The sequence below is a fragment of the Pseudomonas kielensis genome, assembly GCF_014236655.1.
Lineage (GTDB): Bacteria > Pseudomonadota > Gammaproteobacteria > Pseudomonadales > Pseudomonadaceae > Aquipseudomonas > Aquipseudomonas kielensis.
Genome location: NZ_JACMYG010000018.1, coordinates 57,672 through 109,830 on the forward strand (window position 1 = coordinate 57,672; position 52,159 = coordinate 109,830).

43 protein-coding genes, 1 tRNA gene and 2 pseudogenes (1 of these 46 running past the window's edge) are annotated in these 52,159 nt (G+C 61.7%); 23 read left to right on the forward strand and 23 right to left on the reverse strand.

Annotated features, from left to right (window positions below; genetic code table 11):
• The 7 genes from H7995_RS17325 to H7995_RS17355 form a co-directional block, all read left to right on the forward strand.
• A protein-coding gene (locus H7995_RS17325) for an aromatic ring-hydroxylating dioxygenase subunit alpha (protein ID WP_166589463.1) crosses the window boundary here: on the forward strand, window positions 1-709 show its 3' portion. 167 nt of this gene lie to the left of the window's left edge; 709 of the gene's 876 nt are visible here — the last part of the coding sequence; its start codon lies off the left edge, out of view; the stop codon is at window positions 707-709.
• Window positions 706-2,418, forward strand: coding sequence for a Rieske 2Fe-2S domain-containing protein (locus tag H7995_RS17330; protein WP_166589464.1), 1,713 nt, complete (start codon window positions 706-708; stop codon window positions 2,416-2,418). The genes H7995_RS17325 and H7995_RS17330 overlap by 4 nt, the downstream gene beginning before the upstream one ends.
• A gap of 12 nt (window positions 2,419-2,430) precedes the next feature.
• On the forward strand, window positions 2,431-3,069 hold the full coding sequence (locus tag H7995_RS17335) for a glutathione S-transferase family protein (RefSeq protein ID WP_166589465.1): 639 nt from the start codon (window positions 2,431-2,433) through the stop codon (window positions 3,067-3,069).
• Window positions 3,070-3,147: 78 nt separating this feature from the next.
• Window positions 3,148-4,548, forward strand: a complete 1,401-nt coding sequence (locus tag H7995_RS17340; RefSeq protein ID WP_166589466.1) for an NCS2 family permease — start codon at window positions 3,148-3,150, stop codon at window positions 4,546-4,548.
• A 454-nt stretch (window positions 4,549-5,002) separates the two neighbouring features.
• A complete protein-coding gene (locus tag H7995_RS17345) occupies window positions 5,003-6,352 on the forward strand; it encodes an amidohydrolase family protein (protein WP_166589467.1) in 1,350 nt (449 codons plus the stop codon).
• A gap of 49 nt (window positions 6,353-6,401) precedes the next feature.
• The gene (locus tag H7995_RS17350) at window positions 6,402-7,388 is read left to right on the forward strand and encodes a LysR family transcriptional regulator (protein WP_166589468.1); all 987 of its coding nucleotides are present in this window, start codon (window positions 6,402-6,404) and stop codon (window positions 7,386-7,388) included.
• Between the two features lie 126 nt (window positions 7,389-7,514).
• A complete protein-coding gene (locus H7995_RS17355) occupies window positions 7,515-7,742 on the forward strand; it encodes a hypothetical protein (protein ID WP_166589469.1) in 228 nt (75 codons plus the stop codon).
• Between the two features lie 146 nt (window positions 7,743-7,888).
• On the opposite strand, the gene H7995_RS17360 is transcribed toward H7995_RS17355, so the two are convergent.
• The gene (locus H7995_RS17360) at window positions 7,889-8,359 is read right to left on the reverse strand and encodes an anti-virulence regulator CigR family protein (RefSeq protein WP_166589470.1); all 471 of its coding nucleotides are present in this window, start codon (window positions 8,357-8,359) and stop codon (window positions 7,889-7,891) included.
• Window positions 8,360-8,552: 193 nt separating this feature from the next.
• Between H7995_RS17360 and H7995_RS17365 the strand changes: the two genes are divergently transcribed.
• Entirely contained in the window at window positions 8,553-10,292 is a 1,740-nt protein-coding gene (locus H7995_RS17365; protein WP_185818667.1) for a dipeptidase, read from the forward strand.
• Window positions 10,293-11,093: 801 nt separating this feature from the next.
• Here H7995_RS17365 and H7995_RS17370 read toward each other — a convergent pair.
• From H7995_RS17370 to H7995_RS17420, 11 genes are all read right to left on the reverse strand, one after another.
• A complete protein-coding gene (locus H7995_RS17370; protein WP_166589484.1) occupies window positions 11,094-12,248 on the reverse strand; it encodes an OmpP1/FadL family transporter in 1,155 nt (384 codons plus the stop codon).
• 132 nt (window positions 12,249-12,380) lie between these two features.
• Window positions 12,381-13,292 carry an SMP-30/gluconolactonase/LRE family protein gene (locus tag H7995_RS17375; protein ID WP_166589485.1) on the reverse strand — a complete coding sequence of 304 codons (912 nt, stop codon included), beginning with the start codon at window positions 13,290-13,292 and terminating at the stop codon, window positions 12,381-12,383.
• 80 nt (window positions 13,293-13,372) lie between these two features.
• Window positions 13,373-14,557 carry an acetyl-CoA C-acyltransferase gene (locus tag H7995_RS17380; protein WP_185818668.1) on the reverse strand — a complete coding sequence of 395 codons (1,185 nt, stop codon included), beginning with the start codon at window positions 14,555-14,557 and terminating at the stop codon, window positions 13,373-13,375.
• Window positions 14,550-15,329, reverse strand: coding sequence for a maleate cis-trans isomerase family protein (locus tag H7995_RS17385; RefSeq protein WP_185818669.1), 780 nt, complete (start codon window positions 15,327-15,329; stop codon window positions 14,550-14,552). Before H7995_RS17385 ends, H7995_RS17380 begins: the two co-directional genes overlap by 8 nt.
• A gap of 11 nt (window positions 15,330-15,340) precedes the next feature.
• A complete protein-coding gene (locus H7995_RS17390; protein WP_166589488.1) occupies window positions 15,341-15,784 on the reverse strand; it encodes an acyl-CoA thioesterase in 444 nt (147 codons plus the stop codon).
• On the reverse strand, window positions 15,781-16,941 hold the full coding sequence (locus H7995_RS17395; RefSeq protein WP_185818670.1) for an FAD-dependent monooxygenase: 1,161 nt from the start codon (window positions 16,939-16,941) through the stop codon (window positions 15,781-15,783). The genes H7995_RS17390 and H7995_RS17395 overlap by 4 nt, the downstream gene beginning before the upstream one ends.
• A complete protein-coding gene (locus tag H7995_RS17400; RefSeq protein WP_166589490.1) occupies window positions 16,941-17,786 on the reverse strand; it encodes a VOC family protein in 846 nt (281 codons plus the stop codon). The genes H7995_RS17395 and H7995_RS17400 overlap by 1 nt, the downstream gene beginning before the upstream one ends.
• Before the next feature lie 25 nt (window positions 17,787-17,811).
• On the reverse strand, window positions 17,812-19,542 hold the full coding sequence (locus tag H7995_RS17405; protein WP_166589491.1) for an AMP-binding protein: 1,731 nt from the start codon (window positions 19,540-19,542) through the stop codon (window positions 17,812-17,814).
• A 21-nt stretch (window positions 19,543-19,563) separates the two neighbouring features.
• Window positions 19,564-20,814: an alpha/beta hydrolase gene (locus H7995_RS17410; RefSeq protein WP_198422813.1), complete on the reverse strand. Its 1,251-nt coding sequence runs from the start codon at window positions 20,812-20,814 to the stop codon at window positions 19,564-19,566.
• A gap of 432 nt (window positions 20,815-21,246) precedes the next feature.
• The gene (locus H7995_RS17415) at window positions 21,247-22,176 is read right to left on the reverse strand and encodes an SMP-30/gluconolactonase/LRE family protein (protein ID WP_182344328.1); all 930 of its coding nucleotides are present in this window, start codon (window positions 22,174-22,176) and stop codon (window positions 21,247-21,249) included.
• 179 nt (window positions 22,177-22,355) lie between these two features.
• A complete protein-coding gene (locus H7995_RS17420) occupies window positions 22,356-23,288 on the reverse strand; it encodes an SMP-30/gluconolactonase/LRE family protein (protein ID WP_166589493.1) in 933 nt (310 codons plus the stop codon).
• Between the two features lie 309 nt (window positions 23,289-23,597).
• Here H7995_RS17420 and H7995_RS17425 point away from each other — a divergent pair, with 309 nt between their 5' ends.
• A complete protein-coding gene (locus tag H7995_RS17425; protein ID WP_166589494.1) occupies window positions 23,598-24,350 on the forward strand; it encodes a TetR/AcrR family transcriptional regulator in 753 nt (250 codons plus the stop codon).
• Window positions 24,351-24,390: 40 nt separating this feature from the next.
• On the opposite strand, the pseudogene H7995_RS17430 reads toward H7995_RS17425, so the two are convergent.
• From H7995_RS17430 to H7995_RS17465, 8 genes and pseudogenes are all read right to left on the reverse strand, one after another.
• Window positions 24,391-24,656, reverse strand: a pseudogene (locus tag H7995_RS17430) (transposase); the annotation flags it as partial.
• 30 nt (window positions 24,657-24,686) lie between these two features.
• Window positions 24,687-25,429 (reverse strand): annotated as a pseudogene (locus H7995_RS28490) (tyrosine-type recombinase/integrase); the annotation flags it as partial.
• A 237-nt stretch (window positions 25,430-25,666) separates the two neighbouring features.
• A tRNA-Gly gene (locus tag H7995_RS17440) sits at window positions 25,667-25,742 on the reverse strand.
• Window positions 25,743-25,804: 62 nt separating this feature from the next.
• Window positions 25,805-26,365: a CDP-diacylglycerol--glycerol-3-phosphate 3-phosphatidyltransferase gene (gene pgsA / locus H7995_RS17445; protein ID WP_095170389.1), complete on the reverse strand. Its 561-nt coding sequence runs from the start codon at window positions 26,363-26,365 to the stop codon at window positions 25,805-25,807.
• A gap of 32 nt (window positions 26,366-26,397) precedes the next feature.
• A complete protein-coding gene (uvrC, locus tag H7995_RS17450; RefSeq protein ID WP_182344326.1) occupies window positions 26,398-28,221 on the reverse strand; it encodes an excinuclease ABC subunit UvrC in 1,824 nt (607 codons plus the stop codon).
• Window positions 28,222-28,223: 2 nt separating this feature from the next.
• Window positions 28,224-28,865, reverse strand: a complete 642-nt coding sequence (gacA, locus tag H7995_RS17455; protein WP_071555134.1) for a response regulator transcription factor GacA — start codon at window positions 28,863-28,865, stop codon at window positions 28,224-28,226.
• 136 nt (window positions 28,866-29,001) lie between these two features.
• Entirely contained in the window at window positions 29,002-29,445 is a 444-nt protein-coding gene (locus H7995_RS17460; RefSeq protein ID WP_185818671.1) for a GNAT family N-acetyltransferase, read from the reverse strand.
• Complete coding sequence (locus tag H7995_RS17465; RefSeq protein ID WP_166589496.1) at window positions 29,438-30,196, reverse strand: carbon-nitrogen hydrolase family protein; 759 nt, start codon at window positions 30,194-30,196, stop codon at window positions 29,438-29,440. Before H7995_RS17465 ends, H7995_RS17460 begins: the two co-directional genes overlap by 8 nt.
• Before the next feature lie 630 nt (window positions 30,197-30,826).
• Here H7995_RS17465 and H7995_RS17470 point away from each other — a divergent pair.
• The 13 genes from H7995_RS17470 (at window position 30,827) to H7995_RS17530 (ending at window position 47,756) form a co-directional block, all read left to right on the forward strand.
• Complete coding sequence (locus tag H7995_RS17470; RefSeq protein ID WP_166589497.1) at window positions 30,827-31,894, forward strand: 3-deoxy-7-phosphoheptulonate synthase; 1,068 nt, start codon at window positions 30,827-30,829, stop codon at window positions 31,892-31,894.
• A 196-nt stretch (window positions 31,895-32,090) separates the two neighbouring features.
• Entirely contained in the window at window positions 32,091-32,972 is an 882-nt protein-coding gene (locus H7995_RS17475; protein WP_166589498.1) for an esterase/lipase family protein, read from the forward strand.
• Between the two features lie 130 nt (window positions 32,973-33,102).
• Window positions 33,103-33,384 (forward strand): peptidylprolyl isomerase, encoded by a 282-nt coding sequence (locus H7995_RS17480; protein WP_008369704.1) that lies wholly within the window; start codon window positions 33,103-33,105, stop codon window positions 33,382-33,384.
• 135 nt (window positions 33,385-33,519) lie between these two features.
• Window positions 33,520-35,388 (forward strand): extracellular solute-binding protein, encoded by a 1,869-nt coding sequence (locus tag H7995_RS17485; protein ID WP_185818672.1) that lies wholly within the window; start codon window positions 33,520-33,522, stop codon window positions 35,386-35,388.
• The gene (locus H7995_RS17490) at window positions 35,388-36,449 is read left to right on the forward strand and encodes a microcin C ABC transporter permease YejB (protein WP_185818673.1); all 1,062 of its coding nucleotides are present in this window, start codon (window positions 35,388-35,390) and stop codon (window positions 36,447-36,449) included. Before H7995_RS17485 ends, H7995_RS17490 begins: the two co-directional genes overlap by 1 nt.
• Window positions 36,449-37,471 carry an ABC transporter permease gene (locus tag H7995_RS17495; RefSeq protein ID WP_166589501.1) on the forward strand — a complete coding sequence of 341 codons (1,023 nt, stop codon included), beginning with the start codon at window positions 36,449-36,451 and terminating at the stop codon, window positions 37,469-37,471. Before H7995_RS17490 ends, H7995_RS17495 begins: the two co-directional genes overlap by 1 nt.
• Window positions 37,472-37,523: 52 nt before the next feature.
• Window positions 37,524-39,104, forward strand: coding sequence for an ABC transporter ATP-binding protein (locus tag H7995_RS17500; protein WP_166589502.1), 1,581 nt, complete (start codon window positions 37,524-37,526; stop codon window positions 39,102-39,104).
• Window positions 39,105-39,230: 126 nt separating this feature from the next.
• Entirely contained in the window at window positions 39,231-40,649 is a 1,419-nt protein-coding gene (locus tag H7995_RS17505) for a sigma-54 interaction domain-containing protein (RefSeq protein ID WP_166589503.1), read from the forward strand.
• A 275-nt stretch (window positions 40,650-40,924) separates the two neighbouring features.
• Window positions 40,925-42,316: a GntP family permease gene (locus tag H7995_RS17510; protein WP_166589504.1), complete on the forward strand. Its 1,392-nt coding sequence runs from the start codon at window positions 40,925-40,927 to the stop codon at window positions 42,314-42,316.
• Window positions 42,317-42,323: 7 nt separating this feature from the next.
• Window positions 42,324-43,097, forward strand: coding sequence for a 3-hydroxybutyrate dehydrogenase (locus H7995_RS17515; RefSeq protein WP_185818674.1), 774 nt, complete (start codon window positions 42,324-42,326; stop codon window positions 43,095-43,097).
• Between the two features lie 116 nt (window positions 43,098-43,213).
• Window positions 43,214-45,169 (forward strand): acetoacetate--CoA ligase, encoded by a 1,956-nt coding sequence (locus tag H7995_RS17520; RefSeq protein WP_185818675.1) that lies wholly within the window; start codon window positions 43,214-43,216, stop codon window positions 45,167-45,169.
• Window positions 45,170-45,267: 98 nt separating this feature from the next.
• Window positions 45,268-47,439 carry a response regulator gene (locus tag H7995_RS17525; protein WP_185818676.1) on the forward strand — a complete coding sequence of 724 codons (2,172 nt, stop codon included), beginning with the start codon at window positions 45,268-45,270 and terminating at the stop codon, window positions 47,437-47,439.
• A 41-nt stretch (window positions 47,440-47,480) separates the two neighbouring features.
• Window positions 47,481-47,756, forward strand: coding sequence for a peptidylprolyl isomerase (locus tag H7995_RS17530; RefSeq protein ID WP_095170376.1), 276 nt, complete (start codon window positions 47,481-47,483; stop codon window positions 47,754-47,756).
• A 105-nt stretch (window positions 47,757-47,861) separates the two neighbouring features.
• Here the strand turns inward: H7995_RS17530 and H7995_RS17535 are convergent, their stop codons facing one another.
• From H7995_RS17535 to H7995_RS17545, 3 genes are read right to left on the reverse strand one after another with little or no spacing between them, the layout of a single operon-like run.
• A complete protein-coding gene (locus tag H7995_RS17535) occupies window positions 47,862-49,079 on the reverse strand; it encodes an amino acid deaminase (RefSeq protein ID WP_185818677.1) in 1,218 nt (405 codons plus the stop codon).
• Between the two features lie 35 nt (window positions 49,080-49,114).
• A complete protein-coding gene (locus H7995_RS17540) occupies window positions 49,115-49,879 on the reverse strand; it encodes an IclR family transcriptional regulator (protein WP_166589510.1) in 765 nt (254 codons plus the stop codon).
• 19 nt (window positions 49,880-49,898) lie between these two features.
• Window positions 49,899-50,288, reverse strand: coding sequence for a RidA family protein (locus H7995_RS17545; RefSeq protein ID WP_095170372.1), 390 nt, complete (start codon window positions 50,286-50,288; stop codon window positions 49,899-49,901).
• Between the two features lie 252 nt (window positions 50,289-50,540).
• Here H7995_RS17545 and H7995_RS17550 point away from each other — a divergent pair, with 252 nt between their 5' ends.
• Window positions 50,541-51,617: a GGDEF domain-containing protein gene (locus H7995_RS17550; protein WP_185818678.1), complete on the forward strand. Its 1,077-nt coding sequence runs from the start codon at window positions 50,541-50,543 to the stop codon at window positions 51,615-51,617.
• Window positions 51,618-52,159 lie beyond the last annotated feature (542 nt).

Genomic DNA, 52,159 nt, shown 5'->3' on the forward strand with positions numbered 1-52,159 from the left:
TTGCCGCACCACCACCCTGTATCACACCCATTGGGTCTGCCTGGGCGAACCCGACGCGGGATTTTTCCAGATAGCGGAATTCGATGAACCCGATCGCCGGGTGCTGGGAGCCGGCTCGATGAAGGTGCATGCCTCGGGCCTGCGCGTGGTGGAAAACTTTCTCGACATGGCGCACTTCCCCTACGTCCATGCCGGCTTTCTCGGGGCCGAACCCTACACCGACATCAGCACTTATAGGGTGGAGGTCGACCAGGAGCGGGACGAGATCCTGGCCACCGACTGCCGCATATTCCAACCCATGGCAGCCGCCGGGTCGAAACAGGCCATCGAGGCGCACTACGTCTACCGCGTGACCCGCCCCTTCGTCGCCATTCTGTACAAGACCAGCCCCGAGCAGCCAGAGCGACGCGACGCCATCTGCCTGTTTGTCCAGCCGCTGGATGAAGAGTGGTGCATCGCCCATGTGGTCCTGGCTTATGTCGACGCCACCAGCAGCGACCGCGATCTGCGCCTGTTCCAGCAGACCATTTTCAGCCAGGACCTGATGATCCTCTCCAATCACCTGCCCCGGACCCTGCCCCTGGACCCGAAATTCGAGATCCCGACCCGGGCCGACGCGATGTCCAGTGCCTATCGCCGCTGGTTGCGCGACAAGGGCATTCGCTACGGCACTTACCAGCCGGTACAGGCCGCGGGAGGCCAGCCATGACGCAGCCCGACAATCGTTGGTACCCGGTGGCCCAGAGCAGCGACCTTGCCCTGCGCCATGTGTTTCACGGTCAGTTGCTCGGCGTGGAGCTGGCGCTCTGGCGCGATGACGCGCAACAGGTCAACGCCTGGGAAAACCGCTGCCCGCACCGCAGCGTGCGTTTCACCCTGGGCGTCAACCTCGGCTCCCGGCTGCGCTGCCAATACCACGGCTGGCAGTACCAGGGCGGCGATGGCCGCTGCACGCTGATTCCGGCATCCTCGCAAAGCACGCCACCGGCCAGCGTGTGCGCGCGGACCTTTGCGGTGAGCGAAGCGCACGGGATGATTTGGGTCAACCTGCAGCCACAACAGGCTCAAGCACTGCCGGCACCGGCCTTTCCACCCCTGGCTTTGCACCTGCGCAGCCTGCCCTTCCGGGCCGCCCTCGACGACGTGCGCCAGGCCCTGGCCGGCTATGCCCAGCTGGACCCGGACTGCCAGCTCGACTCGGTACACCTGCAACAGACCGACAACCAACTGCAACTGTCCTGGCGCAGCGGCGAGCAGCCCTGCCAGGTGCAATTCTGGCTGCAACCGGCGAGTGCCGAGCGCACCATCGTGCACAGCAGCACCCTCGCGGGGCACCCCGGCATCGACCCACTGCGCTGGCATAACCGGATCCTCAACGTGCTGCGCCAGCGCCTGGAAAACCAGGCCGGACTGATCGCCACCCGCCGACCTCCCGACAGCTTGCGCATCGCGCCTGCCACAACGGCACGCCGTCCGGCGCAGACCCTGGAGGTCGAGGTGCTGCAGCACTGGACCACCGCCAGCGAGATCGTCGCCCTTAAGCTGGCCCTGCCCGCCGATGGCGGCTTCAGCTTCGAGGCGGGTGCTCATATCGATGTGCACACACCCGGCGGGCTGGTGCGCCAGTACTCGCTGGTCAACGCCCCCGACGAGCGCGAGCACCTGGTGATCGGAGTCAAGCTGGAGGCGCAGTCGCGTGGTGGTTCCCGCTCGCTGCACCACGACCTGAAGGCCGGTGAGCGTCTGCGCATCTCGGCGCCGAAGAATAATTTCCGTCTGGTCCCGGGCACCGCCGGGATTCTGATTGCCGGCGGGATCGGCATCACCCCGCTGCTGGCCATGGGCGCTGCCTTGCAGGCTGCCGATCGGCCCTACGAGTTGCATTATTTTGTGCGCAGCGAGTCCCACGTGGCGTTCCCCGAACGCCTGCATCAGCTGCGGCACAACTGCATCCACACCGGCCTGGACCCGCAGCAGACCCGCGAACGCCTGCGTATCGTGCTGCAACAGGCGAACGCCGGCACCCACCTGTATGTCTGTGGCCCCAAGGCCCTGATCGACCTGGTCAGCACCCTGGCCAGCGAAGCCGGCTGGAGCGACAGCCAGGTGCACTTCGAACTCTTCGCCAACACTGTCAGCCATGACCAGGACCAACCCTTCCGGGTACGCCTGCAACACAGCGGCGAGGAATTTACCGTGCCGGCCGGCGTCAGCCTGGCGGACAGCCTCAAGGCCCGCGGGATCACGCTCGACACTTCGTGCGAACAAGGCGTGTGCGGGACCTGTCGCACCGCGGTGGTGTACGGCGAGCCGGAGCACCGTGACGTCTACCTGACCCGCGAAGAGCGGCAAGGCAACCGCTGCCTGATGCCTTGTGTATCGCGCAGCAAATCCGAGCTGTTGGTGCTCGATCTTTAAGGGAGCAGGCAGGTGATCACACTCTACAACTACGAGCTGTCCGGGAACTGCTACAAGCTGCGCCTGTTCATGAACCTGCTGGGCGTTGACTTCAGCACGGTGGATCTGGAGTTTTACCCAGGCAAGGAGCACAAGGGCGAGGCCTTCCTGGCCATCAACCCCCTCGGCCAGTTGCCGGTGCTCGACGACGACGGTTACGTCCTGCGCGACGCCCAGGCGATCCTCACCTACCTGGCCGCCCGCTACGATGCCAGCGGCACCTGGTACCCGGTGCAGGACCCGCGCCGCCTGGGTGAGGTCAACATGTGGCTGGCGTTTGCCGACGGCATCACCTCCACAGCCTCGGCCGCGCGCCTGGCGGATGTTTTCAACTATGATCTTGACGCCGAAAAAGCCCGAAGCGGCGCCCATGCTTTGTTCCGCATCCTCGACGAACACCTGTGGTTCAGCGAGCGGCAACACCAGGGATGGGTCTGCAGCGGACCTTTGCCGACCGTGGCCGACATCGCCTGTTTTCCCTATGTGATGTTGTCCGACGAGGCCGGTATCAGCCTGATCGACTACCCCGCGATAAGGCGCTGGACCGACCGGATCAAACGCTTGCCCGGTTTCACCGTGATGTCGGGCATTTTCGCCACGTCATCCGCCTGACCCATGTTCGACTCGAATCAAACCCAAAAAATATAACAACAACAAACAACCGAGCCTTGCCGCTTTGAGGAGATCAACATGAACCAACCGGTCAGTTTGCGTGGTGCGCCCATCGGGCTTATCGCAAGGCTCAGGTTATGGCTGGAAAACTACTTCGGCATCCACCGTGAAGGTTCGACCCTGAGGCGCGAGATCATCGCCGGGGCTACCACCTTCCTCGCGGCGGCCTACGTGATTGTGGTCAACCCGGACATCAACGCGGCGGCCGGCATCCCCTTCTCCGCCGGGGTCACCGCCACTGTGCTGGTGAGCTTTCTCGGCACCCTGGCGATGGCCCTCTACGCGCGCAACCCGATCCTCATCGCCCCCGGCATGGGGATCAACATCCTGTTCGCCTACACCATGGTGGTGGGCGCCAAGATCCCGCTGCAGATCGCCCTGGGCTGCGTACTCTGGGCCAGTGTGATCTTCACCGTGCTGGCCTTCTTCAACGTGCGCCAGGCGGTGATCGACGGCATCCCGGCAAGCCTGCGCAATGCGATTTCCTGTGGCATGGGCCTGTTCATCGCGCTGATTGGCCTGGTGAACGCCAAGTTCATCAGCGCCGACCCGTTCACCGTGGTGCACGCGGCACCGTTCAATCCGATCATCCTGACCTTCCTCGCCGGCCTGGTGATCACCATTGCCCTGGTGGCGCGCAAGGTGCCGGGGGCGCTGATCCTGGGGATCATCTGCACCACCTTGCTGGCGATCCCGATCGGTCGCCTGTGGGGCGATGCCACGGCCTATTGGCCCGAAGGCGCCAGCACGGTCACGCTGGTCAACTGGAGCGGGCTGTTCGCCGCGCCGGACTTCAGCTTCCTCGGCCAGGTCGACTTGCTGGGCTCGCTGCACATCGAATACCTGCCGTACATCTTCGTGCTGGTGTTCACCAACTTCTTCGAGTCGCTGTCGACCTTTCTCGGCATCTCCGAAGCGGGCGACCTCAAGGACGCCGACGGCAACCCGCGCAACATCAAGCAGTCAATGCATGTCGACGCCCTCGCCGCCCTGGCCTCGGCGCCCCTGGGCACCAGCCCGGCGACGGCCTACATCGAATCGGCCGCCGGCATTTCCCAGGGCGGGCGCACCGGCATGGTCGCCCTGGTCGCCGCCGTGCTGTTCCTGCCATTCCTGTTCCTCTCCCCCCTGCTGTCCCTGGTTCCGGCAATCGCCACGGCACCGGTGCTGATCATGATCGGCGTGTTCATGATGGACACCATCAGCAAAATCGACTGGAAGTCCTATGAAGAAGCGATTCCGGCATTCCTGGTGATCCTGCTGATTCCCCTGACCTACTCCATCACCCTGGGCATCGCCCTGGGCTTCATCGTCTTCGTCCTGCTCAAACTGCTGATCGGCAAGGCACACACGGTCAAGCCCATCATGTGGTGGGTGGCGGCGCTGTCGGTGTTCTTGGTGATGCGGGTGCAGTATTAGGTGATGTACGAGGTATTGAGGGGCGGCGAGGACTGCGTCCTCGAACGCAGCCTCGCGGGCTCGACAGCTGCTACGGGGGAGATTCGAACACCAGTACAAGCAGGCCGACTGTCAGGTCGCCGTGCTCTGGCCTTTGATCTTGATCCACCTGCCCCTTCGGCAGGCTGAGCGAAGGTGTCCATCAGGGGGAAGGCGCGTAGCGCCGTGCGGCGAAGCCGCATACATCGAGAGGAGGTGCAGCGAAGCAAACCGTAGGCGATGCCCCCGGATGGATACCGTAGCGAAGGAACCCCGAGCCTTAGCGAGGGGCCGAACGCCGGGGCAAGCGTTTTTTTGGTTACTTTTTTTAGGCGTTTGTAAAAAAAGTGACCCGCCGTAAGGGCGGAACCCTAAGCCGCCATCACCGCAGCAACGGATCTGCCCCCCCAACCACAAAAAAAACAAGGACCCAGCCATGAGCTACACCGTGATCCGCAACGCAATCATCTTCACCGTCAATCCCCAGGACCAGGTCCTCGCCAACGGCCATGTGGTCATCCGCGACGGCATCATCGAAGCCATCGGTCAGGGCGATCACATGCCCTTGCCCGCCGACGCCAAAGTCATCGACTGTCAAGGCCAGATGGCCCTGTTACCAGGCCTGGTCGATGCCCACTCGCACTCCAGCCTGATGCGCGGCATCACCGAAAACCTGCCGCTGATGCAATGGCTGCCCTACTACCAGCTCGAACACCGGGCCATGAACGCCGAGGACGCCTACCACGCCGCGCGCCTGTGTTACCTGGAGGCCCTGAAGAGCGGCACCACCTGCGTCATGGACATGTACCGCTTCATGCATCGCTGCGCCGACGCCGCCGGTGAAATCGGCATTCGTGTGCACCTGGCGCCCTATGCCGCCGACCTGCCCGGCAAAGACTTCTTTGAGAGCCCGCACGCCAATCGCCAACTGATCGAGACCCACCACATGGCCCACGACGGTCGCGTGCGGGTGTGGATGGGCCTGGAACACCTGTTCTATTGCTCACCCAAGGCCTACGCCCATGCCCGCGACTGCGCGCTCGACTACGGGATCGGCATCCACACCCACGCGTGCGAGCAGAAGGAAGAAGAACAGGCAGTGCTCCAGCACTTCGGCAAACGCTCGATCCCGATGCTGGACCAGATGGGCATCCTTGGCGAAAAGACCCTGATCGCCCACTGCGTGTGGCTCAACGATGAAGAGATCAAGCGCCTGGCCGATACCGGCACCGCAGTCGCCCACTGCCCCAGCAGCAACGCCAAGCTGGCCAGTGGGATCGCCCGGGTCCCGGAAATGCTCGCCGCCGGCATCCGCGTCGGCCTGGGCACCGACGGCAACGTGTGCAACAACAGCCTCGATCTGTTCGAAGAAATGAAATTTGCCTCACTGCTGCAGAAGGCCCATCGCCTGGATGCCGCCGCCCTGCCGGCGAATGTCGCCTTGCGCATGGCGACCATCGAGGGTGCCCGGGTACTGGGCATGGACCGGGAGATCGGTTCGATCGAAGTCGGCAAGCGCGCCGACCTGCTGTTGCTCGACCTGGCTCAGCCGAACATGTGCCCGATCGTCTGGGAAGGGACCCAGACCAACGTGCTGTGGAACCTGGTGTACTCGGCGCGCGGCTCGAATGTGAAAACCGTGCTGGTGGACGGCAAGGTGATCCTGGAAAACGGCCGCAGTACCCTGGTCGACGAGACCGCCTTGCTCCAGGGCGCGCAGGCCCAGACCCTGCAACTGATGGAGCGGCGCAAGGACTTTGCCCATACGCTGGTGCCGATGGTCTGAAGCCTTGACCAGCTTTCGTGGGCAAACCTCGGTAAAGTGGCGGCCGGTATTGTCCATCCTTCACCGCGAGGCCAGCGCCCGGCACATGCAAAACGTCGATATGAAATCCTTGCACGTGTTCTTTTGCCTGCTCAACGAGTGCAATGTCACTCGCACCGCCGAGCAACTGAACATGACCCAGTCGGCGGTGAGCCATACCCTGGCTCGCCTGCGCCTGCTGTTCAACGATCCGCTGTTCGTGTCCATGGGCCGTGGCATGCTGCCGACCAGCCGCGCCCTGGAGTTGGTGGAGCCCTTGCAGCAGAGCCTGGCCGCGCTGAACAAGCTGATCGAACCGGTCAAGGCCTTCGACCCCGGTCAATTCCAGGGCAGCTTTGAAATCGCCACCAGCGACTACATCGGGTTTATCCTCCTGCCGCGCCTGATGGTGCGCCTGGCCGACGTCGCGCCCGGGGTCGAGCTGAACATCCAGCCGCTGCGCCCCAAAGAGGATCTGCCGCTGCTCAAGGACGGCAAGCTGGACCTGATCATCTGGAACGAAAAAAGCGCCCCGGCCACTTTCCATGAGCGCAAACTGTTTTCCGACCGGCTCAAGTCAGTGGTGCGTGTCGGCCATCCCGAGATCAACGGCAGCCTCTCCCTGGAGCAGTTTCGCAACGGCAAGCACCTGCGCATCAGCAGTAACCATGGGGCGGTCAAGGAGGCCATCGACAGCCTCTACGAACAACACGACATCCGCTGCAAGACCTCCCTGACGGTGCCGCACTTTCTGCTGGCGCACATCCTGATTTCGCAAACCGACATGATCGGCATGATCGCCGAGCTGACGGCCTTGCGCATCGCCAGGGAAATCCCCCTGCAACTGTTCGAACCGCCCGTAGAGGTGGAGGGTTTCACCGTCTCCCAGGTCTGGCACGAACGCCTGCACGCAGCGCCCGCGCACAAATGGCTGCGCGGGGAAATCAATCAGGTGGCCAAGGAAATCACCCTGGAGCTTGCCCAGTTCAAGCGCTCGCAGCCGGGGCCGTCGGTGTGACTCAGCGTAAGCCGGTGCCGCACGGTGAACCGCCAGTCACCTTTCAAACCTGACACTGGACGAACCGGCGTTGGCGACCTATACCTTTGAGTTCGGCGGCAGACGCTCCACCCCAAGGTTTGAACCATGCGGCTCTACGATTACACCGCTTATCCAAAAGACCACGCCCAGCACGCGGTCTACGGCGAAGTAATGGCCGACACCGACAGCGCGGCCAAGGCCAAGATCAAAGCCTTGTGCCCGCACTGCGAACGCATTGAACTGTCGATTCTCAGCACCTCCGAGCCATTCGGCCGACACAGCGTTCGTCGGGTGCCAGGTAGCCGGTCAGCGCACAAGATTACCGGTGATTGAGCGTTGCCACGGCTAACCGGCGACCTTTGCCCAGCATGACCGCCCCTGGCCACCCGGACATCACAGCAAGCAGACTCTTGCTCTTTAAAAGCATGAGGTGCTTTCGATGAAGGTTGATACCCCATGGGGGGCTACGGCCGGGTGCGTTAATCAAAAGCTCCCGTGAGCACCTCATAAATCAGCCCGGTGGCCAAGGCCACCAGAATCAGATCGGTACCGGCCTGCTGCCATTCATAGCCATCATAATGAGGCAAGTGGCCAAGCAATCGACCATCGAGCTTCTTGGCAATGCCGGGCGGCAGCGGCTTGCCCCGTGCGAGGTTCTTCTGGATCCCGGGGGGCAAGGCCGGTCCGGGGCTCCAGTAGTCCCGGTAGCCACCGACAACCCCCAGCACACTGGTGCGATTGACGCTCGGACCGTTACTCCAATCGCCGCCTGCGGGGTTTTTACCCGGGTTGCCATGGCCACCCTGATTGCCATGCATCTGGCTACTGGGTGGGTTTCCCTTGCCGTTCCCCTGCCCCTTGCCGTTACCTGGATCGGCCCATGCCAGCGCCGAACCGCAAACCAGCGTCAGGGAGGTAACAACTGCAACTGACGCACGAGATTTGGACATGGGGCGATCCTTGAGTTTTTGACGGCCGTTGATATTTAGAGGCTGACCGAAAGGTTAGTTCCATCTCGGCGCGCTGACATTTCTGTGGGACAGATCCCACTTCAGGGGCTGCCCTTTCGTACGGTTGTGGTGTTAATTTGGAAATGATTTGTTTCATCTCCCCCTACCCACCTGCAAAGGAATGCCCACCATCATGGATTTTTCCCTCAAGCACCTGGCCGCAACCACCCTGATGCTCGCCAGCCTGGCGTCGTTCACCACGCCAGCCCACGCCAATATCACCCCGCAACAGAGCGCGGCGATCCTCAAGACCTTCAACGACAGCTCAGTCACGGACTTCCGGCAGTTCCTCACGCGGCTGAGCAAAAGCGAGCTGGCCAAGAACGACGACCTCGCGCCGGCCATCAATGCCTTCCTCGCCAACCAGAGCCTGAGCGCCGAGCAGCAAAATGAAATCCATCGCCTGCTGGGTCTCTACGCGCGCGTCAAATATGGCAGCGCTGCCACCGAGACCCTGCGCGAACTGGTGGCGATCCCCACCTTCGAGGTCGAAGGCGTGCCGCAGCACGAGAACCCGCAGTTCCTCAAGATTGCCGACAAGATCAAGGGCCTGGCCGAGGCCTTCAATCTGAAATTTCGCAACATCGACAACCGGGTCTATGAAATCAGCCTGGACGGCGCTGGCGATGAAGTCGTTGGCATCCACGCCCACGCCGATGTGGTGCCCGTGACGCCGGAGAACTGGGTGCTGGAAGACGGCACCCGACTGGACCCGTTCAAGGTCACCCTGATCGGCGACCGCCTGTATGGCCGCGGCACTGAGGATGACAAGAACGGCATCGTGGTGACCCTCTATGCGATGAAGATCATCAAGGACGAGAAGCTGCCACTGGCACGCAATTTCAAGTTGTTGGTGGACACCACCGAGGAAACCAGCGGCGACGCCATTCCTTATTACTTCGAGCGCAATCCGACCCCCAACTACAACCTGGCCCTGGATGGCGGCTACCCGGTGGTGATCGCCGAGAAAGGCTACGGCACGGTCATGGCCAGTTTTCCCCGGCGCGCCGCCGAGGGTAAAGGCGCCGAAATCAGCGCCATGACCGGTGGGCTGGCGACCAACCAGATTCCGTCGACGTCGGTCGCCACCCTGCTCACCGAGCAACCCGCCGAACTGGCTGCCCGCCTGCAACAAGCCGGCGCCGACTACGCCAAGCGCAACGGCGGCAATTTCACGGTGACCGCCAAGGTGGTCGGCAAGGACGTGCAACTGACCGTCACCGGCGTCTCCGCCCACTCCTCCGAGCCTGAGTCCGGGGTCAACCCGGTGGCCCGGATGCTTGATTTCATCAACGGCCTCGACGGCAAGGTCGCGCTCAAGCACAACCAGATCACCGACGCCGCCCGCTACGCCGCCGACAACTGGGGCCTGGACTACCTGGGCAGCAAGCTGGGGGTTGGCTTTGCCGATGCCTTCATGGGACCGCTGACCGCCTCCCTGACCTACGTCGGCATGGACGACAAAACCTTCAAGCTGGCGGTCAACCTGCGGGTGCCGAAGGGCAAGTCTCCCGAGGTACTCAAAAGCGAAATTGCCGACAAACTCAGTGCCTGGAGCAGCAAGTCCGGGATCGCGCCAGCTTTCGACTACTCAATCGCCGAGCCGATGTACCGCAACCCCGAAGGTGAATGGGTCAAGGCCCTGCTGGCCGTGGCCAGCGAAAACCTGGGCATGAAACACCAGTTCGGCACCTCCGCCGGCGCCACCTCGGTGCATGAACTGCCCAACGGCGTGCAATTCGGCCTGGCCATGCCCGACGTCAAGTACACCGGGCACAACGACAACGAGTTCAAGACCGTCGAACAGTTCATGCTGGACCTGCAGATCGTCACGGAAATGATGGGGCGCATCGGGCAATTGCCGAAGCTCTGACCTAGCGCTGCCGCACCTGCTGCCCCAGGGAATCACGCAGCAGCGTGCGGGGCGGTTCGCAGGACTTGAGTGGCTGTCGGGAGACCGGGAGCCGAGGTGATGCATCCGCTTTTGGACTATCAAGGTCTATTGCCTCAATCGATGAAAACACGTTCGATACCACACCGGCTGGAGGATGATGCCTATGCCCCACGACAGTTACTTTCGCATCGCGGTAGCGTCTTCTGCTGAAGAAGCGCTGAAACTGACACGGGTCACAACCTGCCCCGTCAGCCTATTAGTTATAGAAGAAGGCCTGCACTGGTGTAGTTGCGCAAACAACTTCCCTGCCGATCAACCGTGGCAGCCGCCCGCTTGCGTCGTGAGATATCGCAGCCATGCGCGCTCAGTCTCATTCGTTGCCTGGGAAAGTCTCTATAGCGGGATGCCGGACATGTACCTGCTCAGTAACGTGCTATCTGCATGCACACCCCTCCACTGCTCACCAGAACCTGTAGAGCCGGTAAATTAACCTCACCGAATAAGAAGTCCGCCCTAATCAGCGGTTTTTGCAGGCGGTGTAAAAGAGGGATGGGCTTACGCTGGCGTCAGCGTTGCCTAAAACACAGGCCAATGGCTGATCTGTGTGGAGTGTAAAAGCACACCGCCCGGTGATCGTGGGCACCGGGCGGTGCCTTGCCTCCATGGCAAGGGTCAAGGGATGCGCCCTGATGAGACTCATCACTGCTCCCGCTTCCTTGCAGCGGAACGCCTGCGCTCACACGCTCACGACGACGTGAGATTCAAGCGACGTGTAAAGCGCTAAAACTTGTATCCCAATCCCACCGTCAACATATGCAGTTCGCCTCCGGCCTCTGAGCCCGCACTTGCGCCCTTCCCTTTGGTGATGTGCCGCAAGTCATACATGTAGGCGCCTGTGACTTCCATTTGCTCGGAGACGTTGTAGGTGAACCCCAGGTGCGCGCTTTTCGGTTGATTGCACGGGGCAATGGCGATCAGGGTGGCCTCTCGGTCCGGAACCTGGTGGTTGGCAAGGGACACCCCTGTGCGCAATTGCAGTTTGTCGCTGTATTGATAGTTCACGCCAAAGCGAAACACATGCTGGTCCCGCCAGCCAAAGCCCGGTCCATTCCCGGCGCCAGGCGCTCCGCCTTGGGTCAGGGAGTTGGCCAGAGCCTTTTCACGGCTCCAATCAATCCAGAGGTAATCGAAGGCAACCGTCCAGGGGCCCGTGTCATAGGCCAACCCCAAGCCTGCCTGCTGCGGCATGTTTATACGTCCTTTGGGGATGATGTCTTCGTGGGCATCCAGTTTCTGGAAGCGCACCGGTGTCGAGTAGGTGACCCCCAGTCGCAGTCCCGGTGCGAGGGTGCCCAGATAGCCGATGCCCAAGCCGGCACCCAATGCATGATCCTTGTCGTTGGTCGCACCAAAGTTCTCTAACCCGTGCAGCATCAGGCTCTCATAACCGAGCTTGACCGACAGCCCAAGGTAGTGACCGGGTTGAAACTGGTAGGTAGCCGTAGGGGCGATCAGCATTTGCACCAGTTCGGATTTCACATTGGATGTTCCGAATGCCGGAATCGGCTTGCCATAGTCGATGCCGGCACCGTACCCAGACACCGCAACACCGAGGGTTACATCGGGTTGATACTGATAGTTGGCGCCGAATCCCGGTACGAAGAGCAGCACATCGTCACTACTCTCGCTGCCCTGCACATTGGAACGAAGCTGACCGGCGGTGGCGGTCAGACTGCCATCGATCCGTGTGCCGACAGCGCCCATGCCCGCCGGGTTGTTGACCGCGGCGAGCGCATCGGTGGGGTTGGCGATAGAGGCCCCACCCATTCCCATCGCCTGGGTGCCGTAACCGGCATACTGCGGCCCGTTGGAGGCCTCAGCCTTGGCTGCCAGCAGTCCCAGACACGCAAGCGTGAAGCAAACACATCTTTTCATGGCCCTGATCCCTTGTATTTGTTGTAGTCAGGTCAATTTTTTATGGCGCTGCGCTCGACAGACACTCTCATTAAAAGCACGCAAGTCAGCTCAAGGACGCGGTGAGGACACCACGCCCGTTCAACAGTTGAACTAAGGCCGACCCAGGCCCCTGCCAATCTCGACACGGGTGGTGAAGATCGTCGTTTCGGTGCGCAGGTTGACCATGGCTTCGAAGATGTTGTCGCCATCGACCTTGGTCGAGACCATGAACAGCGTCTTGCCATCCTCACCACCGAGGGTGCAGGCCACACACTCATAGCCGGGCATGGGGATGCGGTCTGTGATCTGGCCTTGGGCATTGATGCGCATGAACTGTTCTGCACGTAGCATGCTCAACCAGATACCGCCCTCGGCGTCGATGCAGATACCATCAATGCAGCCACGCTTGCGGGCACGATCTTCGGGTGAGGGGAAAACCTGCGTCAGATCCAGCAGAACCCGGCGGTTTTCAAGCTTGCCGTCGACGATATCAACGGCACTGAGGCGTTCGGCAAACGTCTCGACGAACACCAGGGTCTTCTGATCCGGGGTGATGACAATACCGTTAGGGAAGTTGCAGTCCTCGACACCGACCGACACCTCGCCATTGGGTTCGACAATCACGATACGGCCAGGCTTCAACCCCTCCCCTTCGAACACCCGTGCGCCGACATCATCGACATAGATCCTGCCGTTGTGGTCGATCACCATGTCACCGACGTAGCCGGTATAAACGTCGCAGAGGTCTGCGTACAACTCCAGACCGCTCGGGGTGTAGCGATACAGGCGGGTCTCGTGCATTGAGCTGAGGATCAGGTCGCCATTGGGCAGGAATCCCATGCCGTTGGGCTTGTGGGGCATCTGGGCGATGACCGTCTTGGTCCCGCTGGCGTCTATCGTGTACACCTTCTTGCCGAGCATGTCCGAGATGTAAAGCTTGCCATCGCGCCAACGCGGGCCTTCACCAAAGAACAGGCCGCTGGTCAGTACATTCAATTCGTATTGTTCTTGTTTTATCGACATGTTGGATACCACCCTGGATTGTGTTGTGGGGATCAAACCAACCCTCACGCCAACGCGTGCGGGCGTGAGGGTTCTTACACTCAAGTCACCTCGAACAGCCCGGCGGCGCCCATGCCACCGCCGACGCACATAGACACCACCACATAGCGGGCTTTGCGGCGCTTGCCCTCCAGTAACACGTGGCCAACCTGGCGCGCCCCGGTCATTCCATAGGGATGGCCGATCGAAATGGCGCCGCCATTGACATTGCACCGTTCAGGATCAATGCCCAGGTGACGCTGGCAGTACAGGGCCTGGCAGGCAAACGCCTCATTGAGTTCCCAAAGGTCGATGTCCTGCACGCGCAGTCCGTGCAACTTGAGCAGCTTGGGGATGGCCAATATCGGCCCCACCCCCATTTCCTCTGGCGCCAGTCCTGCCACCGCCATCCCGCGGTACAGACCCAAGGGCGTCAGGTTTTGCTGTTCGGCAAACTGTCGATCGACCAGCACACAGGCGCTGGCGCCATCGGACATTTGGCTCGCATTCCCGGCGGTTACACTGCCGCCTTCAATGACTGGCTTGAGCCGCGAGAGACCGGCCAGGGTGGTATCCGGTCGGTTACCTTCGTCCTGTGCCAGGGTCACGATCTGCATGCGCGAGACGCCCGAGTCCTTGTCGACAATGCGTTGCTCGGCCGTAATCGGCACGATCTCGTCATTGAAGCGGCCCAGCGCCTGGGCACGTGCGGTGCGCATCTGCGAAGCAAACGCGAACTCATCCTGGTCCTCGCGGGAAATCCCGAACTTGCGTGCAACAAACTCGGCCGTCTCCAACATCGGCATATAGGCACTGGGAACCGCTTGGATCACCGCGCTATCCTGCTCTTGCGCGACCCATTGGAAGTACGCCTGCTGTATGCCGGAAATGTTTTCCTGGCCGCCGGCGGCAACCACATCCATGCCATCGACCATGATTTGCTTGGCCGCCGTGGCAATCGCCATCAGCCCGGATGAGCACTGGCGGTCCAGTGTCTGGGCACTGACCGAGAGCGGTAGCCCGGCGGCAAACACGGCATTGCGGGCCAGGTTGGAGCCGGCCGTACCGGCCGTCAGCACCGAGCCAATGACCACGTCTTCAATGCACCCATGCTCCACACCAGAGCGCTCGACCGCATGGCGCAATGCGTGCCCCATCAGACTTGGCGATTTGATGTTGTTCAGGGCGCCACGCGCCGCTTTGGCGATTGGGGTACGCGCGGTTGAAACAATCAGCGCCTCACGCATGACCGTTCTCCCGCTGTGCAGGGTATCGTCCGGACAGCAACGCGCCGGCCCCCGGCACCACCGGGTCCAATCCCAGGTGATCGAGCATTCGGCGCACCGTACACACCGCCGTCGACGTCACCGGGATACCCAATGCCTGCTCGGCCGCCTGGATCGAGGGCAACGACTGCATTTGTACGCAAGCCGAGAGCACCACGACATCGACCCCCGTGGTGTTGAGCTTTTTCACATCCTCAAGCAGCAGGGCCGGATCGCGTCGGCCCACATCAAGGTTGTCAGGGATCTCGAAGGCAATCGAATCGACCACCTCAATCCCTTCGCTTTCGATGTACTCAACCACGCGGTCACACAAAGGCCGCATGTACGGGGCAAGCAGGGAAATTCGCCGTGCCCCCATGATTTTCAAACCCTCGACCAAGGCACCTGCCGACGTCATGACCGGCGCGTCGCACTGGTTGGCGCGAGCAATTGCTGTCAGCTCCTCCTGGACCTGACGATGGTAGCCATTGCCCATAGCCATAATCGCCACCAGGCACGCGGTACTCATCACATCCACTCGGGCGTCTGCCAGTTCGGCGGCGCAACGCAGGGCTTCGCGATTCATCGCCAGCAGCTCTTCGCGGGTGACCTTGTGCATGCGCATCCGGCTGGAGTGGAACGTGAAGCGCTCGGGACGCAGTTGCAGGCGCGCATTGAGCATCAATGGGATCTCTGTCTCCATCGTGGTATTGGAGCTGGGCACAATCTGGCCAATTCGATAGATAGCGGTCATCAGCGCTCCCCTTAATCGCAAACATGGTGTGGTTGCAAAGCCTGCTTGAGTGCGTGCGGAATCGGCACACTCTTGCGCTCCAGCGGCTCGATGCAAATCGGTGAGAAGACCCCTTCGAATGCCAATTGCCCATCCGGCAAGTACGCGTGGGCAACCAGGTCGAAGCTGCGCTCGCGCAGGGCACCGACCCGCAGGGTGATGTCGACGGCGGTGTCTGGCGGCAAGCTGACGTGGAATGTCAGCGCTATGTGCTTGCAAGGCAGCCCGACCTTGACCTCGCTGTCGGCACCGGGGCCCCATCCGATGTGCCGATAAAAATGCATCACGGCGCTGATCAGGTACTCGGTGAACCGGCCGGTGAACGCGACCCCGGCGGGGTCGCAATCCATCCAGCGCACCGTGCGACGTACCGTAAACGGCAGGTGCGCGACGACGTACTCGGAACTCTGGTTCATACCGGGCTCCCGACATTCCCCAGACGGCCCATCAGTTCCGGATACTCACGGCGCAGGCGGTCGTCATCGACTCGACCGGTGCGAGTCATGAACTGATAGACAAACTCCTCGGCGCTGTAAGTGTCCATCCACTGCGCCATCTGCTCGTACCACAGGTAGGAGCGTTCGGAGGCACGAATGAGCTTCTGTTTGCTGGGCTTGTGATTGCGCTCGTAAGCAGCCAGTCCACGCAGTGCGTCACCCTCGCAACCGAGCAAGGCTTTGGCCAGGGCAATGGAGTCATTCATCGCGATACGCGTGCCGGAGCCGATGGAAAAGTGCGCACTCGCCAGGGCATCGCCCACCAGGACGTAGCGGCCATGGGTCCAATGGGCATTGCGAATGGCCGGAAACTGGCGCCAGACAACACGGGCGTTACCGTCCATCAACGGCGCACCCTCCAGTTCCGGGGCGAAGATCTTCTCCATCAGTGCCTGGCGTTGCGCATTGCTCATGTCGCCCAGTTTCAGACGCTGCCAGGTGGCATCGTCGCACTCGGCGACAAAGGTGCTCATCTCTTCACTGTATGCGTAGTAATGAGCAACGAAATGCCCACCCGCGTACTTGCGGAACACCAGCGCCGAGGCTTCGAAAACCTTGGGCGTGCCATACCAGGCAAAATGATTGCCCAAGGTGTTGGTGGTGGTGCCGAAGTCGGCCTCGAAGCTGCGGCGAACCAACGAGTTGATACCATCGGCCCCCACCACCACGTCAGCGTCGTGCAGACCTAGCCTGGCCAGATCGTCCAGGCTTTCGATCCGTTGCTTGTAATGCACCACGACACCGGCCGCTTCGGCTTGCTTCTCCAGTATCTGCAACAGGGTGAGCCGGGGAATCGCCCCGCCTTTTACCGGAAGGCGGATATTGATCGCGGTTTCTGCCTGCACGATGACCTGGTGCTCATGCTGCGTGGTCGCCGCGCAGAGTGCTTCGTACGATTGCGGGTCCGCATCGCGCAACTGCAGCAGACCGGTGTCAGCCAGAACAACACCAAAACCGAAGGTCGAGTCCGCCGCGTTCTGCTCGATGATTTCCACCTGCCAATCCGGCGCGCCGCGCTTTAGCAGCAAACCCAGATACAGACCCGACGGGCCACCGCCGAGGATTGCGACTTTCATTATTTTTCTCCTCGGCTGATTTGCAGCCGATAGCGATCGAACTCGCTGACCTCTCCGGCGAAACCACCGGTCAATGCGGCATTCCACAAGGCCGGGACAAAGCCCAGTCGTTTGCGCTCGAACACCAATGCTGCTTCGGCGGTGATTTTCCAGTAGCCGTTGCCCAGGTCTTCAAGTTCAACGCCGGGTTCCTGTCTGGCAGCCTCGACCAGCGGCATGAACTCCGGGGCGTCGAGGACATACAGCACAGGCTCATCCAAGGCATCCGGGTCGATGCCCTTGGCCTTGGCTTTCCAGACCTGATCGATACTGGTGAATGCGGTGCTCCCGGCGCCCAAACCGTCCTCGAGGGCCATGGCGGCTTCAAGTGTGCGGGTCGCATCCTCGGCATCCAGTGCATTCATCGGCCGCTCCTGGATGGTGATTTCCAGGTAGTAGCCATTGGGGTCGTTGAAGTAGATCGACTCGATCAGCTCGTGGCGGATCTGGAAGATCAACGGGATGCCTTGGCTTTCGAGACGATCACGCCACTGCAGCAGTTCTTCACGGGTATCGACACGCCAGGCCGTATGGTTGGCCTCGTAGCGATAGTCCGCTACCGGCCGTGTGTAATCCGGCTGCTCGGTGTTGATGTAGTAGAAGAAGGCAATGGTGCTGTGATTCCCACTGTCGAAGAAAAAGTGCAGAAAGTCCGGGTGGTTGGACGGTCCCCAGCCCCGCGCCGAGATTGCATGAACTAGCGGCAGCCCAAGTTTGTCGCGATAGAACGCCACAGTTTCGCGCAGTTTCCACGTAGGTCGGGCGCTGTGATGGACACCCTTGAGAACGGGTTGATTGTTTACCATCTGACGTACTCCTTTTAACTGCCGATTAATTCGTTTGTTTTGCCAGCTCTTGCTCGACGTTCGTCTTGACCAGCTCGCGCAGCTTTTCCTTGCTGAGCTTGCCGGAAGCGGTCAGGGGGAACACATCAAGCACTTCGATACGCTCTGGCCACTTGAACTTGGCCAGTCCGTAATCCTCCAGATAGGCCCCCAGTTCAGCCACGCTGGGCGCGGCAAAGCCATCACGCAGCACGAGTGCGGCACACAGCCGTTCGTCAAACACCGCGCAGGGATAACCGACAGCGGCCACGGCGGCCACGGCTGGGTGACCCGCCACCGCGAGCTCGACTTCTTCGCAGTTGATTTTTTCACCGCCGCGGCTGACCAGATCCTTCAGGCGGCCACAGAAGACGTAGTAAGTCTTGCCATCGATGACCTTGGTGTACATGAGGTCGCCCGAGCGGTAGTAGCCGTCGCTGGTGAACGTTTCACGATTACGTTCCTCGGCCCGGAAGTACCCGTGGATGGTGTACGGCCCTTTGAATGCCGGCTCACCGATCTCTCCTGGCTTGGCATCCTGCTCGGTACCCGGCACCAGGATGCGAACGCGGTCCCATGCGGATACGGGCCGGCCGTTGGTGGTGTCATGGGCCTCGGCTACATCCTCCTTGTGACCGAACATAATCACGCCCTCGGTGATACCGAAAACGTTGTACGTGCGAACACCCAGCAGCATCTGCAGTTTGGCGGCACTGTTGGCGACCAGCACACCCCGGGCCCCCGCCAGATCGATTCGGCCGCTTTGAATGGCGGACTCGAGTCGAGCGATGATCGGGCCGCCAAGCATCAGCCATGTCGGGTTGGTCGAAGCAATCAGCGAAATCAGGGTTTCCGGTTGCAAATCAGGCGTCACGGTGACGGTGCCACCGGTCATCAAGAACGGCCCAAAGCAGCAACCCATGTTGAGGTTGTGAACCATAGGCTGGGGCATGAACAGCACGTCGTCGGGCTTATAGCCCAGCCACTGGGCAACGGCCCGCATGTTGTAGAGGTACTCGTTGTGAAAGCGCGGAATGATCTTCGGCACCCCTGTGGTCCCGCCAGAGAGCTGATAGACCGCGACCTGGAACGGATCCAGTTGCACGCGTTGCAACTGCGCCTGGGCCTGCTGCAGGCTGATGCCGTCGATCAGCGCGTCTTGATGCAGGACACCCTCCTGCGAGGCGCCGCGCACCTGCATGATGAACTTCAGGGACGGAGCGGCCTCTTGCATCTTGCGGGCGAACCCGATGCTGTCGAACTTGGGGTCATCGCCCTGGACGATGTGCAACTTGGCCTCAGCCAGGTTGGCCAGGTAACCGATTTCGCGCTCGCGGTGAGCCGCCAGGGTGCAGATCGGAATGAGCCCGGCTTTCAGGCAAGCAAAGAAGGCAATAATCAGTTGCTCGCTGTCGCGCAACTGGAACACCACCGGGTCCAGCGGTTGCAGCCCCTGCTGAAGGAAAGCGCCGGCCAGGCGGGTGGAGAGCTCGTCCAGCTCACGATAGGTGATGCGCAGGTTCGGGCCGAGCAGAGCCACGTTGTCGGGGTACTGCTCGACAACCGAGCGCAAACCGTCCGGTAGCGTTTCATATCCCAATGCGCCCTCGGACAAGTACCGATCCAGTTCACTTTGTTTGGGATACACCACGCCAGGAATGGGCGACGTGACGTGACGCAGTGCGCCAGCACTGAAAGAAGGAGAGGTGGAAGATGCTGGAGTTTTTATAGTTGTCATGACTGCACGCTCTTGTTTCGTTTAGAAGTTGTCTTGGAGCCAGCGTCCCAGCTGTGCCCCCGCAATGGTCTGCCCGCTGACCTCGCCCTCATCCAGGGCCTGTCCGTGATGGTTGCCGCGTACTCGATGGCGCTCTTTGCTGCTGGCCGGGATGGCGCTGTAGATCGCGTTGACGTCACTGGGGAATACACAGTTGTCACCGGTGTATTCGATGAGCAGCGTGGGTTGCTCAATGGCATCTGCGCACTTGGCCAACGAGGCATTCGAGGAAAGGCCCGACCATGTCGATAACCACGACTCCGGGGTGACTGTCCGCCCAAAACCGACGCTGCCCAGGTTGGACACAAAGGGGTCGCTCCCCCAGAGGGAGCCGACAAAACGGTCCGAGGGATCAAGCGAGGTGTCCCAGCAACGCAGATCAGCATCGGTACGCCAGACCTGGAAAATCGGACCATGGCTGGCCAGGGCCTTGTCGGCGCGCGAGCCGCCGGATTTGACGCGTTCACGCGCGCTCTGACGCTGTTCGACCCGTTGCCGGGCAATTGCGTCGATGCGGGCGACCCGTTGGCGCTGCGCCGCGCGGTAGCGCTCGATGAAGTCGGGGCAATAGCTGGACGAGTCCGGTGGCATGCGAAAGCCATTGGCCTCGCTGAATGGATCCAGTGCAGGGTCGACCGAGAACGGGTCGGATTCGTCGCTGAGCGATGGATCCAGCGCATTCATCAACAAGATGCCTTGCCCCGGGTGCGGCGAGACAAAGGCCATACCGTCGGCCGGCGGAAGCTGCGCCGTGGCAAATCGGGTGGCTCGACCTGCGGGAGTCTTGGCGATGCGTTTTTCCGGCGCGCACAGGGATTGCTGGTTATAGAAGGCAAACAACCCTGCCCCGCCCGAGTTGCCGAGCAGCACGATGGTCTCAAAACCCATGGCCCGTAAATGGCGCATCCCGGCGGCGACGTCGTACAGCGCAAACTCATGCTCCAGACGCAAGTCGTTGCCAACGGAGCGAGCGCCCTGGACCCAGCAGGCCCAACCTGCATCCAGTACATCCGGCACCAGATAATGGGTCACCACCAATTCCCGGGGATGCATGATGAAGACGACCTTACGCTCACGTGCGCGAGAGAAAAGCACGCCCATGGCACCCTGGCCATCTTCGGTAGGCAATGGAAACGGGGTCGAACTGAACGGTGTAACCATGCGTTCCGCACGCCAGGATGCGCCACGCAACCCTGCAGTGACCGCTACTTTCTTGTTGTTGGGATTAGCCACGTGGGGCCCTCCTGCCAGACTCCAAAGAGTCGTTTCGACACATCAATTGAGACACGCTCAATTAATCTCAAAATCAGACTAGACCATCAATTGAGACCATGTCAATTGATAAGAAAAAAATATTTGTCCCGTTGAAAGTGCCCACCTCGCAGCCTACGGATACGCCTGTTGACGCTGTCCCAAGGACGCTGATCTGCCGATCGGGCACGGTTTCACGCGCTCAACATTTGTGCAGGTCACAACACAACGATAAGCCGCAAAAGGATGGAAAGCTGCGCCCCGGACAAGGCGTTCCATGTTGACGTGGAGCGAAGAAGGTGGCGCATCACGGGAGGTCGCCAGAGACCTTCCTGCACCCGGTGCCAGGGGTGGGCCTGGCTGTTTTTTTCGAATGGGGCAGCCCGCAGGGCTGCCCCAGGTCAACCCCGTGATTTAAGGCTGACCACTCCCCACAGCAACGCGTGCGGTGAAGATCGTGGTTTCGATGTTCCGAGAAACCAAGGCATCGAAGATGTGCGTGTGATCGCCCTTGATCCGGCTGACGGACATGAACAGGGTTTTACCGTCCTCTCCTCCCAGGGTACAGGCCACCATTTTGTCGTAGCCCGGCACATGAATGCGGTCAGTGACATTCCCTTCACTGTCGATACGCACGAACTGCCCGGCGTACAGGACACTCAGCCAAATCCCCCCTTCTGCGTCGATGGCAATGCCGTCCAGGCAACCGTTTTTGTGAGCACGGTCCTGTTCGCTGGCAAAGATTTTGGTCATGTCCAGGAGGACACGCCGGTTCACCAACTGGCCATCGACAATGTCTACCGTCGAGAGTTGCTCAAGGAAGGTCTCGGCAAACACCAGTCGCTTCTTGTCCGGCGTAATCACGATGCCGTTCGGGAAGTGACAGTCCTCAAGCCCTACCGAGATGGAGCGATCGGGCTCGACGATCACGATACGGCCGGGTTTCAGCGCCTCGCCTTCAAAGACCCTGGCGCCAACGTCGTCGACATAGATGCGACCGTTGTCATCGACCACCATGTCACCGATGTAACCGGTAAACAGGCTAGAGAGGTCTGCATACAACTCAAGGTTATTGCCCACGGGCGCGTCGGGCAGATAGCGGTACAGTTTGTTCTCGTGCATCGAGCTGAGAATGAGGTCGCCGTTGGGCAGGAAACCCATGCCATTGGGCTTGTGCGGCTGCTCGGCAATGACCGTCTTGTTGCCCGCCGCATCGATGCTGTAGACCTTCTGCCCGATCATGTCGGAGATGTACAACTTACCCGCGCGCCAGCGCGTGCCTTCCCCGTAGAACAGACCACCGGTCAACTCTTGTAATGCGTATTCTTTTTGTTGTGAGGACATTGTGCATACCACCTTTGTTGTTAGAGATTGTTTTCAGGTTCACCGTGCAGGCACACGGCGTATTTGATGCACGCAACGTTGTGCGCTGAAACGAGCCGACGCTCATCAGGTGTCCGACCTGATGCACGCCGGTATCCATGCGACCAATGCGCAAGACTGCCGCCGGGCCCCACAGAAACTCAGGGACGCGCGTCGCCACGCCCGACTGCAACGCGAGTCGTGAAAATCGTGGCTTCGATGTCCCGAGCAACCAAGGCCTCGAAGAGGTTCTTGTGAGTGCCCTTGATCTGGCTGGCGGAGATGAACAGGGTTTTACCGTCCTCCCCACCCAGGGTGCAGGCCACCACTTTGTGGCCCGGAATATGAACGCGGTCAGTGACATTGCCTTCAGTGTCGACACGCACGCACTGTTCGGCGTGCAGGACACACAACCAAAGCCCGCCCTCGGCATCGACCGTCAGGCCTTCCACGCAACCCCGCTTGAAAGCACGATCTTCTTCACTGGCAAAGACGGTGGTCATGTCCAGGAAGATGCGACGGTTGACCAACTGGCCATCGACGATGTCCACCGTTGAGAGTTGCTCAAGGAAGGTCTCGGCAAACACCAGTCGTTTTTTGTCCGGCGTGATCGCGATGCCGTTCGGGAAGTGGCAGTTTTCGAGCCCCACCTTGCAGGTACCGTCGGGTTCAACAACCCCAATACGACCCGGTTTCAGGCCCTCGCCTTCAAAGATTCGGGCGCCGACGTCGTTGACGTAGATGCGTCCGTTGTCATCGATCAGCATGTCACCGATGTAACCGCTAAACAGGCCGCAAAGGTCTGCGTACAACTCAAGGTTATCGCCCACCGGCGCGTGCGGTCGGTAGCGGTAGAGCTTGTTTTCGAGCATCGAACTGAGAATAAGATCGCCGTTGGGCAGGAACCCCAAGCCGTTGGGCTTGTTCGGCTGCAGGGCAATGACCGTCTTGTGACCCGCCGCATCAATGCTGTAGACCTTCTCCCCGATCATGTCAGAGACGTACAACTTACCCGCCTGCCAGCGGGTACTTTTACCGTGGCACAAGCCACTGGCCAGCTTCTGCACTGTGTATTCTTTTTGTTGTGAGAACATTGCGCACACCACCTTTGCATAACGGCTAAGCATTGCGATGCCTTTTTGAGAGGCACTCAATTAGTTCAAGGCAAAGGTAGATTACAATTTGAGACCATGTCAATTGCTGACGAAAAATTCTTTTCTTCGTCAAAACGGACCTGCTTTCCGACGCTCTGTGAGGGAGCGCAACCGCCCCAGGTCCGGGCCTAGGGCAATGAAAGCGGCGTGGACGACTACTCACAGGCCGTTGATAGCCGCGTTTGAGGTTCAGAAACCGTCAGCAGGTGATATTCTGAGGCGGTATCAATTACGTGCAAGGAAGTTCGGATGTCAGATGAAACCAAACCGGCTGTGGCAGAAAAGACCGCGCCGACAAAGAAAGTCGGTCGCCGCCCCAAGAGCAGCCAAGACGTATCTCGGGCCGCCATGGTGGAGTGTGCAGTCAATATTGCCCGCACCGAATCCCTCGCCGAAGTGAGCATGGTCAGAATCGGTAAGGAACTGGGGGTGGCCGCAGGCATGGTCCACTACCACCTGGGGAGCCGCGACGAGTTGATAAGCTCCGTCATCAATGCGGCTTTCAAAGAGCGCCTGGAACGGCTGCCCACACCCACCGGCCGGTGGCGCACGGACCTTGAACAGTTCGCGCAATCTTCCCTCGACACACTGGAACGCTGGCCGGGGCTGGCGACCTACATCCTCACCGAAAACAAGTTCCGGCTCTTCCAGCGCATACAGCCTGGGGAAGTTGATTATGGCCTGGCTTATTTCGACCACATAGGCCGGATCCTCAAGGCAACGGGCCATTCAGGTCCCATTGGCGCAATGATTTATCATCTCTTGCTGTTGTTTGTGACGGTCATTGCTGCTGAAAAAGAAAACCGCCAGGCACCACACACTCACCGCGACTTCATCAGTGGTTACTTCAAGAAGTTCGACCAGGACAGCTTTCCAGGTGCCGCTTATCTCGCAGCACCCTTCTCCGCGCTTGACAGCGCAACGGCTTACGACGCGGGCATCGAGATCCTGCTGGATGGTTTTGAAAAATGGATAGGACTCGCGACCAAGGCCGACAGCTAGCTTCGTCAACATGAGCACGATCAATCACCGCTCGACCCTATTTGGTCACCACCTGGAAAAGGTCGTAGACCACGCGCGCTTTCGGGCAGCCGTGGTGGATTTCCAGATCAAACACGGTGTTCATATCCATCGCCACCGTTTTGATTTGAGCGCTCCTTCTGGTCCCAGCTCTTTAAAGAACGGCCTGACAGCCGCCCTGCTGCGGCCTTCGCCGATCAACAACACTCGTCGGGTGTCGGCGTCCAGCATGACGCTGGCGTAGCGATGACCTTCAAACAAGGCAAACTCGTCCATGACCAAGCGGCGCGGTTGCGCCTTTCAGACTCGTGAGATAGTAAGGATTGGACGCACTATTTCAAGCGCCTGGACCGAGAGCGGCACGATGTTGGGCGCTATATTTACGATCTGCGTACCTGGCTTCCGCATAGCTAATTGGAGTGCTTCACGACCTGCGCTGGCATGATCCATAACCGCTGCTGCAGATCCAACGGGTCGTGGGTCGCCAAGCGTAGCTCACCCGTGCTGACCCCGGTCAGCAGCAATCGAATGCCAAGGCGTGTTTGGTTCGCTCCACCATAGTTTCGCAGAGCTGTCATTAACGCAGGGAGTGCGACAACATCGAGATCTGAAGCCGGATTTTGTTCCAACCCCTCGGTCTTCACCAGCGCATAGCGGAACAATTGATTGAACTACGTCCGCACTTTTCAGCTGTCAGTAATGCCTTGCGTTGTTCGATTCTACTTAACAAATCCAGCAGACCTGCGGAACTCCAGCCACTGATCGAACACGACCTCGAAGGTATGCTCCGTCGCCAAACGAACAGCACGGCACTGCTGTTTCCGACGCTCATGGGGATTGATGCCTTGGGCAACGAAGGCACGCGCTTCATCACGACGGGTATGCGCTTCTTTAAGGCTAATTGGCGGGTAACAACCAAAGGACATGCGCTTCTGCTTGCCCGTCCAGTAGTAACGGAATAGCCAGATCTTTCCACCGCGGGCCGTCACATTGAGCGTGAGGCCGTCACTGTCACCAAGCGTGTAGTCAATACCAGTGATTCGGGCGTGCCGAATTGCCATTTCTCAGAGTGCCATGGCGAGCTCCTGAACGGAGTCAGGGCCATATCCTCATCTCGCTATACAATCTGCTCCAGCAATAAACCGATTCAGTGCGCATCAGAATCCTGGACTCAATCCTGGACTTAAACTCACCGGATAGTGCTGGATTTTATTGATTCCCGCAGGAACGAAAAAAGGACCCGAAGGTCCTGATTTCAATCACTTGCAGAATTAAACATAACCCTTAAGTGCAATATTTGGAGCGGGAAACGAGACTCGAACTCGCGACCCCGACCTTGGCAAGGTCGTGCTCTACCAACTGAGCTATTCCCGCGTCTTGGTGTGGCGTATTCTATAGCAATTCGATTACGCGTCAACCCTTTGATTCAAAAAGTTTTATTTTTTCTGCACGTCGGTTTTCAGGTGCGGCCAGGCGGCGCGCAGGTATTGCACCATGGACCACAGGGTCAGGCCCGCCGAGACCAGCAGCAAGGCATAGCCCACCAGCACCCAGAAGCTGAAGTCCGACGGGTTGGCCAGCAGGATCACCAACGCGAGCATTTGCGCGGCGGTTTTCCATTTGCCCAGGTTCGACACGGCTACCTGAGCCCGTGCGCCCAGTTCGGCCATCCACTCCCTGAGGGCAGAGATGACAATCTCGCGGCCGATGATCACGGCTGCCGGCAAGGTCAGCCACAGGTTGGCGTGTTCCTGGACCAGCAGCACCAGGGCCACGGCGACCATCAGCTTGTCTGCCACCGGATCGAGAAACGCCCCGAACGGGGTGCTCTGCTCCAGCCGGCGGGCCAGGTAACCGTCCAGCCAGTCCGTCGCCGCAGCGAACGCAAAGACCGAACTGGCAGCCATGTAGCTCCAGTGATACGGCATGTAGAACAGCAGAATAAAGATCGGGATAAGCAGAACGCGTAGTACGGTGATCAGATTAGGGATATTCATCGGCACAACTGGCTACGAGGTGAGGGGGCATTCTACTCGCTGTGCAGGTTTGCATAAATCAACTCTGCGAGCTTTTTACTGATCCCCGGTGCTTTGGCGATCTCTTCGATGCTTGCACGAGACAGCTCCTGCAATCCACCAAAATGTTTCAACAGGTCCCGACGCCGGGTCGGCCCTACCCCGGCAACCCCTTCCAGGGTTGAGGTGCGGCGGGTTTTACCACGTCGCGCACGGTGCCCGGTAATCGCAAAACGGTGGGCCTCGTCACGGATCTGCTGGATCAGGTGCAACGCCGGGGAGTCGCCGCGCAGGGTGAACTCATGGGCTGCATCATTCAGGTAAAGGGTTTCGAAGCCGGCCTTGCGGGTCGCGCCCTTGGCCACGCCCAGCAGAATCAGGTCGGGGACCGCCAGTTCATTGAGCACGTCACGGGCCATCGACAACTGACCCTTGCCGCCGTCCACCAGCAGGATGTCCGGCAATTTGCCCTCGCCGTCCTTGAGTTTGCTGAAGCGCCGGGTCAGCGCCTGGTGCATCGCCGCGTAGTCATCGCCGGGGGTGACCCCTTCGATGTTGTAGCGCCGGTAGTCGGACTTCAACGGCCCTTCCGGGCCAAACACCACGCAGGACGCCACGGTCGCTTCGCCGCTGGAGTGGCTGATGTCATAGCACTCCAGGCGCTGGGGCGGTTCATCCAGATTCAGGACTTCAGCCAGGGCGTCAAAACGCGCGGCAACGTGCTGACGGTTGGCCAGGCGCGCGCCCAGCGCCTGCTCGGCGTTAGTCACCGCCAATTGTTGCCAGCGCGCGCGGGTGCCACGGACCCTGTGACTGATGGTCAGCTCGCGACCGCGCAGCTCATGAATGGCTTCGATAAGCGCGGGGAAGTCCTCGTGGACCACATTGACGATCAGCTCGCTCGGCAAGTCGCGCTCAGGACTGCTGATGAAATACTGTCCGAGAAACGCCGCCATGACCTCGGCAACGTCCTCTTCAATACCCACCTGCGGGAAAAAGTTCTTGCTGCCCAGCACTCGCCCGCCACGCACACTGATCAAGTGCACACAGGCACCACCCGGGTTGATGAACGCCGCGACCACATCGACGTCGCCCGTACCGCCCTCCATGCTCTGCTGGTCCTGGACCCGGCGCAGCAGGGATATCTGATCGCGCAGTTCGGCGGCGCGTTCGAAATCGAGGGTGCTGGCGGCCTGCTCCATGCCCGCCGACAGCTCGTCGGTCAGGGCATTGCTGCGCCCCTCGAGGAACATCACCGAGTGCCGCACATCCTCGGCGTACACCTCAGGCTCCACCAGGCCGACACAGGGTGCCTTGCAGCGCTTGATCTGGTATTGCAGGCACGGCCGGGTGCGGTTCTTGTAGTAACTGTCTTCACACTGGCGAACGAAAAAGGTCTTTTGCAGCAGGCTGAGGCTTTCGCGAATCGCCCCGGCGCTGGGATAAGGACCAAAATACTTGCCCTTGGCCTTTTTTGCCCCGCGATGAATGCTCAGGCGCGGAAACTGGCCGTCGGAAAGAAACACGTAGGGGTAGGACTTATCGTCGCGCAGCAGGATGTTGTAGGGCGGGCGCCACTCCTTGATCAGCGTCTGCTCCAGCAGCAGCGCCTCGGTCTCGTTGGCGGTGATAGTGGTCTCGACCTGGGCGATACGGCCCACCAGCGCCGCCGTCTTGGGCGCCAGGCCGGTCTTGCGAAAGTAACTGGCCAGGCGTTTTTTCAGGTTCTTGGCTTTGCCCACGTAGAGCAGGCGCGCATCGCTGTCGAACATCCGATACACACCGGGGCGCCCACTGCAGGTGGCGAGAAAGGCACTTGGATCAAAGGCTTGAGTCATTGTCAGAGGCTGGCATCGACCATGCCGTGACGCACCGCCAACAGGGTCAACTCGACGTCACTGCTGATCGAAAGCTTCTCGAAAATCCGATAGCGATAGGTGTTCACGGTCTTGGGTGACAGGCAGAGCTTGTCGGAAATGATCTGCACCTTCTGGCAGCCGACAATCATCAGGGCGATCTGGATCTCGCGCTCCGAAAGGGCATCGAACGGCGAATCGTTGCTCGGCTGGAACGACTTGATTGCCAGTTGCTGGGCAATTTGCGGGCTGATGTAGCGCTGGCCGGCAAACACCAGGCGAATCGCCTGGACCATTTCGTTGAGGCCGGCGCCCTTGGTCAGGTAGCCCGCCGCGCCCGCTTGGAGCAGCCGCGTCGGGAATGGGTCTTCCTCGCACACGGTGACGGCTACGACCTTGATGTCCGGATGGCTGCGCAACAACTTGCGCGTGGCTTCCAGGCCGCCGATGCCGGGCATCTTGACGTCCATCAGCACCACATCGGGTTTCAGTTCGCGCGCCTTGAGCAGGGATTCCTCTCCCGACTCGGCCTGGCCGACCACTTGCAGGCCATCGATGTCAGCCAGCATTCGTGTAATACCTGTACGAACGAGATCATGGTCATCGACTACTAGCACCCTAATCAAGCAGACACCCCGCGATATGGTCTTGTTGGTTGCCCGCCACCTTAGCAAAAAGCATCCGGCAGACCTAGCAGAACCCAAGATTTAAAATGGTTTCAATACATCTTGCAGCGCTTGTACTACGCGCCTTACAGACCTTTCAGCGCGGACACGGGCGCTGCATTCGCAAGAAGCAATCATCCTGCCCGACAATCTGCAATCCCATGCGCAGGTACAGGGCTTGCGCCGGGTTGTCGGTGAACACCGTCAGGCGCAGGGCCGGACGCCGCTCCTGGCAGGCCAGGGCAAAAACCTGATCGATCGTCCAACTGCCGATGCCCTGCCCCCGTGCGGCCTCGCTCACGTGCAGTTCGCGAATGTACAGGGCATTGGCGTCGCGACTCAGGCTGATGAAGCCGAGTACCGCCGCGTCCCGGCAAATCAACCAGTTTTCCCGCCCGGCCCAGGCCACATCGAATGCCTCGTCGAGCCATAACAAGTCGTGGCGCAGGTAATAGGTGAGCATGCCGCGTCGGGTCAGTGTCCGGGCGAACGGCAAATCCTGCGCGGTGGCCAGGCGCAGTGCCAATCCGGGCTCAGACATGCTTCACCGGCACCACGTCACCGCGCCAGTGCGCCGCCTGGCGACGGGCGATCACCAGCGCATCGCCCACCCCGGGGGCGGCGGCGAGCAGCCTGCCGTCCGCCGCCCAGATCGCACTGCGTCCCGCCGACTCCCAGCCGCCGGTCGCGCCACCATGGTTGGCCATCAGCACCAGCATCCCGTGTTCGCGCGCGTAACCTTGCAGCAAGGCGCTGTCGGCGGCATAGCCGCCTTCGGTGATCAACACCCCGGCAGCATAGATACCCGCCCCCACTTCAGCCGCCGCAGCGGCATGGCTGGCGTGGCAAAAATCGGCACAGACCGCCAGCGCGAGGGTGTCGTCACCCAGGGTCAAGGGAGCGCCCCCTGCCCCAGGAGCGAACGCCACTTCTTCGCCGGGGTGCAGGTGCTGCTTGCTGTATACGGCCAGTGATCCATCGGCCGCCAGTACCAGCGCGCCGATCAACACCGGGGAATCGTCCGACAGGCGAATTGGCATACCAACGACAGCCGTCACGCCGACTTCCCGCGTCAGGTCCCGCAATGGCTGCAACAGCGCGGCATCCGGGGCAATCGCCAGTTGCGCCGCCAGGCCACGCTCATAACCGCTCAGGGATAGCTCGGGAAACACCAGCACCTGCACGCCCTGCTCCGCCGCAGCCATGATGAAACGCTGGTGACGGGCGATATTGGCGTGCACATCGCCGGCAGTAGAGATCGATTGAGCCGCTGCAACAGTCAGTGTGGTCATCCCGGCTTTCCTTGATGAGGGTGCGGACGCAGTCGCCGAGTCTGGCATAAAGCGCGTCACGACTTAAGCCATAGCGAGCAACCTTCACCCCGATAGCATTTTCTGATTGAAACTGCGTCCCGGCCTCTAGTAAGCTCGGCGCATTCATCGGAGACAGAACAGCATGTTGCCTACCCCTTCCCAGCCTTGCACCCCTAGCGCCCTGCGCTCGGTCGCGGCTGCGCGGGCGAACGACACCTGTGCTCCGGCAAACTTTTATTTTGGGTATTGGTTTAGCCACTGGCGCGCCTGATACCTACACGGCGGCCACTACTCAAGGGGTCGCCTGCCAGAGAATTCTCAACCCCCGGTCGGCTCCCCGACCGGGGGTTTTGTTTTTTCAGGCCCCACACTTTTTAGCCACATCACTGACTTCAAGGAATTACGACATGAACTACGCCACTTATTACCGTCACGACAGTTTTACCGCCTGGCGATTTACCAGCCTCCGCTCGGGACAGCCTGCCGCCTCCGATCGGTCACCCACAGGTGGCAAGCGCACACACTCAGCCAACACGGCCAACTGTCGAACACCCCAGTAGGGCCGAGCGCGCGGGCACGAACCCGCCGCCAGCCCAAGGAAGCCTGAATATGAACTCCCGCGTATCCGCTCTGCCGCTGTCTACCCACACCTCTGCCAATGAAGCACTGACCCAGCGTCTGCCCAGCTCATTGCAGCTCAAGCAACAACTGCCCCTGAGCCTCGCCCTGAGCCAACAGGTCGCCGCCCATCGCCAAGCCATCCGCGCCATCCTCGAAGGTGAAGACTCGCGCCTGCTGGTCGTCGTCGGCCCCTGCTCGATCCACGACCCGCAATCGGCTCTCGAGTACGCCGGCAAACTCGCCCGACTGGCCCACGAAGTCAGCGACAAGATGCTCCTGGTGATGCGTGCCTACGTCGAAAAACCGCGCACCACAGTGGGCTGGAAAGGCCTGGCCTACGACCCGCACCTGGACGGCAGCGACGACATGGTCGGCGGTCTGAACCTGTCCCGGGACTTGATGCGCGAGATGCTGCGCCTCGGCCTGCCGGTTGCCACCGAGTTGCTGCAACCCATGGCCACCAGCTACTTCGACGACCTGCTCAGTTGGGTGGCCATCGGTGCACGTACCACCGAATCGCAGATCCACCGGGAAATGGCCAGCGGCCTGGGCATGCCGGTCGGTTTCAAGAACGGCACCGACGGCGGCGTGGGCGTGGCCACCGACGCCATGCGCTCGGCCGCCCACCCGCACCGCCACTTTGGCGTCGACAGCCAGGGCCATCCGGCGATCATCCAGACCCAGGGCAACCCGGACACCCACCTGGTGTTGCGCGGCGGCCATCGCGGCCCCAACTACGACCAGCACCACGTGGCCCGGATCGAGGACGACCTGCAGCGGCTGAACATCGCGTCGCGGATCATGGTCGATTGCAGCCATGCCAACAGCGGCAAGGACCCATTGCGCCAGCCGGCGGTGTTCAACGACGTGCTGGAACAACGCCTGAATGGCAATCGCGCGCTGATCGGCATGATGCTTGAGAGCCACCTGTTCGAAGGGTGCCAGGCGCTGGGGCCGACCCTGCGCTACGGGGTGTCGGTGACTGACGGTTGCCTGGGCTGGGAGGCAACCGAACAACTGCTGCGCCAGGCCAGCCGCAAACTGCGCAACACCTGAAGCCCCCTGGCGTTTGACTGAATACGCCGTTGCGCCGGTCTGGCGCGCAACGGCCAGGTTCACCACCGATTCCTCCTGCCACTTCTATTCCGCCTTCAACAACGGACAGCGGCTTTTTCGCACATCGCCCCGGCGTGGCCTGCATTAGAGTGAGAACGCGACACAATTCCCGACCTCACGGAATACAGGCACGCTTATGCAAAGGAATGCAAGCACCCAATACCCGATCATGCTGGTCCACGGCCTCTTCGGTTTCGACAGTATCGGCAATCTCGATCTCTTCCACGGCGTCAAGCAGGCCCTGCGCAACGCCGGCGCCCACGTGTTCATCCCCTACCTCTCCGCCACCCACAGCAACGAACTGCGTGGCCAGCAATTGCTGGCTCAGGTCGAACTGGTCCGGGCGGGAACCGGCGCCGCCAAGGTCAACCTGATCGGCCATAGCCAAGGCGCCCTGGCGGCGCGTTATGCCGCGGCAGTGGCCCCCCAGCATGTGGCCTCGGTGAGCTCGGTCAGCGGGCCGAACCATGGCTCCGAGCTGGCTGACTGCCTGCGCCAGGCCCTGACTCCCGGGCACCTGCCGGAACAGGTCGCGGCGGCGGTCTCGACGCTGTTTGTCGAGTTCCTCAGGTTCATCAGCGGCAGTCCAAAAATCCCCCAGAACGCCATCGCCGCCCTCAATGCCCTGACCACCGAGGGCGTCGCCGCCTTCAATCACAAATACCCGCAAGGCTTGCCCGACACCTGGGGCGGCAACGGCGAAGAACAGGTCAACGGCGTTCGTTACTACTCCTGGAGTGGCACCCTGCAAGGTCGACTGCTGGACGAGGGCCCTAATGCCCTCGATCCACTGCACCTGTTCTGCCGCAACTTCTCGCGCTTTTTCATCCGTGAGGCCAAGCAGAACGATGGCATGGTCGGGCGCTTCAGTTCGCACCTGGGCACGGTCCTGCGCTCCGACTATCCGCTGGATCACATGGACAGCATCAACCAGACCACGGGCCTGGTACGCCCGGGCATCGATCCTGTGGCCCTGTACCTGGAGCACGCCGAGCGCCTGAAGCAGGCCGGCATCTGAATCGTGGGGCGGTGCCGAATTTTCGACCGACGGCGCTTTGACGCAGGACCAGGCAGCAGAATGACGAGAAATAGCCCTCTGAATCCGGTAGGCTCAGCACTTTATTGAACATTGAATGGAGATTCTTCCCATGGCCAAAGCCACTGCCCGTCACATCCTGGTTGCCAGCGAAGCCAAGTGCAACGAACTGAAAGCCCAGATCGAAGGCGGCGCTGATTTCGCCGAAGTTGCCAAAGCCAACTCCACCTGCCCGTCCAGCCGTCAAGGCGGCGACCTGGGTTCGTTCGGTCCTGGTCAGATGGTCAAGGAATTCGACACCGTGGTCTTTAGCGCGCCAGTCAACACCGTACAAGGCCCGGTCAAGACCCAGTTCGGCTACCACCTGCTGGAAGTGACCAGCCGTCAGGACTGATCCACCGCCAATTGCCTGAACAACGGCCCGCCTTCTGGTGGGCCGTTGTGTTTGTGCCGAACGTTTTTGGCTGGCCAGGCCTGCGCCGCTAGCGTACAAATCGAACCATCGATCACCCGGCTCTTAAGGCTGACAATGCGACTGGCTTTCTCCTTATTGATCTCCACGGTCCTGGCCCTGCTGCTGAGCGCGACCACCGTGAACGCAGCCCCCCAGCACGCCCTCACCGTCTACGGCGAACCGGCCAAGTACCCTGCCGGCTTCAGCCACTTTGCCTATGCCAACCCGCAAGCCCCCAAGGGCGGCAGCATGCGTCGTTCGGCCATTGAAATCGGGCGCTTTGACCACGTCTCGCCCTACATCGACAAAGGCATTGGCGTCAGCCAGCTCGATGGCATGGTGTATTCGCCCCTGGCCCAACGCTCGCTGGACGAGCCCTACACGGTCTACGGGCTGGTGGCGGAAAAAATGGAGCGCGCCGAGGACGGTCTGTGGTTGCGCTTCTACCTCAATCCCAAAGCCCGCTTTGCCGACGGCAGCGCCATCACCGCCGAGGACGTGCACTACACCTTCGACCTGCTGATGACCCAGGGCAGCCTGCGCTATCGCACCCAGTTCGCCGACGTCAAAGGGGTCGAGGTCGAGTCGCCCCGGACCATTCGCTTCGACTTCAAGAACAACCAGAATCGCACCCTGGCCTTGGATATCGCGACCTTGCCGGTGTTCCCCGAGCACTGGTGGAAAACCCGCGACTTCGCCAACGGTGGCGGCTACGAGGCGCCCCTGGGCAGCGGGCCGTACCGGGTCAGCAAGGTCGACTCCGGGCGCAGCATCACCTTCGAGCGCAACCCCGACTGGTGGGGCAAGGACTTGCCCGTCAGCCGCGGCCTGTACAACTTCGACCGCTTCAGCATCGAGTACTTTGGCGACACCGACGTGGCGCGCCAGGTCCTGCGTGGCGGTGCCTACGACTACAACCGCGAGTTCTCCGCCACCGGTTTTTCCATCGGCTACGACGGCCCGGCCCTGAACGACGGCCGCCTGCAGAAAGCCCATCTGGCCAAGCAGGCTCCACAACCGTCCCAGGGGTTTGTGTTCAACCTGCAGAACCCGATCTTCAAGGACCGCCGCGTGCGCCAGGCCCTGGCCATGCTCTGGGATTTCGAGTGGAGCAACCGGCAGATGATGCGTGACCTGTACATCCGCCAACAGAGCTTCTTCTCCAACACCGAACTGGCCGCGCGCCAACTGCCGGATGCCGCTGAACTGGCGATTCTCGAGCCCCTGCGCGGGCAGATTCCCGACGAGGTCTTCACCCAGGTCTTCGAAGCGCCGAAAACCGATGGCAGCGGCTTGATTCGCGACAAGCAACTGCAAGCCCTGGACCTGCTGGAACAGGCCGGCTGGAAACCCGACGGCGACCAACTGGTCAATGCCCAGGGGGAGCCGCTGGCGTTCACGTTCCTGATCAGCCAGAACGGCATGGATCGCCTGTTACTCCCCTATAAACGCACCCTGGCGCAGATCGGCATCCGCCTCAATATCCGCCTGATCGACTCCTCGCAGTACGTCAATCGGCTGATGAGCCGCGACTACGACATGATCGTCACCGGCTACCCGGTCAGCACCTCGCCGGGCGGTGAGCTGTTCAACTATTTCGGCTCGGCCGCGGCCAACGATCCCGGCGCCAACAACTACATGGCCTTGCAGAACCCCGCCGTCGACCGCCTGCTCGACGGTCTGGTCAAGGCCACCACCCAGGCCGACATGCTGCGCCATGCCCACGCCCTGGACCGGGTCCTGCAATGGAACTACTACTGGATTCCCAACTACTACCCGCCGGGCAGCTCCACGGTGTGGTGGAACCGCTTTGGCATGCCGGCGGTACCGGCCAGCAATGACGAAGCCATCGAGAGCTGGTGGCAAGTGAGCACCACGCCCCTGACCAATGAACAGATGGCCGCCGAACGCATCAAGCGTGGCCAGCCCGGAGGACCGCGCTGATGCTGGCTTATGTCTTGCGCCGCTTGTTGCTGATCATCCCGACCCTGGTGATCATCCTGCTGGTCAATTTCGTGATCGTCCAGGCCGCGCCCGGGGGCCCGGTGGAACAGGCCATCGCGCATTTGCAGGGGATTGGCGGGGGTGGCAGCCTCGGCGCGTCCGGCGACGGCCTGAGCCACGGCTCGCGCGCCAGTCGCGGCCTCGATCCACAGCTGATCAAGGACATCGAAAAGCAGTACGGTTTCGACAAGCCGGCCCATGAGCGCCTGTGGCTGATGCTCAAGAGCTACGCCCAACTGGATTTCGGCAAGAGCTTCTTTCGCGGGGCCACGGTCACCGAGCTGATCCTGGAAAAAATGCCGGTGACCATTTCCCTCGGGCTCTGGGCCACCCTGATCACCTACCTGGTATCGATCCCGCTGGGCATCCGCAAGGCCGTGCACCACGGCAGCCAGTTCGACATCTGGAGCAGCACCGCGATCATCGTCGGCTATGCCATGCCGGCCTTTCTGTTCGCCATGTTCCTGATCGTGATCTTCGCCGGCGGCACCTCGCTCAACTGGTTTCCGGTGCGCGGCCTGGTCTCGGAAAACTTCGAACAGTTGTCGACCCCGGGTAAAATCGCCGACTACTTCTGGCACCTGGTGCTGCCGGTGACAGCGCTGGTGGTCGGCGGTTTCGCGACCCTGACCATCCTCACCAAAAACTCCTTCCTCAACGAAATCACCCGCCAGTACGTGGTCACCGCCCGTGCCAAGGGCCTGAGCGAGCGCCGGGTGCTGTACGGCCACGTGTTCCGCAACGCCATGCTGCTGGTGGTGTCGGGGATTCCCCAGGCGTTCATCAGCGTGTTCTTCGCCGGCTCACTGCTGATCGAGGTGATCTTCTCCCTCGATGGCCTGGGGCGCATGAGCTATGAAGCGGCGGTGTCACGGGACTATCCGTTGGTGTTCGGCTCGTTGTTCATCTTCACCCTGTTCGGCCTGCTGATAAAACTGATTGGCGACCTGTGCTACACCCTGGTCGACCCGCGCATCGACTTTGCCGCGAGGAACGCCTGATGCTCAATCTGTCGCCCCTGGCGCGCCGACGCTTCGAGCGCTTCAAGAAAAACCGCCGTGGCTGGTGGTCACTGTGGCTGTTCATCGGTCTGTTCCTGCTGACCCTGGGCGGTGAGCTGATCGCCAACGACAAACCGCTGGTCCTCAGCTACCAGAACAGCCTGTATTTCCCGGCGTTCAAGCGGTACACCGAGCAGGAATTCGGCGGTCAACTGCCATTCCAGGCCGACTACCGCAGCGACTATGTGCAGAAGCTGATCCACAAGGACGGCGGCTGGATGCTGTTCCCGCCGATTCCGTTCAGCGATGACACGCCCAACTATGACCTCAACCAACCCGCACCGAGCCCACCCTCGAAGGTCAATTGGTTGGGCACCGACGACCAGGCCCGGGATGTGCTGGCGCGGGTGATCTTCGGCGCCCGGGTGTCGATCCTGTTCGCCCTGGCGCTGACCGTCATCAGCGCGTTGATCGGCATCGCCGCCGGCGCCCTGCAGGGTTACTACGGTGGCTGGGTCGACCTGCTGGGCCAGCGCTTGCTGGAAGTCTGGTCGGGGTTGCCGGTGCTGTACCTGCTGATCATCCTGTCTGGCTTCGTCGAACCGAATTTCTGGTGGCTGCTGGGGATCATGGCGCTGTTTTCCTGGCTGGCCCTGGTGGACGTGGTGCGCGCCGAATTCCTGCGCGGACGCAACCTGGAATACGTCAAGGCCGCCCGGGCCCTGGGCCTGAACGACCGCAAGGTGATCGTGCGGCACATCCTGCCCAACGCCATGAACGCAACCCTGAGCTACCTGCCGTTCATTCTCACCGGCGCCATCTCGACCCTGACCGCCCTGGACTTCCTCGGTTTTGGCATGCCGGCCGGTAGTGCGTCGCTGGGCGAACTGATCGGCCAGGGCAAACAGAACCTGCAAGCGCCGTGGCTCGGGCTGACGGCGTTTTTCACCCTGGCACTGATTCTGTCGCTGCTGGTATTTATCGGCGAAGCCTTGCGCGACGCGTTTGATCCACGATCTTGATCCACGATCTTGATCCGCGATCTTGATCCAAGGTCTTGAGGGCACTATTGCCATGAGCGACAACCTGATCGAAATCCGTAACCTCAACGTGGCCTTCAACGGCCAGGTGGCGGTGCGCGACCTGTGCCTGGACATCCGTGCCGGCGAGTGCCTGGCGCTGGTCGGTGAATCCGGCTCGGGCAAGTCAGTGACCGCCCACTCGATCCTGCAACTGCTGCCCGAGTGTGGCACTCAGTCCTCGGGCAGCATTCGCTACCGTGGCCAGCAGTTGCTCGGTGCCGAGGCCAGCACCTTGCGCGCCCTGCGCGGCAACCGCATCGCGATGATCTTCCAGGAGCCGATGACCTCCCTCAACCCCCTGCACAGCATCGAAAAACAGATCGGCGAAACCCTGCTGGTGCACAAAGGCCTGGGCGGCAAGGCCGCGCAACTGCGGATCCTGGAACTGCTCGAACTGGTGGGCATTGCCAACCCCAGGGAGCGTCTCAAGGCCTACCCGCACCAACTCTCCGGCGGCCAGCGGCAACGGGTGATGATTGCCATGGCACTGGCCTGCGAGCCGGAACTGCTGATCGCCGACGAACCCACCACCGCCCTGGACGTGACGGTGCAGCGCAAGATCCTGCTGCTGCTCAAGTCCCTGCAACAACGCCTGGGCATGTCGCTGCTGCTGATCAGCCACGACCTCAACCTGGTGCGCAGCATCGCCCAGCGCGTCTGCGTGATGCGCGGCGGCGAGATCGTCGAACAGGCCGCCTGTGAAACCCTGTTCACCGCACCGCAGCACCCTTATAGCTGCGAGCTGCTCAACGCCGAGCCAGAAGGTGAAGCCCTGCCCCGGGATGAACGCGAAGCCGTGCTGGAAGTCACCGACCTGAGCGTGCGTTTCCCCCTCGGCGGTGGGTTGTTCCAGCGCAAGACCTGGCTGCACGCCGTGGACGGCATCAGCCTGAGCATTCAACGGGGCAAGACCCTGGGCATCGTCGGTGAGTCCGGCTCGGGCAAGTCGACCCTCGGCCAGGCGATCCTGCGCCTGCTGGACTCCGCGGGCAGCATCCGCTTCCAGGGCGAGGCGCTGGACGGTCTCAACCAGAAGCAACTGCGGCCCTGGCGCAAACAGATGCAGGTGGTGTTCCAGGACCCCTTTGGCAGCCTGAGTCCGCGGATGTCCGTGGCGCAAATCATCAGCGAGGGCCTGGAGGTCCACAGCCAGTGCACCGCCCAGGAGTGCGAAGCCCAGGTGATCCAGGTGCTCAAGGAAGTCGGCCTGGACCCACAGAGCCGCCATCGTTACCCCCACGAGTTTTCCGGTGGCCAGCGCCAACGCATCGCCATCGCCCGCGCCCTGGTGCTCAAGCCGGCGCTGATCCTGCTCGACGAACCGACCTCGGCGCTGGACCGCACCGTGCAAAAACAGGTGGTCGCCCTGCTCCGCCAGCTCCAGGAGAAACACGGCCTGACCTACCTGTTCATCAGCCACGACCTGTCGGTGGTCCGCGCCCTGGCCCACGACATGATCGTGATCAAGGACGGCAAGGTGGTCGAACGCGGCGCCAGCCATGATGTGTTCGACGCACCGCAACATCCTTACACCAGAGAACTGTTGGCCGCCGCCCATCCGGGGTGGGCATGATTGCGCGCCTGCCGCCGGACCGTATTGCCCTCATCGCGAGCAAGCTCGCTCCCACATGGAATATGTGGGAGCGAGCTTGCTCGTGATGAGGCCATCACCCACCACACACCCTTCGGAAATGAACCGATGAACACCGGCGAAAACCTCAAGGACTACCAACGCGTACGCACGCTGGCGATCCGCTCCTTGTTCGAGATCATCGAGCAATCGAGCGAAGGCACGGTGATTGTCGACCGCGATGCCAATATCGTCTGGATGAACGAGCGTTATGCCCGGCGCTTTGGCCTGGAGTCGGCCGCCGTGGCCATCGGCAAGGCCTGCGAAAGCGTGATCCCCGGCAGCCTGTTGCGCGAGGTGGTGCGCAGCGGCCGGCCGATCCTGCTGGACATGCAGGACACCTCCAAGGAACCGCTGGTGGTGATGCGCCTGCCGATCCACGACGATGCCGGGGCCGTGATCGGCGCCATCGGCTTTGCCCTGTTCGATGAACTGCGCAGCCTGTCGCCGATGCTCAAGCGCTACCTGAGCATGCAGGAGGAACTGGCCTCCACCCGCTCCTTGCTGCGGGCCCGCCAGGCCAAGTACACCTTTGCTCACTTCATCGGCACCAGCACCGCCAGCCTGGAGGTCAAACGCCGTGCCCGACGCAGCGCCAGCACCGACTCGCCGGTGTTGCTGCTGGGGGAAACCGGTACCGGCAAGGAACTGTTGGCCCAGGCCATTCACAGCGCCTCGCCCCGGGCACACAAAGCCTTTGTCAGCATCAACAGCGCGGCGATCCCCGAAGCGCTGCTGGAAGCCGAGTTCTTCGGCACCGCCCCCGGCGCCTTCACCGGTGCCGATCGCAAGGGGCGCGCCGGCAAGCTGCAAATCGCCCAGGGCGGCACCCTGTTTCTCGATGAGATCGGCGACATGCCCCTGCCGCTGCAAAGCAAGTTGCTGCGGGTCCTGCAGGAAAAGGAATTCGAGCCAGTGGGCTCCAATGAAATGATCCAGAGTGACGTGCGCGTCATCGCCGCGACCTCCACCGACCTTGAGGCGGCGATCAAGCGCGGCGAGTTTCGCGCCGACCTGTATTACCGCCTCAACGTCCTGCCGATCCAGGTGCCACCCCTGCGCGAGCGCCTCGACGACCTGCCCGCCTTGAGCGAAGCGATTCTCGAAGAACTGCGCAGCCAGCACGAACTCGACCCGCCAGCCCTGGAACTGCTGGGCCAGCACGCCTGGCCGGGCAACATCCGCGAACTGCGCAACGTGCTGGAGCGGGCCGCCTTGCTCAGCGACGACCTGATCCTCGACGCCGGCGAAATTCGCGCAGCCATCGGCAGCCTGGTGCCCGTGCAACGCGCGGCAGCAGTGCCGACAGAGCCGCTGGCGAACGAAACCTTCAGCGCCGCCCGTGAGCGTTTCGACCGGCAGTTGATCCAGAGCACCCTGGCCCAGTGCGCCGGCAAAGTGCCGGAAGCCGCGGTCAGGCTGGGGTTGGGCCGCTCAACCTTATACAAGAAAATGGCGGCGCTGGGGATTGCCGAGTCTCCTTATTGAGACATCGGTCTTTATAGAGAGACAGGGTCGTCATGGGTCGCTGACGAGCCAGCGCCTACAGGGAAATACCCATCCCTTGTAGGAATTGGCTTGCCAGCGAACGCGCCCTTTCCATCATCACAGCTCTCAAAACCGAGACAAAACATTAAAAAATATTACCAATAATAGAATTTATTGTTTTATATCAACCACTTACAAACCTGGCACAAAACCCGCTATAGCCCCTCTCACACCCGCTTCACCCCTAAAAAAATAACAATCGAAGGAGACACACCATGAGTGTGATCATTGCCTTGGCAGCCCTCGCGCTGCTGATGCTCGCAGCCTACCGTGGCTATAGCGTTATCCTCTTTGCCCCGATTGCCGCCCTTGGCGCCGTCCTGCTGACCGACCCCTCCGCCGTTGCTCCCGCCTTTACCGGGGTGTTCATGGAGAAAATGGTCGGCTTCATCAAACTGTATTTCCCGGTCTTCCTGCTCGGTGCGGTGTTCGGCAAGCTGATCGAGCTGTCGGGTTTCTCGCGCTCGATCGTGGCCGCCGCGATCCGCCTGCTGGGCACTCGCCAGGCAATGCTGGTGATCGTGCTGGTCTGCGCCCTGCTCACCTACGGCGGCGTCTCGCTGTTCGTGGTGGTGTTCGCCGTGTACCCCTTTGCGGCCGAGATGTTCAAGCAAAGCAACATTCCCAAGCGACTGATCCCGGCCACCATCGCCCTTGGCGCGTTCTCGTTCACCATGGATGCCCTGCCAGGTACCCCGCAAATCCAGAACATCATCCCCAGCACCTTCTTCAACACCACCGCCTGGGCTGCGCCGTGGCTGGGGGTGATCGGCACGATATTCGTGTTCTGCGCCGGCATGCTGTTTCTCCAGCGCCAGCGCAACAAGGCCCAGCGCAGCGGTGAAGGTTATGGCAGCGAGCTGCGCAACGAGCCGGAAACCGCCGAGGACCTCAAGCTGCCCAACCCCTGGCTGGCTCTGTCGCCGCTGCTGGCGGTGGGCATCATGAACCTGCTGTTCACCCACTGGATTCCCCAGTGGTACGGCAAGACCCACAGCCTCAGCCTGCCCGGCATGACCGCGCCGGTGACCACCGAAATCGCCAAGCTCACCGCCATCTGGGCCGTGCAGGCAGCCTTGCTGGTGGGCATCCTGATGGTGCTGGTATTCGGCTTCCAGGCCATTCGCAGCAAGCTTGCCGAAGGCAGCAAAAGTGCGGTCAGCGGCGCCCTGCTGGCGGCCATGAACACGGCCTCGGAATACGGCTTCGGTGCGGTCATCGCCTCCCTGCCGGGTTTCCTGGTGCTGGCCGACTGGCTCAAAACCATCCCCAATCCGCTGGTCAATGAAGCGATCACCGTGACCCTGCTGGCCGGTATCACCGGTTCCGCCTCGGGCGGCATGAGCATCGCGCTGGCGGCCATGGCCAACGACTTCATCGCCGCCGCCCACGCTGCCAACATCCCCCTGGAAGTGCTGCACCGGGTGGCGGCCATGGCCAGTGGCGGCATGGACACCCTGCCCCACAACGGCGCGGTGATTACCCTGCTGGCGGTCACGGGCCTGACCCACCGCGAAGCCTACAAAGACATTTTCTGTATTACGCTGATCAAGACCCTGGCGGTCTTCGTCGTCATCGCTACCTTCTACGCCACCGGCATTGTGTGAGGCATTCATGACATCTCTTTCGGGCAAGACCGCACTGGTCACCGGTTCCACCAGCGGCATCGGCCTGGGCATCGCCCTGAGCCTGGCCAAGGCCGGCGCCAACCTGATCCTCAATGGGTTTGGCGACGCCTCGCAGGTCATCGCCGACGTCGCGCAATTGGGCGGCAAGGTCGGCCATCACCCGGCCGACGTCAGCGACCCGGCGCAAATCGCCGAGATGCTGGCCTACGCCGAGCGCGAGTTCGGTGGCGTCGACATCCTGGTCAACAACGCCGGGATCCAGCACGTATCGGACGTGGAAGACTTCCCGGTGGAGCGCTGGGACGCGATCATCGCGATCAACCTGTCGTCGGTGTTCCACAGCACCCGCCTGAGCCTGCCGGGCATGCGCGCCAAGGGCTGGGGGCGGATCATCAACATCGCCTCGGTGCACGGCCAGGTCGGTTCGGTGGGCAAGGCCGCGTACGTCGCCGCCAAGCATGGGGTGATCGGCCTGACCAAGGTGGTCGGCCTGGAAACCGCCACCAGCAACGTCACCTGCAACGCCATTTGCCCCGGCTGGGTGCTGACGCCGCTGGTGCAGAAGCAGATCGATGACCGCGCCGCCGCTGGCGTCGAGCCGCAGCAGGCCCAGCATGACCTGCTGGCCGAGAAACAACCGTCGCTGGAATTCGTCACCCCGCCGCAACTGGGCGAACTGGTGCTGTTCCTGTGCAGCGATGCGGGCAGCCAGGTACGTGGCGCGGCCTGGAATATCGATGGCGGGTGGCTGGCGCAGTAACGCACTGCCTTGGTGGGTGTGTCGGTGGGATTGTGGGCTCGCCCCACACCCACCCCCCAAACAATAAAAATTACACCCAGCACCACCTGCCCCAACCTAAAAACAAGAGGCAAGTCATGTCCGAAATCCTCTGGCAACCCAGCCCCGAACGCATCGCCCAGACCCGCATGGAGGCCTTCCGGCACCTGTGCAACCAGCGCCACGCCCTGGCAATCACCGACTACCCGGCCCTGCACCAGTGGAGCATCGACCAGCGCGAAGACTTCTGGCAGGCCATCGTCGACTACTTCGGCATCACCTTCCACCAGCCCCCCGAGACGGTGCTGCGTGAAGGCCGGCAGATGCCCAGCGCCCAGTGGTTTCCCGGGGCCACCCTGAATTTTGCCGAACACCTGTTGCGCCGGCGCGATGACGCGGTGGCGGTGATCGCCATCGGCGAGGATGGCCAGCGCGAACAACTGAGTTTTGCCGAACTGGCCAGCCACGTAGCCGGCCTGCAAAAGAGCCTGCAAGCAGCCGGCGTCGGCCTTGGCGACCGGGTCGCGGCGTGCATGCCCAACACCTGGCAAACCCTGGTCGGCATGCTCGCCACCACCAGCCTGGGGGCGGTCTGGTCCTGTTCTTCGCCGGACTTCGGCACCCAGGGCGTGATCGACCGGTTCGGCCAGATCGAACCCAAAGTGCTGATAACCTGTGCCGGCTATCACTATGCCGGCAAGGCCATCGACCAAACCCTCAAACTCAACGAAATCCTCCAGCGCCTGCCATCCCTGGAACACTTGATCATCGTGCCGTACGCCCGTCCCCAGGCACGTACCGAGGACTACGCCAGCCAGGCCCGCATCAGCCTGTGGCAGGACTTTTATCAGGCCGGCGGCGAGCCTGAATTTGTCGCCGTGCCCTTTGCCCACCCGCTGTACATCCTCTATTCCAGCGGCACCACCGGCGTGCCCAAATGCATCATCCACAGCACCGGTGGCGTGCTCCTGCAACACGTCAAGGAACACGGCCTACACGTCGACCTCGGGCCCGCCGACCGATTGTTCTACTACACCACCTGCGGCTGGATGATGTGGAACTGGCTCGTCTCGGCACTGGCCGTGGGCAGCAGCATCGTGTTGTACGACGGCTCGCCCTTCCATCCGGGGCCGCAACGCCTGCTCGACTTGATCGAGCACGAACGCATCACCGTCTTCGGCACCAGCCCCAAGTACCTGGCCACCCTGGAAAGCAACGGCCTGCAACCGCGCCTGAGCCATGACCTGAGCAGCCTCAAGACCCTGCTCTCGACCGGCTCGGCGCTGTCGCCCCACAGCTACGACTACGTTTACCGGCAGATCAAGCCCGACCTGTGCCTGGCCTCGATGTCCGGCGGTACCGACATCATCTCCTGCTTTGTCGCCGGCAACCCGTTGCTGCCCGTGCGTCGCAGCGAGATGCAAGGCAAGGGCCTGGGCATGGCCATCGAAGTGTGGAACGACGCGGGCCAGCGGGTGATTGGCGAGAAAGGCGAACTGGTCTGCACCCGCCACTTCCCGGCCATGCCCATCGGCCTGTGGAACGACCCCCAGCAGGAAAAACTCCACGACTCCTACTTCAGCCAGTTCCCCGGCGTCTGGGCCCAGGGCGACTACGCCGAAGAACTGACGCATGGCAGCTGGATGATCCATGGCCGCTCCGACGCCGTGCTCAACCCGGGCGGCGTGCGCATTGGCACGGCGGAAATCTATCGCCAGGTGGAAAAGGTTGCCCAGGTACAGGATTGCGTCGCCATCGGCCAACAGTGGCAGGACGACGTGCGCGTGGTGCTGTTCGTGCGCCTGGCCGACGGCGCAGTGCTGGACGAGGCCCTGGAGCAACAGATTCGCCACGTGATCCGCGCCAACACCACACCGCGTCACGTGCCGGCGAAAATCCTCGCGGTCAGCGACATCCCGCGCACCATCAGCGGTAAGGTGGTCGAGCTGGCAGTGCGCAATGTGGTGCACGGCCGGCCGGTGAAAAACACCGACGCCCTGGCCAATCCCGAGGCCCTGGAGCAGTTTCGCCAGCGCCCGGAACTGCAGGAGTAACGCAGGCTGGGCGATGAAATCGGGCAGCGGCGAGACTTTTCCGGCCGCCAGGCGTCTACATCCTCGACATGCCCGATGACAGGACGCAGGAACCCGCGATGAATCACTCCCCCAACGGCGGCGACGCCCAGGCCCTGATTGCCCGCCTCGACTGGACACAAAGCCCGCTGGGGCCTGCCAGTCAGTGGCCGCAGAGCCTGCGCACCGCGGTGGACATCGTGATTCACTCGCCGATGCCCATGCTCCTGCTCTGGGGCCCGCAACTGGCGCAGATCTACAACGACGGCTTCGCCCTGCTGGCCGGCAACAAACACCCCAAGGCGTTCGGCCAGCCCACGCACCTGACGTGGCCGGAGCTCGAGGATTTCACCACGCCGATCTACCGCGCGGTGCTGCAGGGCCAGGTGCGCTCCTACAGCGAGCAACGGTTCAGCCTGCAACGCGAAGGCCAGGAACAGGAGTTCTGGCTGGACCTGACCTACAGCCCGATACGCGACGAGCATGGGCAAGTCGCCGGGATCCTGGTCACCGCCATCGAAACCAACGAACGCCGGCGCATCGCCCTGGAGCTCAAGCAACGCTCGGACGCCAGCCTCAAGGCCCAGCAAGACAGCGAGCAGCGCCTGCAACTGGCCCTGGCCGCCACCGAGTCGGTCGGCACCTGGGACTGGGATATCGGCAACGACCGGTTTCTCGCCGACGCCCATTTCGCCCAGTTGCACGGCGTCGACCCGAGCCGCGCCGGCCAGTTGCCCATCAGCGAGTACCTGCACGGCGTGCACCCGCAAGACCGGGCCATGGTCACGCGCAGCATCAAGCACTGCATCACCCACGCCGACGAATACGCCGAGGAATACCGCCTGCTGCAAGCCAATGGCGAGGTGCGCTGGGTGTTTGCCCGGGGCCGCTGCTACAAGGATCACCACGGCCGGCCGATCCGCTTTCTTGGCGCTGCCCTCGACCTGACCGAACGCAAACAGACCGAGCAAGCCCTGCGCAATCTCAATGAAACCCTGGAGGAACGGGTGGCCGCGCGCACCCAAGCCCTGGCGGAGGTCAACCAGCGCCTGCAGAACGAAATGTTCGAGCGTGAACGGGCCGAGGATGCGTTGCGCCATGCGCAGAAAATGGAAGCCGTGGGACAGCTCACCGGCGGCATCGCCCATGACTTCAACAACATGCTGACCGGCATCATCGGCAGCCTGGACCTGATCCAGCGCTACATCGGCGAGGGCCGTACCGAGGACATCGGGCGCTTTGCCGAGGCGGCCGTGGCCTCGGCCAATCGCGCAGCCGCCCTGACCCACCGCCTGCTGGCCTTCTCCCGCCGGCAATCGCTGGATCGCCAACCGCTGGACCCCAACAACCTGGTGCGTTCGCTCGAAGAGTTGATCCGCCGCACCAAGGGCGAACACATCGAACTGAAATTCGATCTGGCCCCCGGCGTGTGGCCGGTCAACACCGATGCCGGGCAGTTGGAAAATGCCCTGCTCAACCTGGTGATCAACGCCCGCGATGCCATGCCCGACGGCGGCGAATTGCTGATCGAAACCGCCAACAGCTACCTGGACGGCAACGACATCAGCACCCTGGAGCCGGTCAAGGCCGGCGACTACGTCATGCTCGGCGTACGCGACAACGGTTCGGGCATGAGCCCACGCGTGCTGGCCAAGGCCTTCGACCCCTTCTTCACCACCAAGCCCATTGGCCAGGGCACTGGCCTGGGCTTGTCGATGATCTACGGTTTTGCCCAGCAATCCGGCGGCCACGCCACGCTCAGCAGCGAGGCCGGCCAGGGCACCTGCGTGCGTCTGTACCTGCCGCGCCTGCACAGCCCGGCGCAGGCGGCGGCCCCCACGCCGAACCTGGGCAGTACCTTCGCGGTCGCCGGTGAGTCGGTGCTGCTGGTGGAAGATGACCCGGCGGTGCGCCTGTTGGTGCAAAACGTGCTCACGGAACTGGGCTACAGCACCCACGCCGCCGAAGACGCCAACACCGCGCTGCGCTTGCTGGAATCGGAGTTGCGCATCGATCTGCTGGTGACCGACGTCGGCCTGCCCGGGATGAATGGCCGGCAACTGGCGGAGATCGCCCGCCAGCATCGCCCCGAGCTGAAAGTGCTGTTCATGACCGGCTACGCGCAACAGGCCGCCGAACGCCAAGGCTTTCTCGACGAGGGCATGGACCTGCTGGCCAAGCCGTTTACCCTCGAACAACTGGCCGGCAAGATTCGCCAGATGATCCGCCCCGCAGGCGGATATCAGGCATAATCGCGCCCCGCCGCCACCACCGTTCCAGGGTAACTGTCCGAATGAAAGCTCAAGCCCGCCATATTCTGGTGAAAACTGCCGATGAGGCCGAACAGCTCAAGCAACGTATCGCCAAGGGCGAGGCGTTCGATGTGCTGGCCAAGAAGTACTCCACCTGCCCGTCCGGCAAGCGCGGCGGCGACCTCGGCGAAGTCCGGCCCGGGCAAATGGTCGGCGCCATCGATGCGGTGATTTTCAAAAAGCCGTTGCGCGTGGTCCACGGGCCGATCAAGAGCAAGTTCGGTTATCACCTGGTGCAGGTGTTCTACCGCGACTGAGCCCTGGCTTCAGCTCCTGGGAATCAATGCGCTCGGCACCTGGGGGATTGGGGCCACGCGTATTCATCAGCATAGATTCCCGGGTGGTTCGCCTGTGGGAGCGGCCTAGAAACAGGTCGGCATGCTTTCAATCACCTGCAACTGCTCATCCACCAACAAGCCGTTGCGCCATTTATCGAACGTCAGGCACGGGTGGGAGGTGCCGAACGAAATGATGTCGCCTACCCGCAGCTCGATGCCCGGTGCCACTGTCATGAAGGCATGCTGGTCCATCACCGCCGTGACCTTGCACGCCGCCACGTCATCGCCCACCGCCGGGACTACACCGGCCGGGTAGCGGCGCAACGGCACCGGCAATCCGGCGTCGTAGGCCACGTCGCGCTTGCCCAGGGCAATCACCGCAAAGCCCGGTTCCGGCAACGACTGCACATGGGCCCAGACTTCCAGCGCCGGGCGCAGGCCTTCGTGCAGGTCGCTACGGCGACCCAGCACGCAGCATTGCGCCTCCTTGTAGATGCCATGGTCGTGGGCCACATAACTGCCCGGGCGCAACACGCTGAGAAAACGCCCCGCCGCGTTCTGCGCCGCAAAGGATTCGGCGATCAGGTCGTACCAGGCCGACCCCGATGCCGTGACGATCGGCCGCTCCAGGGCGAACGCGCCGCTGTCTTGCAACTGCACGGCCAGACGCACCAGGGAGGCGGCAAACTCACGGATGCCACTGACCGCCTGCTCACCGTGGATCACCCCTTCGTAGCCTTCGATACCGGTCAAGGCCAGGCTCGGATGGGCCTCGATCGCCGCCGCCAGCACCAGGACTTCGGCTTCGCTGCGGCAACCACAACGACCACCGACCACGCCGTACTCGATCATCACGTTCAAGCGCTGCCCGCGCGCGGCAAAAAACGCACCGAGGTCGGCGACGTTGTCCGGGTGATCGACCATGCAGTGGAAATCAAAGTCCGGGTCGACCAACAGGTCGGCAATCAGCGCCATGTTCGGTGCGCCGACCAACTGGTTGGCCATCAATACCCGACGCACGCCGTGGGCGTAGGCGGCTCGGGTCTGCACGGCGGTGGCCAGGGTAATGCCCCAGGCACCGGCCGCCAGTTGCCGGCGAAACAGGGCCGGGGTCATGCTGGTTTTGCCGTGGGGCGCCAGTTGCGCGCCGCTGGCAGAAACGAACTGCTGCATCCAGCTGATGTTGTGCTCAAGCGCTGCGCGGTGCAGCACCAACGCCGGCAGGCTGACGTCCCGCACCAGGTGCGCGCCCACCGGCGCAGCGCCTTTTTCCACGGCAGCGATGTTCAACGTAAAAGACATGCTTTCACTCCTTGCACGGCCGGCAGCGGCCAGGGTTATTCGTTGAGGCGCCGGGCCATGCGGTTGGCGCTGTCGATCAGCACCCGGCGGTAGGCGTCGTAGTGGTCCCTGGCATCGGCCCTTGGAGCGACGATGCACAAGGTGGCAATGGCCACGCCGTCCGGGTCTTTGACCGGGGCGGCGAAACAATGGGTGAAGGTGTCGGCCACGCTGTCGAAGGAGAAGAACCCATCGATCCCGGCCTGGCGGATCTCGGCCAGGAAACGTGGCACCGGCAGCGCCTGGCCGTCAGGCAGGATGAAGTCCTCGGCGGCAATCAGCTCGACAATCTGCTGGTCACTCAGGTGCGCCAGCAGCAGGCGCCCGGACGCGGTCCAGGGGATCGGCGCGTTCTCGCCGATGTCCGAGGAAATACGGAAATGCCGCTGGCCCTCCTGCATCAGCGCCACCGTGTATTTGCGCCCGTTGAGCAGGCACATCTGCGCGGTTTCGCCAGTCTGGCTGACGATCTCCTGCAGGGCCTGCCCGGCTTCGCGGGTGAGGTCGAAATGACGCAAGTGCGCCTGCCCCAGAAAGTACAGCTGGCGCCCCAGGTACACATGCCCGTCCTTGCCCACCGGCTGCAGGATCCGCCGCTCCAGTAGGGCCGCCACCAGCTCGTAGACCGTGGACTTCGGGCTGCCGATGCCGTTGGCGATATCGTTGGGACGCAGCGGCTCGCCGATTTCCTTGAGGAAGTCGAGGATATCGAACGCCCGGTCCAGCCCTCGGGCCCGACGCTTGATAGGGTCGTCGCTCATGGTTGCGGCCTCCCCGGCTTCAGGCTTTTTTCTTGTAGGCGACGCAATCGATCTCGACCTTGCAGTCGACCATCATGTTCGCTTGCACACAGGCCCGGGCCGGCGCATGTTCAGGACTGAAGTACTCGGAGAAGACTTTGTTGAAGCTCCAGAAATCCCGTGGGTCCGCCAGCCAGACGCCGGTGCGCACCACGTCTTCGAGGCCGTAACCGGCTTCTTCGAGGATCGCCACCAGGTTGCGCAGGGTCTGGTGGGTCTGCTCGACGATCCCGCCGACAATGATTTCGCCATCCACCGCCGGCACCTGCCCCGACACATGCAGCCAGCCGTCGGCTTCAACAGCCCGGGCGAAAGGACGCGGCTGACCGCCGCCGGCGGTGCTGCCGGTGCCATAACGAGTGATGCTCATGGTGGATCTCCTGTGTGAGAAGTAACGGCTAATTCCGCTATAGCGGAACAAGATATGCAATAGCGGAACCAACGGCGAAAAGTGTGCCACAGCGCGCCGGGAGAATCCCAGGGTATTTGTTCACCCGCCGCGACCAAGGCAACACTCGCATCCGCCTCACGCCGTTGGACAACACCGCGCCGGCCTGCTTCTATTCAAGCTTCAGCCGACATCCATGTGCGTCCGGGTATTCCAGGGAAAACAAGGCGAACGATGTTCAAGACCATTGAAAATGAAGTGCTGAAAAAAGCTGCCCCGGCAGCCTTGCAACGGGAATTTGCGCAGTATCACTTCGAGCGGCAACAGCGTTTCTGCCTGTTGATCTACATCGCCAGCATCGTGATCTGGCTGGTCTTCGACCTGATCGTCAGCTTCATGGGCGGGCTGCGCTTTACCTACCTCTCGCCACTGTTCCTGGGGGCCCTTTCGATCATTGCGACCCTCCTGGCGTTCACCCGCAAAGCCCTGCACTTTCACCGCCTCAATGTGCTGTTCGTGCTACTGATGACCCTGAGTATCCGCATGGTCATCGACGCCTTGCCCGCGAACTTGCAACCGGCCTGGCTGGTACTGGCCGCCTCCAGCATTCTCTACAGCGCCTCGGTGCTGCCGCTGAGCCACGGCTCGTTCTACGGCGCGCTGCTGATCACCTGGCTGGTGCTCAACCCCTTCTACGGCACCGATATAGAACTGCTGGACCTCAAGGGCACGATAACCGCCTGCTACTCGGTATTCCTCAGCGCCCTGACCCTCTACAGCTTTGTGAAACTGCGCCAAGCCAGGCTCTACGCCTACATCATGTCGAAGCTGCTGCTGGACCAGGCCTACCTCGACACGCTGACCGAAATCCCCAATCGCCGCGCGTTCATGACCACTGCCACCCGGCAGCTGCAAGCGCACCCGCGTGAGCACGAGCATTACCTGGCGATGGTCGATATCGACAATTTCAAGAAGGTCAATGACACCTACGGGCACGACATTGGCGACCTGGTGCTCAAACGCATCGCGGCCAACATCAAGGCGGTCATGGCCGAATACGCGTACGCACGACTGGGGGGTGAGGAATTTGCGATCTACTTGTCCGGGGTCCACCGTGACGACGTCGAAGACCTGGCCGCACGCCTGTGCCAGACAGTGCGCGAGGATCCCAGCGAATACCCGGTGACCATCAGCATCGGCCTGACCCAGGTGGCCGCCAGCGACTCATTGAGCCAGGCATTGAGAAAAGCCGACGAAGCGCTGTACCAGGCCAAACACAGCGGCAAGGACCGTTACACCTTTGCTGCGTGAAATCACGAGCGTGTTCACGATGCCAGTCAAGAAACCTGTGGGAGCCGGCTTGAACTCCCATAGGGTCTGCGGCGTACCCGAGGCTGGTGTTGGCCTGGGTGGTGTACGCAGGATTTGTAGGAGCGAGCCTGCTCGCGATGGCCTGGAGAACACCGCACACACCCTGAATGCACGCGATATCGTTAACGTCCATCGCCGGCAGGCGCCTTATTGGTGAGGAGAGGCGCTCGAAATGCTTTTCCCAAGCGACTAGCAGCACTCGTTACCTCCTACAAATCCCATCTGGAGGATCTCAAGCGCTTCTTGAAACCGGCCCTCGTTTTTAAAGTCGATACCCAAAGCAATAGCTGCCTTGCCATGAGCCTACTCAGCCGCCTTGCGCATATATCGCAACGACATGGCCGTGTCCTGCTTTAGCCCAGCTGTTCCGCTTTTCAGGAGGAGACCGATAAAGTAGTGCCCGTCGCTACGTTCGCATCGATCAGTTGCTGACTCAGGCGCAGGTGGTCCCCGCCCCCAAGCATGAAATGGCCGCGCATGCT

What these genes read in the sequence shown, in the direction of transcription:
- H7995_RS17330 (WP_166589464.1), top strand. Translation starts at nt 706, where the DNA reads ATGACGCAGCCCGACAATCGTTGGTACCCGGTGGCCCAGAGCAGCGAC.
- H7995_RS17340 (WP_166589466.1), top strand. Translation starts at nt 3,148, where the DNA reads ATGAACCAACCGGTCAGTTTGCGTGGTGCGCCCATCGGGCTTATCGCA.
- H7995_RS17345 (WP_166589467.1), top strand. Translation starts at nt 5,003, where the DNA reads ATGAGCTACACCGTGATCCGCAACGCAATCATCTTCACCGTCAATCCC.
- H7995_RS17355 (WP_166589469.1), top strand. Translation starts at nt 7,515, where the DNA reads ATGCGGCTCTACGATTACACCGCTTATCCAAAAGACCACGCCCAGCAC.
- H7995_RS17360 (WP_166589470.1), bottom strand. Translation starts at nt 8,359, where the DNA reads ATGTCCAAATCTCGTGCGTCAGTTGCAGTTGTTACCTCCCTGACGCTG.
- H7995_RS17365 (WP_185818667.1), top strand. Translation starts at nt 8,553, where the DNA reads ATGGATTTTTCCCTCAAGCACCTGGCCGCAACCACCCTGATGCTCGCC.
- H7995_RS17370 (WP_166589484.1), bottom strand. Translation starts at nt 12,248, where the DNA reads ATGAAAAGATGTGTTTGCTTCACGCTTGCGTGTCTGGGACTGCTGGCA.
- H7995_RS17375 (WP_166589485.1), bottom strand. Translation starts at nt 13,292, where the DNA reads ATGTCGATAAAACAAGAACAATACGAATTGAATGTACTGACCAGCGGC.
- H7995_RS17380 (WP_185818668.1), bottom strand. Translation starts at nt 14,557, where the DNA reads ATGCGTGAGGCGCTGATTGTTTCAACCGCGCGTACCCCAATCGCCAAA.
- H7995_RS17385 (WP_185818669.1), bottom strand. Translation starts at nt 15,329, where the DNA reads ATGACCGCTATCTATCGAATTGGCCAGATTGTGCCCAGCTCCAATACC.
- H7995_RS17390 (WP_166589488.1), bottom strand. Translation starts at nt 15,784, where the DNA reads ATGAACCAGAGTTCCGAGTACGTCGTCGCGCACCTGCCGTTTACGGTA.
- H7995_RS17395 (WP_185818670.1), bottom strand. Translation starts at nt 16,941, where the DNA reads ATGAAAGTCGCAATCCTCGGCGGTGGCCCGTCGGGTCTGTATCTGGGT.
- H7995_RS17400 (WP_166589490.1), bottom strand. Translation starts at nt 17,786, where the DNA reads ATGGTAAACAATCAACCCGTTCTCAAGGGTGTCCATCACAGCGCCCGA.
- H7995_RS17405 (WP_166589491.1), bottom strand. Translation starts at nt 19,542, where the DNA reads ATGACAACTATAAAAACTCCAGCATCTTCCACCTCTCCTTCTTTCAGT.
- H7995_RS17415 (WP_182344328.1), bottom strand. Translation starts at nt 22,176, where the DNA reads ATGTCCTCACAACAAAAAGAATACGCATTACAAGAGTTGACCGGTGGT.
- H7995_RS17420 (WP_166589493.1), bottom strand. Translation starts at nt 23,288, where the DNA reads ATGTTCTCACAACAAAAAGAATACACAGTGCAGAAGCTGGCCAGTGGC.
- H7995_RS17425 (WP_166589494.1), top strand. Translation starts at nt 23,598, where the DNA reads ATGTCAGATGAAACCAAACCGGCTGTGGCAGAAAAGACCGCGCCGACA.
- pgsA (WP_095170389.1), bottom strand. Translation starts at nt 26,365, where the DNA reads ATGAATATCCCTAATCTGATCACCGTACTACGCGTTCTGCTTATCCCG.
- uvrC (WP_182344326.1), bottom strand. Translation starts at nt 28,221, where the DNA reads ATGACTCAAGCCTTTGATCCAAGTGCCTTTCTCGCCACCTGCAGTGGG.
- H7995_RS17460 (WP_185818671.1), bottom strand. Translation starts at nt 29,445, where the DNA reads ATGTCTGAGCCCGGATTGGCACTGCGCCTGGCCACCGCGCAGGATTTG.
- H7995_RS17465 (WP_166589496.1), bottom strand. Translation starts at nt 30,196, where the DNA reads ATGACCACACTGACTGTTGCAGCGGCTCAATCGATCTCTACTGCCGGC.
- H7995_RS17470 (WP_166589497.1), top strand. Translation starts at nt 30,827, where the DNA reads ATGAACTCCCGCGTATCCGCTCTGCCGCTGTCTACCCACACCTCTGCC.
- H7995_RS17475 (WP_166589498.1), top strand. Translation starts at nt 32,091, where the DNA reads ATGCAAAGGAATGCAAGCACCCAATACCCGATCATGCTGGTCCACGGC.
- H7995_RS17480 (WP_008369704.1), top strand. Translation starts at nt 33,103, where the DNA reads ATGGCCAAAGCCACTGCCCGTCACATCCTGGTTGCCAGCGAAGCCAAG.
- H7995_RS17485 (WP_185818672.1), top strand. Translation starts at nt 33,520, where the DNA reads ATGCGACTGGCTTTCTCCTTATTGATCTCCACGGTCCTGGCCCTGCTG.
- H7995_RS17490 (WP_185818673.1), top strand. Translation starts at nt 35,388, where the DNA reads ATGCTGGCTTATGTCTTGCGCCGCTTGTTGCTGATCATCCCGACCCTG.
- H7995_RS17495 (WP_166589501.1), top strand. Translation starts at nt 36,449, where the DNA reads ATGCTCAATCTGTCGCCCCTGGCGCGCCGACGCTTCGAGCGCTTCAAG.
- H7995_RS17500 (WP_166589502.1), top strand. Translation starts at nt 37,524, where the DNA reads ATGAGCGACAACCTGATCGAAATCCGTAACCTCAACGTGGCCTTCAAC.
- H7995_RS17505 (WP_166589503.1), top strand. Translation starts at nt 39,231, where the DNA reads ATGAACACCGGCGAAAACCTCAAGGACTACCAACGCGTACGCACGCTG.
- H7995_RS17510 (WP_166589504.1), top strand. Translation starts at nt 40,925, where the DNA reads ATGAGTGTGATCATTGCCTTGGCAGCCCTCGCGCTGCTGATGCTCGCA.
- H7995_RS17515 (WP_185818674.1), top strand. Translation starts at nt 42,324, where the DNA reads ATGACATCTCTTTCGGGCAAGACCGCACTGGTCACCGGTTCCACCAGC.
- H7995_RS17520 (WP_185818675.1), top strand. Translation starts at nt 43,214, where the DNA reads ATGTCCGAAATCCTCTGGCAACCCAGCCCCGAACGCATCGCCCAGACC.
- H7995_RS17525 (WP_185818676.1), top strand. Translation starts at nt 45,268, where the DNA reads ATGAATCACTCCCCCAACGGCGGCGACGCCCAGGCCCTGATTGCCCGC.
- H7995_RS17530 (WP_095170376.1), top strand. Translation starts at nt 47,481, where the DNA reads ATGAAAGCTCAAGCCCGCCATATTCTGGTGAAAACTGCCGATGAGGCC.
- H7995_RS17535 (WP_185818677.1), bottom strand. Translation starts at nt 49,079, where the DNA reads ATGTCTTTTACGTTGAACATCGCTGCCGTGGAAAAAGGCGCTGCGCCG.
- H7995_RS17540 (WP_166589510.1), bottom strand. Translation starts at nt 49,879, where the DNA reads ATGAGCGACGACCCTATCAAGCGTCGGGCCCGAGGGCTGGACCGGGCG.
- H7995_RS17545 (WP_095170372.1), bottom strand. Translation starts at nt 50,288, where the DNA reads ATGAGCATCACTCGTTATGGCACCGGCAGCACCGCCGGCGGCGGTCAG.
- H7995_RS17550 (WP_185818678.1), top strand. Translation starts at nt 50,541, where the DNA reads ATGTTCAAGACCATTGAAAATGAAGTGCTGAAAAAAGCTGCCCCGGCA.